We start from the raw sequence: 56,100 nt of genomic DNA, 5'->3' as shown, positions 1-56,100 counted from the left end.
CCGCAACTCAGAGTGCAGTGAGTGTTCGCCCAGTTGTCATGACCGAACACAAGGGTTCAATCTCCATGAATATCTGTTATGCAGAAGTGGGGACCCATGGAACGTGCGCGCGGAATCGGAGGCTTTTTCCCCGGCAAAGATCTGAACGACCGTCGTGCATGTAGGGCGCGCTTTAATTCCTCAACTTCTCCCGAGCGTAATTTGCTACTTAGCATTGGACTTAATCTACGTTCAGGATTTGACGGGTTGCGTGTCTTATCTCTATGGCGCGCTGGCCACAGCAAAAGGTAGCGCGCCCACGGAAGTTCGGCCGCAGATCTGCGTGTGCTGGTAGTGAGAGTGACCGCGAGTGGGGACCTTCGAGGAATTCTGTTTTCATTTTGTGAACACCTAAGCACCCAGATTTCCATTGGCTTTTGGGCATAAGAGCTGGCGCCGACCGTGAACGATTTCCTGGAAAAATCCCAAAACGGGAAAAGGCCGCGCTGAGAAATGAATCTTTTTGGGACCATCAGAGGATTGTGGTCTATGGTTTATCCCGCTAAATTGAGCCTCGCAGCGAAGTCAATGTGTTAACGCGCTTCCGTTCTGGAAGCCGATCTGGCCTTGGCTAGCACGTTAATTACTGGGGGGGGCACCTGTGGAAGATTTGGATATGCTGAAGAACGTAGCCGTAGCCATCGGACTTCAGCGCCTGCCTTACGAAGCGGTCAAAATTGCTCTCTCTAATTATGATTGGATCGTTTGTGATCCAGAGATCGAGTCCGAGACTCCTGTTAATCCAGTCGGCGTTGTTCTAGTCGCTGCCGCCGGGAGCCCTGAAGCCGTCATCGCCAACGTGCACCAGGGACGAACGAAATATCCTTCCGGAAAAATCGTGCTGCTGGGGGTTGAGGGATCGGATGCGGACATGGTTCGCTTCATCGAAGAAGGCGCCTGTGCGTGGGTGCGGAGCGCTGACAGCCTTTCCCACTTGGCAAACACTCTGCGGATGGTCTGCGACAACCGCGTGTCATGCTCCGGACGCGTTACTCAGCTCGTGCTCAGCGCGATTCACCGGCGGAGTAGTGCGCCGGTTTCCGCTCCCAAAGAGCAACTTACAATTCGTGAAAGAGAGATCCTGCTTCTGGTAAAGGATGGTTTAAGCAACAAAGAGATTGCCGATCGCCTGTGCATATCAGCCAACACGGTCAAAAACCATGTGCATCATCTTCTGGAGAAACTCAAAGTAAGAAACCGCCACGAGGCGGCGTGGATCAAGCCCCAGTCTCCTCAGGCGTACGTGCTTCATCCGGGCGCAGGCCGCGCTCGAACCGCCTGAATCGTGGGCGGGCTAGCTTTCTCTGGTATACGGATCGGCGCGCCGACTCCGCAGGGCGAGGTGGAGAGCGTATTCGTCGGCATCGCTCCAAGACTCTTTACGAAGCATCAATCGCCACAGAACGTTCCTTCCTGGCCGCTCCGGGAGAAGCACCAAGGCAAGGTTGGGATGCTCGAGCAGCAGGTGACTGCAGATCCCCGGCTCAAGCCCTTGTGGCAACTGGGTGAGCACAACCACATCTGCCGAGAGCTCACCTGCGCGGATGAGCAGATCGAGCGGGTCTTCGCACACAGCAACAATCTTGAGTTCCTGGTCTTTCTGGATAATTTCGGCCAACATTTTCGCCCATTCCGCCCCGACCGTCCCCAGAAGAATCCTTATCATCATGGGCATCACCTTGGTCCGCCAGCCCCCTAGCATCAGTCCTCTCCCGCTCCTCTGGCTTATCCGAGGTTGCGACAGTGTGGATTGCTGGTGCTATTGGCAACCCGGGCTCGACCCCACGCCGTAGGTGTCTTGGACGCCCACCTGATGTGTGGCGGGAAAAAATGGGCGGGCCTCAAAAGCCGACTCTGAGCTTGGGCCCACATCGAAAACGAATTATGCTAGTGTCCTAAATTTGCAAATTAGGACACCACCCGAATTACGGAGAAGTAGTAATTTCCCCGACTCGGTGTTATAGTGCACGAACCCTTTCGGCCTCGGATCCAATGGAAAGCACGAGCAGAGGCTCGATGAGTTCACCAGCCGCGAACGTCGCTGTCATTTCTTCCTGTCGCTACCGTGCCGAGTCGGTGGCGCTTTCGCTAAACTGTCACTCAAGCTTTGTTGCTGCCCCCTTTGCTCAACCAAACCCCGATGCGCTCGGAACGTACGGAATCATCGTCGTCGATGTGGATTCTCGTATTGATCCCGCCCTGGAGTTGGTTCATTCCATCACTACCCGTTATCCGACTGCGAAGGTGGTCATCCTTGGAGTGGAGGAATCAGAAGAGAAAGTAGTGAGGTTGGCTGCCGCTGGAGCCAGCGGATACGTGCCACCATCTTCTTCGTCAGAGGAGCTGATCCGGGTGTTGCAATCGGTCGGAAACGAGGAATTTACCTGCCCGCCCCACATCACCCATGCCTTGTTTTCCCACCTTGCCAATCTTGCCAGCAGCCAAAGCCAACCGGTTCTCCCCTCTCCGGTCCTAACCATTCGCGAGCGAAAAGTACTGGGGTTGGTTTCCCACAATCTGACCAACAAGGAGATTGCCGCGAAACTTTGTATTTCCGAGTACACGGCCAAGAACCACGTCCATCGTATTTTGAAGAAACTGGGAGTGCGCAATCGCAACCTGGCATCGCGATATTAAAGCAGGGGTGCGCCCGCGGTCTTCGTTCTGCAAATGATCGCTGAAAGGGGTAGAGTGGGCTAACCATTCTATCGGTGCGGGAACGTGAGCAGGCTTCACGGGCAACGTCAAAAGATCGTTCCTGGCGCGCTGTCGAGCCGAAACAAATCGCAATTTAGGAGAAGCGCGCGATCGAGGTCAGACTTACGGTTGGCGGAGCGGTTCCTGTCTTTGCAAGGTGGACTGATGCGAATCACTGTGCGCCTGCCCGGTAAGCTTTCCGTCTACACGGACGGCCGAGTTGTTATCACGCTCCCGAACCACTCATGTACTGTTCGAGATGCCTTCGAATCTCTCTGGAGCCTTCACCCTGGCTTGCACGACCGTATCGTCGACGAGCAGGGTGAGATCCGGCAACACATCAACGTCTTCGTGGGAAAAGAATGCATTCGTTTTACGGGTGGTCTCGCCACGTTCCTGCCGGAGGTCGCAGACATTTTCATCATGCCCGCCTTGGGGCCCTACTGCACGGGGAGCGGAGATTAACACGCCCTGCGGTTTCCTGGATTAGCGGGAATCGATATCTGCTCTGTGCCTCTATTGAATCCGAGAGCCGAGCTAAGCTCTTCGGTCGAGTGAGTTGACTGATCCTTATTTATTTCTTGTCGCCCTCACCGCTTTGACCACCCGGCTTGGCACTTCCCTGGCCGCCGCTCGCTGCAGCCTGACCACCGCTCCCTGCTTGACCACCGTTGCCCGCTTGGCTGCCATTCCCTGCCTGCTGACCACCGTTCCCCGCCTGGCCGCTATTGTCGCCACCGCCGCCCTCGTCAATGGCGCCGCCATTTGACCCGGGCTTCTTGGCGAAGAGTGTTTCAAAGATTTCCTGCAGCTTGGAAATCGCGTTCTTGCTGAACATTCCCACCAGGGAGCCCATGCCGGCCAGCGTCCATACGTTTAGGTCTTTGGGGTCAAATTTAGTGGTGGAACTTGGGTTGACGGTGACAAAGAGGCCGCCGCGGATGATGAAATAGAAGATCAAGCCGAGCAGCGTACCCATCACCGGACGGGCCACGTACCAGGGCACGAATGCCAGCTTGAAGTCGGTCTTTTCGCTGGCATGCTCCACGTATCCCAGCATGGCCGTGATCAAGCTTCCGATCCCTGCAGCCAGCATGGTGACCAGTAAATTCTTCACGTCCGATTGCGCGGTCCATCCCTTGAAACCTCCGGCATCAGCGCCGGCTGTATTCCCCAGCACAGCCAGTAACCCGGCCACCAGGAGGACAATCAGAAACAACAGCCAGATGCCAACGGCCACCGTAGGTTGCGCGGGAAAGCCCACGGATGAAGTGGTGGTTGTGGAATCCGCCGAACCCATCAGGCCCGGGATACCTCGTGCCGCCAGATAGGCGGCGACAAAGACCAGTTCCACCAAGGCAAGTCCTAATAGCATCTTCAGGAAGCTCAGCCAGCCGCCAAAGTCATGGACGGTTGACCAACTCTGAACCAATGGGCCCTGCAGAAACATGAGCCCAACGTAAACTGCCAAACCGAACCAAATTGCAGTGATACACCAACGAAGTGGCTTCATTGTCTATCTCCGTTCAAGCAGAATGATGGCGCATCTCACTCGTTGGCGCAGATGATACCGCCAAACAGAGCCGCAGGTGAGTGAAAATTAGATTTCCTTGTGCCGGCGTGACGGCGTGCAGCCTCAACTCTCGCAAACTTGTAATCCGGTCAACCCGCTTCCGAGCATTCCCTTCAACGCCCAGGGCCAATCTCGATAAGCTATTGATTAATATGGAAATATTTAGCTTCTGCTGTTGTGTTATCTTTATGATATCATACTGATAACAAGCGATGCTTGTTAAGGAATTGCAACCATGAACACCATTCAAACCACTTCCCTGAACCACGAGCGGGTGGTAACCGTGCCCAGCGGAGCCATGATGCTGGTCCTGCTGATCGCGCTGCTGCTGGCGGACATTGCCCTGTTTGTCTATTCGATCAAAGACGGCGTGGAGACCCTGGGTCATCCCCACTTTGAACTCTTTGTTCCGGCGATGTTGATGTTGCCTGTGCTCGTCATCCTGCTCACCGGTCTGTTCACCCTGCAACCCAATGAAGCCCGCGTGCTGGTGCTGTTCGGCAAATACAAAGGCACGGTGCGGACCAGCGGGTTCCACTGGGGCAATCCGTTCTATTCGAACGGACCGCAAGCGGCTGCGTCCTGGCAGGGCCGCATTGCCGCAGCCAAGGCCGGTGCGGCGCCAACGGTGGGACAGCGTCCCCTGGGCCGCAACAAGATCTCTCTGCGCGCGCGCACGCTCAACGGCGAAAAACTCAAAGTCAACGACAAGGGCGGTAATCCGATTGAGATTGGCGCGGTAGTTGTGTGGCGCGTGAATGACACGGCGCAAGCCATGTTTGACGTGGACAACTACGAGAACTACGTGACCATGCAGAGCGAATCGTCATTGCGCCACCTGGCCAACCTTTATTCGTACGACCACGGCGAAGCCAACGAGGCCACGCTACGCAGCAACGTGGAAGAAGTTTCCGCGGCGTTGCGCGCGGAGCTGCAGGAACGGCTGGCCAAGGCCGGCGTCACCGTGGATGAAGCCCGGCTCACGCACCTGGCGTACGCGCCGGAAATCGCCCAGGCCATGCTGCGCCGCCAGCAGGCGGAAGCGGTCATCGCCGCGCGGAAAACCATTGTGCAGGGCGCCGTCAGCATGGTGGACATGGCGCTCCGAGAGCTGGCGGAAAAAGGCGTGGTCACACTGGACGACGAGCGCCGCGCCGCCATGGTCAGCAATCTCATGGTGGTCTTGTGCGCCGAATCGGAAGTGCATCCGGTGGTGAACACCGGAACGCTGTACACGTAAACCAATCGGGACATCGGGAGATCGGCGATCTGAACATCGGTTCATCCGGGATACAGGATGTTTCACCGCGGAGGCGCGGAGGCACTCCAGAAAACCGAGGCGCCACCGCAAAGGACGCAAAAGCTTTGAAGGGGGCGGCTTCGGCCGGGCCGTTTAGGGCCACATCCGAGCGGGCGCTTGAGCGCATGAGGTCATACATTAGAGAACCATGGCGGAACGAAAATCATTTTTGCTGCGCATTGATCCCGCGCTCTGGGCGGACCTGGAGTCCTGGGCGCAGGATGAACTGCGCAGCGTGAATGGCCAGATCGAATACCTTCTTCGCCAGGCCGTTCAGAAACGCAAAGGCGGTACGGGACATTCTTCTCCCCTGTCCGACGCGCCGTCCGACGCGCCGCCCGGCTCGTCCCACAAGCCCTGACTTTTCTCCTCCGCATCTCATCCCGCGTTGCTACACTTTCATGGTTTCTGGCGATAACGAACGTGCGGAATCCCGTCTAATGTCACGTGTATCTATATCCGGCGGAGGGAATGACACATGCCGACATCATCCACGGCCACTGACCCCGGTACCGCGCACCAAATCCTGGTGAACTATGGCAACCGGATTGTCCCGCCCGGCCCGGCGCGCGTTGTGTCCATTGATATCGTGCGCGGCGCGGTGATGGTTCTGATGGCGATTGACCACGTGCGCGTTTTTTCCGGACTGCCCGCGGGCGGCCCAACGCCGGGCATCTTTCTCACGCGATGGATCACACACTTTGTGGCCCCGGCCTTCATCTTTCTGGCCGGCTCTTCCGCATTTCTTCACGGCCGCAAGCTGGCCACCACCGGCACGCTGGCCCGCTTTCTGTGGACGCGCGGTTTGTGGCTGGTGCTTCTTGAATTGACAGTCCTCCGCGTCGCCTGGACGTTCAATTTTGATTTCAGCCACTACCTGCTGGCCGGAGTTATCTGGGTGATCGGCTGGTGCATGGTCCTGCTGGCCGGCTTGATCTTTTTGCCGGTGCGCGTGCTCGCCGCCTTCGGCGTGGTGCTGGTGTTCGGCCACAACATTCTCGACGCGTATTCGCAGGCTTTGTTCCCCCTGATTGGAAAAAGTTCTTGGGGCTGGCTGTGGCAGGTTCTGTATTTTGGCGGACCGATCGAGCTTGGCAACCACGGGTCGACTCTGTTTGTGCTGTATTCGATTGTCCCCTGGATCTGCGTCATGGCGCTGGGCTACGCGTTTGGGCGCGTGGTCATCATGGACGCTCGCTCGCGCCGCAACATCTGTCTCGCCCTGGGGACGGCGGCCATCGCACTGTTCCTGGTCTTGCGCGGCTTCAACCTCTATGGCGACCCGCGGCCATGGAGTGCACCCAAGCCGGCGCCGCGACCGGTTGTCGCGCAGAGCCAGCAGCCGCAGAATCCTCAGGCTGCTCAAAATTCTTCCACCAGTACGGCCGCCGGAGCAGCCGCAAATCCGGCGCAGCCGGCGCAAGCCGCAGCAAAAGCCGCTCCCAGCGCTCCTCCCCGGCGGCCTCAGCCACCTGCCTGGATTTCATTCCTCAGCACCAACAAGTACCCGGCTTCCCTGCTGTTCCTGCTCATGACGCTGGGCCCTGTGCTGCTGATCTTGCCTTTTCTGGAAACGGCCGGAGGCCGCGTGGCCGGCGTACTCACCACGTTCGGTCGCGTACCGTTCTTCTATTACGTGCTGCACATTCCGCTGATCCACTTGGCGGCGATTGCAGTATCGCTCATACGCTCGGGCTCGGTTTCGCCATGGTTGTTCCTGAACCATCCAGTCATGATTCCGCCGGCTCCTGAAGGATACGTCTGGAGTCTCGGCTTGCTCTACCTGGTGTTCGCGATCGTGGTAGCTGTGCTCTATCTCCCCTGCCGCTGGTTCGCAGGATTGAAGCAGAGGAGAAAGGATATTGGGTTCCTGAGCTATTTGTGAGGGGGAAGATCGCCGAGATCGCACGTGATCGCCGTGATCGCCGTGATCGGAAAGAACCTGAGAAGGAGCCAGCGAAACGCCGAAAATGCTTACGTCATGACTGCTGCGCCAAGGCGTTTTCACGAGAAGAGGTTGGGGGAAATTCACTGAGGCTGCATGGCGGGTTGGAGATCGTCGGGGTCCTTCGACTCCGCGCCAAGCATCTTTGCGACAGACAGATTGTTCATGCGCTTCGCTCAGGATGACAAACTCTTTGGTTTGGGTGGTGACCGAGCACTCCGCTCCGCATTGACCTTCAGGACACTTGACAGGCGTGCGGACGAATGTACTACTTCGCTGTTGATTCTCTACTTAGAATGCAGTAGCCTTGAGCCGCGCCTCAGGGTGTGAAAGAACAGAGATCATTGAAAACAAAGCATCTAGCAGCTGGCAGCTAGCGACTAGCCAAAGCTTGCCAGACCTCAGCCGATGATTGGGGCCCGATTGGGATGGCATTGGGATACTAGGGGCTAAGTCCTTTGTTTATTGGGATCATTGGGTAACAACATACTTGGCGAATCCATCCCAAATGGAGGATAATGGGGATGACCAGCCACCAACAAAAGCCAGTATATCTCGGGGACGGGAGAGAGAGTCGCCAACCCACAATGAACGAAAAACACAAGCAGGAAATTGCGGCGGCGAAAGTCAGAAAAGCGGAGGAAAAAGCAATGAGAGCCCGCGAAGAGCGGGGACGGGAAGACGCAGGCGTTCGAGAGCGAATTGTGCGGATAGCGACGGCGCTGTTGTTTGCGGTGGTGAGTATGACAACTAGCTTACCGCTACTTTACGCCCTTCCAGTCTGGGCACTCGCCATCTTAGCCTTGGTGTATGTGTCGATCGATGCATTTACTAGTATCAGAAAGTTTGGGAAATCTAGAAAGTTAGCGATATCGTTTGTTACTACATGCCTGTTTTTTTATCTTGGACGCGGTTTCATAATGAGTCGCTATATGCTGGAACAATCAGCAAAGACATCAGGCTACATATCAGCGCGGAATCCCAACAGGGGAGGGCGTCCAGCCTTGGAGTTTGGCGATTCTGGGGTGATCTTTCCGTGGTGGGAAAACAATACACCCTTGTCCCTACTGAAGGAAGCAGGGTTGATTTTAGAAAAGGGAGAAAACGGAATTGAGATATCTACGGTAATTCGTGATCGTTTTGGCCGTAGAGTAATGAAAATCGAAAAGAATCACTGGACAGTAGACGCCCCGAATTCCGTGGATAAGAATCATACCGATGATGCCCTGGAAGTCTTAGATGGAGGAGATCACGTTGTTTTTCAAGTCCGAATGCTTCCTGACCGCGTACAACTCAGAGGGGAATGGCATGATGAATTCGGGCATGGCGTTCAAATCACAGAATGCCGTGATGAAATCGACAAACTACATGGTTGCGTACAGATATTCGGAGAGCGATGGCAGGAGCAGGATAAGCGAACAATACTTAAACGCATTTTCGAGTACCCCAGTAGTGAACACCTAGGGCAATTCAGTAAGGGAAAGTGATTCAATGCCAATCGACAAAGAACCAACCGAGTTTGAAAAATTCGACAGGGTAATGAGCGGGCTGCTTGCCGTGCCTTATGCGGAATTGCAGAAGGAATTGGCGAAGGATCGCAAAAAGAAAGCCCGCAAGAAGCGGGCTAAAACCAGCGAACACGGCCCTTCCCGCGATTCTGGCGGCGAGGCTTAAAACCCTTAAACCGCCTCGGGCCGGGGTTTCTCCATTCCCTTGCCTGTGAGTTCCTGATAGGTGAGTCGCTTTCCGGCAAACTGAGAAGCGACCATCTGGAAGCGGTCACTATCGCTGACGAAATGCTTTTGGGTAGCACGATTGTTGTAGCGGAACATTTGCTCATCGAGGTAACGAAACAGGTGGAAAGGTTCGACACTCACGTAAGTCCCCTTGAGGCCACGCTTCAAGAGACTCCAGAAGTTTTCCATTCCATTCGTGTGCACTTTCCCGCTTACGTAAGTTTCGGCATGGTCAATGATCTGGTGGATGTAATCACCGTAGAGTCCCCAATATCCCTTGCAATCATCTGTGGACAGGTGAGAGCCGGGAGCGACGTGCTGTTTCACTACCATGTGCAGCGTGTTTCTTTCGCGGTCAGGCGCAACTTCCGTTCTTACGTGGCCGCCCCGCTCAAGGACTCCGACCACAACTGTCTTGCCACCAAAGCCGCGCCTGTTGATTCTTTCCCTCTTGTCTTTGTGCATGAAACGGGCCTTACCGCCGATAAAAGTTTCATCTGCTTCGACGTGCCCGGCGAGTTTTCTTTGGAAGCTGCCCGTCTGCATTGCTTTGCGAATGCGGTGCAACATGAACCATGCGGTCTTTTGGGTGACTCCGAGATCACGGGCAATCTCGTAGGAACTGATACCGTTCTTGCAATTGGTAATCATCCACGTTGCCGTAAGCCATTTGTCCAAGCCCAGCGGCGAGTCCTCAAAGATCGTTCCCGTTTTCGCGGAGAACTGCCGGGTTGCATGATGGCTTCTGCATTGCCACTTCCGCTGATTCTTGAGGAAAGTCGCGTCCGTCCGTCCACAGGTGGGGCAGACAACTCCGCCGGGCCAGCGGTGCTTGACCATGTAGGCCAAGCAATTGTCTGCATCGCTAAAGTAGATAACCGCTTCTTGGAGCGTTTTCGGTTCCCTTACTCCTTCGTTTTTCATGCTCCAAGCATAGCGCAATCATGTGGATTTGTCAAGTATGTTGTTACCGATCATTGGGATGAATGGGGAGGGTAGGGGGTATCCCGATCGGGATCGCCGTGATCGCACGTGATCGCCGACATCGCCGTGATCGGAAAACCGAGCATCCCCGGCGATGAATCGTGTAAGTCTATATTTTCCGGGGATGAACGGGGATGGGGCATCCCGTAGGTAGATCGCAAAGATCTCCTGGAACGACTGTCGTAAACTTATCGGCCATGCACCCGCTCGACAACCCGACCTGGAAGGCACTGACCACCCACCAATCGCAGATTGCTTTGGTGGCGGGGATGGCCCGGCGTTTTCCCCCGGAGGTCGCCGTGCATGGCGCGCTGGCCCTGCCGCTGCCGCCGGCGTACCAGGACCTGTTGCGCCTGTCGCCTGAGCCGGTCGGTCTGTTCTCTTTCCAAAAGCTGCAGCCGCCACCGGGATGGACCGTGGTCCGCGCGGTGGAGCTATCGCAGATGGTGCAAACGACCGCGGCTGAAGGAACGGTGCAGGAGGCCGCGAGCGCTACGACGCAGGAAGAAGCTGGCGCTGAATCTTCAAAACGTGAACGCGCCTCTTCGGCCTCCGAGCGATCCGCCATCGCCGGCGGGTTTCTCATCGAAGACCTTACGCCCGCTGACCTGCCCCAGATGTCCGCTCTCTATGAAACCACGCGCCCAGGACGGAAACTCAGTCCCGCGCTCTACAAGCTGGGGGGCTTTGTGGGGATTCGCGAGCGCACCAGCGAAGGCAAAAATCAACTGGTGGCCATGGCCTGCCTGCGGCTGCATCTGCCTGGGTATCGCGAGATCTCCACCGTCGGCACGCTGCCCGGTTTTGAAGGACGCGGCTACGCCACGGCGCTTGTTCGCGAGCTGGCACGGCGGATTCGCGCGCGCAGTGAGCAGCCGTTCCTGACCGTCCGGACGGACAATGAGCGCGCCGTTGCGATCTACCAGCGGCTGGGCTTCCGCGAACGCGTCAAGATGCACTCGACCACGATCCGCTTCGGGTAGACCTTTAACACAGAGGGCACAGAGGAGCACGGAGGAAAGCATAACCACGAAGTGCACGAAGGTACACAAAGGATTGCAAGCCTATCCCTCTGCGCTCCTCTGTGGCCTCTGTGGTTAAAGCCGGTTTACAATGCTCGCTGGTCCCCGCCTCAACAAAACGTATAGGAGCACAAAGACGAATGAGAATCATCCGGATGTTTGCAGTTGCTGTTCTGCTGTTCGCGGCCATGTCCGCCCCAAGCCCAGCGCAAGATAAAGCTGGGGTCGTTCCCCTAGCTAAAACCAAGTTCTCTGCCATGGACGGACTGCCCGCGTGCTCGAGCCTTTCCGTGCAGCGCGGCGACCCCTCCAAAGGCCCCGCCGTGATCCTACTCAAGGTGGCCAAGGGATGCACCGTTCCCTGGCACTGGCACACCGCCACGGAATCTCTCATGATGGTCAGCGGCAACGGCAAACTCGAAATGAAAGATGCGGCTGCCGCCGTCGTGGTCCCCGGTGATTACGTTTATCTTCCGGGCAAACACCCGCATCAGTTCGGATGTAGCACCGCTTGCACGCTGTTTCTGGTAACCGACGGCGCGTTTGACATCCACTACATTGACAAGGACGGGAAAGAGATTCCTCCAGCCGAGGCGTTGAAGGCCCCGGCGAAGAAGCCGGCCGCGCCCGCTAAGAAAAAGAAGTAACAGATACTAGAAGCAAACCACGAAGGACACGAAGGAACACAAAGGATCGAGTGCAAGGAAAGTTGATCCGATGAGCGGTTCGCCAGGCTTGCGCGGCGAACCGCGCTGCTACGAACGCTGAGCAATCGTTGCGCAGCGAAGCTCGTTAAGCGGTTTGGAGCGAAAGCGACAAGAAATGAAGACTGCCGAGGGGCTTGTTCCAAGTGCTGATCGCTCGCCGAGAATGCGAGGTCCGCAAGCGGTTGCTAATTTAATGATGGATGAGCCACATCAGCCAGCCGGCCACGAACATTCCGCCCAGAAAGAGCACGAAGCAGTACGCGGCAAACCGCGCCATATCGCGCGCCGTGTTGCGCTGGGTGATGCCGAAGACGATGGACACGAAAAACGCGAAGATCGCGGCGGCGGTAAAGTGGGAGACTTGAAGGACCATGAGCATTATGGTTTCTTCCCGATGGCGATGTGGTATGCGTCCACGGCGCTCATCACGTTGAGCAGGCCGGCCACCACGATAAATTTGGTGCCGTAATCGGCGGTGGCGATGCGGATGGCGGTGTCGCCCCACTCGTTGACGCGGCCCAGAATGTACAGGCCACCCGCGCCCAGGTCGCCGACAAAGCCCAGGATGTCCAGCAGGTCTCCGGTGTTGGGCGGATAGACTTTGCCGTTCATGGCCAGGCCAAAGGCAAACATGGCCACCACGGACGCCATGATCAACCCGCCGCGGACCCAGCGCCGCTGTACCAGGTGTCCGGCTCCGGGAATCAGCCAGCCCAGCGCCGGCGCCACAATGGACATGGGTGTGATGGGCGCTGCCGCCACGCCAGAATCTTTTTGTGCGATGTCAGTATCTGCCATGAAATTGAATTATGTGCTCGCAGTGAATTTTACCAGAGTCGGAAGCAATGACCGGCCGCCGGTTATGCCTTGGCGGGCTTTGGTCCGCTTTCGTCGTCAAAGAACAGCGCCAATTGCTCCTGGCGCGGCGCCGGCGTAAACAGGCTCACCACGACCAGGGAAAACACTGACACCGCCAGCGCGGGAAAGATGGCGTCACGCGCCAGCCAGCTTGCGGGGATCAAGGTAGCGTGATGGTTCTGCAACGCAATCTGCTGCAGGTTCCACACCACGGTGATGATCGTACCCAGAGCGATGGACCACACCGCCGCGGCTGCAGTCACTCGTTTGGAAAAGAACGCGCCCATCACCACCGGCGTGATCGCCGCTGAATAAATCGTATAGGCGTACAGCGCCATGGCCAGGATGGACTCCCACAGTGTGCCTTGCAGCAACGCAAAGATTCCCAGGCCCACCACCATCAGGCGGGAGACCAGAAGCACGGACTTGTCCGTGGCGTCCTTCTTGAGGAAGCGGGTGTAAATATCATTGACCAGGTTGGTGGCCGGCGAAAAAAGATAGTTGTTGGCCGTGGAAATCACCTTCGCGAAGACAGCTCCCATCAGCAGCGCGCCCAGGAATGCAGGCAGGCCATGGCGCGCGGCGTAAGGAATGATCTCGCGGGCTTTGACGTCGGGAGCGTGCATGAAGAGAGCGGCGCCAGTCACCGCGATGGCGACAATCACCGTCTCCAGAATAAAGGTCCCGATGATCCAGCCGAAGACCGAGATCTTGGCGTCGCGCTCCGAACGCGCAGAGAAAAATTTCTGATACATGCTTTGGTTGCCCAGGAGCAGGAGCATGGTCGGGACCAACAGTTCCATGGCCCGGACAAAGCCGGCCCAGGCACCCTGGTTGACGCCGTTCACCACGGCAAAACGTCCGAACCATTGGAAGTATTCAGGAGGCAGGGCCGCATGCATGCCGCTCCAGCCGCCCGCCCGGGCCATCAGGATGGGCAGCGCGGCGATGCAGGTGACCGTCGCCAATGCGCCGATGACCACATCCAGGTAGGCCACGGACGTCATGCCGGCAAAGGCAGTGAAGATGATCACGAAGCCCGCGATGATCACCATGCCCAGAGCATGCTCATGGCCGGCGGCAATCCCGAACGTGTTGCGCGCGACGTGGTCCAGGTCAGGGAAGATCAGGTGCAGCACGTCGCCGCCGCCCTTGAATTGGTACGAAGTAATGGCCGTGAACGCAAACAGGATGGCGATGGCTCCCAGGATGCGGGCCGCGGTGTTGTAGCGGGCCTCCAGCAGGTCAGGGATGGTGAACTGGGCAAACTTGCGCGCGCGCTGGGCCACAAAAACGATCACCAGCAGGCCGGCCCAGCCTCCCGCCGACTGCCACAGTGCGGAGAAGCCGTTGTGGAACGCATTTTCCGCGCCGCCAAAAAGACTGCCCGAGCCAATCCACGAAGACAGCAGCGTGAACACCAGCACGTACCAGGGCAGCGTGCGGCCGGCCACCAGGTAGTCGGCCTTGGTCTTGACCTTGCGAATCTGGCTGGTGCTGACCACCAGCAGCACAACCACAATCACTCCCAGCACGATTGCGTAAAGGTTCAAAGGGCAAGTCTCCTTCCGCCGCGTCTCTCAGGTTTCAAATTGCGCGATTACCAAATTACCCAATTACAAATCTTACAGGCTCTGTTGCAGGCGACGCCGCACGGCGTCTGCGCTAACTCCGCCAATGCGAATCACCTTGTTCCGGCTGGTTTCGCCGCTGGCTATGGTAACGGACGATCGCGAAATTGCAAACAATTCAGCAAAGAATTCAATCACCGCATGGTTGGCTTTGCCTTCCACCGGCGGCGCCGTCAAGGCCAGCTTCAGTGCGTCGCCCACCGTGCCGGTGATGGCATTCTTGCGGGCGCGCGGATGGACCTTCACCGCGAACGTCACGCCTTTCACGCTTTCCTGGATGGGGATCATTGTGGAGGTTTCGGTCTCTCCCCGAAAATCGCCGTCCCCACGCGCACGCACGTGGACCCTTCTTCGATGGCCACTTCAAAGTCGTGCGACATGCCCATGGACAGCACGTCCATGGCGACGCGCGGCAGCCTGCGGCCGGCGATGGTGTCACGCAAGTCGCGCAGCAGGCGGAAGTAAGGACGCGCTCCGGCGGGATCTTCAGTATGCGGTGGGATGCTCATCAAGCCGCGAATCTGCAGGTGTTCCAGGCCCGCGGCGCCGCGGAGCAACTCTTCCAACTCGGGCGAACCCGGCGGAATGCCTGCCTTAGACTCTTCCGTGCCCACTTTGATTTCAATCAGCACGTCCAGCGTCTTCCCAATCTGCTTCGCCGCGTCGTTGAGTTTTTCTGCCAGCCGCAGCGAGTCCACCGAATCCACAGCGTGAAAACTCTCGGCGGCTTTCCTGGCTTTGTTGCTTTGCAAGTGTCCGATCAAATGCCACTCGGCTTCTTTCAAATCGCGCAAGGCTTCGGACTTCTCCGCGAACTCCTGCACGCGGTTCTCGCCGAACACGCGGACGCCCGCCGCGTAAGCTTGCCGTATCCGCTCCGGCTCCACCGTCTTGCTCACCGCCATGAGCGTGATCTCTTCCGGTCTGCGCCTGACGCGCGCCGCGGCAGCGGCAACGCGCCGGCGAATTTCCGCAATGTTGTCCGAAACCGGCATGACAGCAGATTATATGGGCTGCGGTCCGCCGCCAACGCGCTCTTCGGCGCAATTCTTCCTCTACAATCAACTGCGTCATGACTGAAACCCTTGCTCCTTTGCCATTAATCCGCCAGCTGATTCAAACCCAGAGCTTGGACAAGCTTCGCCAGGAACTTTCAGAGATCCACGTCTCTGACATCGCGGACATGATCATTGAGCTGCCGCCGGAACAGGAAGCCGTGATCTTTCGCGTCCTGCCGAAAGAGCAGGCCAGCGCGGTCTTTGCCTATCTGCCGCTGGACGCCCAAGAGCAGATGATTCACTCGCTTTCCCGCAGCGACATGGTTGCGCTGGTGGAAAACATGCCTCCGGACGACCGCACGCGCCTCTTCGAAGAGTTGCCTGCGGAAGTGACGCGACGGCTGCTGGAATCGCTGTCTCCGGAAGAACTGAAACACGCGCGCGTGCTGCTGGGATATCCGGAAAACAGCGCTGGCCGCTTCATGACGCCGGAGTACGTCACCGTGGACCCGCAGATGACTGCCGCCCAGGCGCTGGAGCATATTCGCAAGACCGGCCGCGGCAAAGAGACGCTCAATATTGTTTACATCGTGGATGAAACCGGGAAGCTGGTGGAAGACCTTCGCCTGGGCTCCCTGGTGCTTGCCGATCCTGCAACCAAAGTGCGCGACATCGAAGACCCTCCGCTGGTCAAGGTCAAAGCCACTGACGACCGCGAAACCGTCCTTCAGATTTTTGAAAAGTATGACCGCATCGCCCTTCCCGTCACTGACGATGCCGGCAAAATGCTGGGCATCATCACCATTGACGACGTGCTGGACGTGGCCGAAGCGCGCGACACGGAAGACTTCCAGAAGATCGGCGGTTCGGAAGCCCTGGACGCACCTTACACGCAAGTGAGCACCTTGACCCTGGTGCGCAAGCGCGGCGGTTGGCTCTCCGCGCTTTTTCTGGGCGAGATGCTCACCGCCACCGCCATGGGCTACTTTGAAGGCGAGATCGCCAAGGCCGTGGTGCTGGCGCTGTTCGTCCCGCTCATTATCAGCAGCGGCGGCAACTCCGGCTCGCAGGCTTCGTCGCTCATCATCCGCGCGCTGGCGCTGCAGGAGCTGCGTCTGCGCGATTGGTTCCGGGTCTTCCGCCGCGAGTTGCTGTCAGGAGTAATCCTGGGGACCTTGCTGGGCGCGATTGGCTTTCTGCGCATCGCCCTGTGGGAGCGTTTTCATCTCTACAATTACGGTCCGCACTATTGGCTGGTGGCGTTTACGGTGTGGGCCAGCCTGATCGGCGTCGTCACCTTTGGGACGCTCGCCGGAGCCATGCTGCCGTTCGTCCTACGCCGCCTGGGTTTTGATCCGGCTACCAGCTCTGCGCCGTTTGTGGCGACTCTGGTGGATGTAAGCGGACTGGTGATCTACTTCACCGTGGCGTTAGTGATTTTGAGAGGGACGGTGTTGTAGTTGGCTGTTGGTAGTTGGCTGTTCTCCGCGCCTCCGTAGTGGGTTTTATCTGCTTCGGAACCTTCGTGGTCCTTCGTGTCCTTTGTGGTTGGCTTTTCCTTTACTTGTTCCCATACCCCGGATCAGAAATCTTCAGCGTGTCCACTTTGGGCGCGTATTTCTTCACCGCGTCGCCGATCTCACTCGACTTGCCGATCAGCACGAACACCAGGTTGTCCATGGGGTAATACTGCTTGATCACGCGCTGCGCGTCGGCCAGGGTCATAGCGTTGATCTTGGCGTAGAGATCGTTGATCTCATGCTCGTCCAGGCCGTAGAACTCCAGGTCGGCCAGCACGCCGGCCAGTTGCCCGGCGGTTTCCAGGCTGGGCGGAAACTGGCCCTGGATGTACTTCTTCGCCGACGTGAGTTGCTCCTCGGTCACGCCTTTTTCGTGCAGCTGCTTGAGGACGTCCAGCGTCTTGTCAATGGCCTCGACCGTGGTGGCGTTCTTGGTGTAGGTGGCAATCTCAAACGCGCCGGGGACCTTGCGCTCGTCAAAGAAAGCGCTGGCGCCGTAGGTGAGTCCGGTCTTGATGCGCAGTTCCGTGTTGATCATGGAAGTGAAGCGGCCGCCGAACAGCGTGTTCACCACGCGCAGGTAGACGCGATCAGCGTTGGTGCGCGCGACGCCCAGGTTGCCGATGCGGAAATACGTCTGCGTGGAATCCGGCTTGTCTATGAGCAAGAGTTTCTTGCCGGTAAAGCCCGTCGTCGAGGGCAACGCGACGGAGGGCGCCTGCCGCGCCGGCCACATTTCAAACTTCTGCGCCAGCAGCTTTTCCATTTCCGGCGTATTGAAGTCTCCGGCCACCGCCAGGATGATGTTTCCCGGCGCGTAGAACGACTGGTAAAACTTGACCACATCATCGCGGGTGAGCGCTGCCATGGATTTTTCATCGCCATTGCTGGGACGCGCGTACGGGTGGCTGCCATAAAAATAGGCATTGAAGTAGTTGCCGATTACCGCCTGCGCCTGGTCCTTGGCTGACTTCAATCCATCCAGCCTCTGTTTCTGCAGCTTGGTGAATTCATCTTGCGGGAAGATGGGATTCATCAGCGCATCAGCAAACAGGTCCAGGCCTTTGGCGATGTCTTTCTTCACAAACTGCGCTGACACGGTGGTGTTGTCGGCAGATGATCCGGCATCGAATTGCCCGCCGATGAAATCCAGCTCGTTGGTGAACTGGTCCGCCGTGCGCGTCTTGGTCCCCTTGCGCAGCAGGTTGGCCGTCATGGACGAGGTACCGTCCTTGCCGGATGCATCCGCCACCGCGCCGGCCTTCACAATCGCGTGGAAACCGATGAGCGGCACCGTATGCCGCTCCACCAGCAGGAGCGTCATGCCGTTCTTCAGCTTCACCTTTTTATAAGGCGGCAGCTTGAGCGAAGAACTGGGAGCCTGGGCCAGCGCCGCGCCCGCAGCGGCAAGAATCAACAGCAGCGAAATCAACATTCGTCTCATGGCAGTCTCCATTTATTTGGGCGCTTCCGCTTTTTCCGGAATCAGCATGGCCACAGTGCGGTTCTTCTCGCCAAAATACTTTTGCGCCACGCGCTGCAGGTCCGCCTTGCTGACCTTGTTGAAGCTGTCCACGGCGGTAAACAGTTTGTGATAGTCGCCAAAGAACACTTCATAGGTGCCCAGCGTGTTGGCTCGACCGTTGATGGTGCTCATCTGCCGGTAAAAGGTGGCCAGGACGATGTTTTTGGCTTTTTCAAGTTCCTGGTCCGTGACTTCCTCTTTCTTCACGCGCTCCAGTTCTTCGTACACCGCCTTCTCCACCGCCAGCGGGTCCACGCCGGCCTTGGGTTGCGACGTAATATTGAACAATGTGGGATCAAATGAAGTCCCAAATCCGCCATTCACACTGATGGCCAGTTGGTCTTTGTCCACGACGCGCTGGTACATGCGCGAACTCTGCCCGCTAAACAGGATCGTCTGTAGCAGGCTCAGCGCGTAATAATCCGGCGAAGCTGCCTCTGGCACGTGGTAGGCGATCATCAGGATCGGCAGCTGCGCGTATTTCTTCACCGTGACGCGGCGCTCGCCCATCTGCTCAGGCTCGGCCGTGGTGACCTTGGGCGGCGGCGCGTGCGAGGGGATCGGCTCCAGCTTCTTCTGTGCGAATTGAAAGATCTCATCCGCCGTCACGTCGCCGACGACCACCAGAGTCGCGTTGCTGGGCGAGTAGCCCATCTCGAAGTGGTGTTTCAGGTCGTCCATGGTCCAGTTTTCAATGTCCACCATCCAGCCCACGACCGGCCATTGGTAGGGATGCGCGGTGTAGGCCGTGGCATAAAGCTGCTCAAAGAGGATGCCGAAATTGTTGGCATCCACGGACGTGCGCCGCTCGGACGCCACCACGCCGCGCTCGGATGCAATCACCTTGGGATCAAAACTCAGGTTTTCGATGCGGTCGGCCTCCAGGTCAAAGGTCAGCTCCATGGCCGAACGCGGGAACCAGTCCTGGTACACCGTGACATCGCGGCTGGTGTAGGCGTTGTTGGAGCCGCCCGCGGCCTCCATGGTGCGGTCAAATTCTCCCGGACCGTACTTCTTGGCGCCGTTGAACATCATGTGCTCAAAGAAGTGCGAGATGCCCGTGGTCCCGGGGCGCTCGTTGCGCGACCCGATGCGGTAAAACGTGTACATGGCCACGTTGGGAATCGTGTGGTCTTCCTGAACCAGCACTTTCATTCCGTTCTTGAGCGTGGTGGTCTTTACGTCAAAGGTCTGCGCCGCAGCCGCGGCGGTGAACAGCGCAATGCATGCCAGGATCGCAGACAACCATTTTTGCTTGGCGATAGAGGACTTTGTCATGGAAACTCCGGAATCAGATCAGAAACGCTTGGCCAAACCTGAAGACGATTGCAACGTTGGAAGGTTAGCACGTTCGGCAGGAGGGTGAATATGAGAACACGATCAAATCAGAAAAGCCCAGCCTTTCCCCGGCTGGGCCTTCTTTTAGCTTGCCAGAGAACTACTTCTTCTCGCCTTCCAGTGGCTTGCGGGCAAAGTAGTAGAGAGAGAACATAAGCACGGCAAACATGAGCGCCGCGAGCCATTGCGCGTCCGCCAGCGCGGGCATGAAATTGGTGAAGGCCAGCACGCCATCTGGAATCCACTTCTTGATGGCCATGTATTTGACGGCAATGCCCAGCAAACCAACGACTCCGCCGGCGGCGATAAGTCCGCTGGCATAGAGGGAACCGGGGCTGACGTCACTATCTTCGGCCTTTTCGCCGGCTTTCTTGGCGGCGCGGTCCACCAGCCAGCGCACCAGGCCGCCGCAGAAGATGGCCAGCGTGGTGGAAATCGGGATATAGAAGCCCACCGCGAAGGAGAGCGACCGGATCCCGAGAATCTCCACGGCGATCACCAGGAAAACTCCCAGCAGAATCAGGCCCCAGGGCAGCTTGCGGGTAAGAATGCCGTTGATCACCGTGGCCATGAGACGGGCCTGCGGCGCGGCGGCTTTCCGGCTGCCGATGCCGTGCACCCACTGGATTTCAATCTTGCCTGACTGAGGATTGTAGAAGTAGCTGCCGTCCGGCACCGTGGTTGAGTTCAACGCATTGAGTACCTGCATGCCTTGAACTGACATTTCCTTCCCCGTCAACTTTCCATCTGCGTCGGTGATGGGCACCTTAGTGCGCTCAAACTTGGTCGTGTCCAGGGAAACGCCTTGGGGCAGGCTGCTTATGTTCACTTCGATATTCGCCGCCTGGAATTCTTCGAGCGTTTTGTCCATACCGATCAGCGTAAAGCCTATCGCGGCCACGGAGACCGCCACGCCGATGATGAGTGCGAGCTGTTGTTTGGCGGGGGTCGCGCCCACTAGAAATCCGGTCTTCAAATCCTGTGACGTATTACCTGCATTCGCTGACGCTATACACACCACGCCGCCGATGCTGATCGCCAGCGCGAAGAATGCAGGGGCCGTCCAACCCATGACGAGGAACATGGCGCAGGTAGCCATTAAAGTGGCAATCGCCATGCCGGAAATCGGATTGGAAGAAGTTCCAATCAACCCGGTGATGCGCGAAGAAACCGTTACAAAGAGGAAACCGAACACCACGACCAGAACGGCGGCCAGCAAGTTGTTCAGAACCGAAGTCTGTGCGCCCGGCACCGGCTTAAAAGTGAGCATGGCCCACATCAGCAGCATCAGCACGGCAGCACCGATCAACGCCCATTTCAGGCTGAGGTCGCGCTCCGTGCGGCGTTGTCCGGCGGCGCCTGCGGATCCGGCCGCCAGGTCCTTGGCGCCGGCGCGAAGCGCGGCCACAATCGTGGGCAACGTCTTGAGCAGAGTAATAAGGCCCGCAGCGGCCACGGCTCCGGCGCCCATCGGCCGTATATAACGCGCCCACAGCAAATCCGGCGTCATGTCCGCGATGGGAATCGTACTGGGGTAGATGGGGCCCGTGACGTGCGAACCGAAGAACTTGATGGTCGGCATGACTACCATCCACGCGAACACGCCGCCGGCAAAAATGATTCCAGCGATTCGCGGCCCGATGATGTAACCCACGCCGAGGTATTCCGACGTAACGTCAGCGCGGATGGAAGATCCCGGATACCACTTGGGATTGTACGTGGGCGTTCCCGGCCACGCGGCAAACAGGTTGCCGTTGGCAAACAGCGTGTAAACGCCGCCCAGCCCCAGCCCCGCGAAGACGCGGCTGGCAAAGGAGCCGCCTTTATCTCCGGCGATCAGCACGTCGGCGCAGGCCGTGCCTTCAGGATAAAGAAGGTTGCCGTGTTCTTTCACAATCAGCTGGCGCCGCAACGGGATCATGAAGCACACGCCCAGGCAGCCGCCGATCAAGGCAAGCAGGAAAATACGAAACTGCTCAAGAGGAAAGCCGAGAAAGATCAGGGCAGGAAGAGTAAAAATAACGCCGCCGGCCACCGATTCGCCGGCGGAGCCGGCCGTCTGGACAATATTGTTTTCCAGAATGCTGGCTTTGCCCAGCGCCCGCAGAATCGTGATGGAAAGCACCGCAATCGGAATGGAAGCGGCCACCGTCAGTCCTGCGCGCAAGCCCACGTAAACCGTTACGGCGCCGAAAATAACACCGAACAAACCTCCGAAGAAGATGGCGCGAAATGTAAATTCCGGCCGTATTTCTTCCGCCGGCACGTACGGTTTAAATTCCGGTGCTGCAGACTTTTCCATTGTCTCGGCCACTGGTTCCTCCCGATTCGCCTGTTGATGAATCGCCGCAAGTTAGCACAATGGCGACGGGTTTACAAATCGGGGAGAGCTCCAGGATCGCCGAGATCGCGCGACATCGCCGACATCGCCGACATCGGAAGCATTTGGGGCCGTGCTGAGGGTCAATCCAGGCGGCGAGGCGCAGAAGCGTCCGAACAGCCAACCACAAGCGAAGTACCGCGAACAAGATGAAATGGCGCGCACGAACCAAATTCGGAATCATTTCCGATCACGGCGATTTCGGCGATGACGGCGATTCCGGCGATCACGGCGATGCCGGCGATCTTTAACCTCCGCCAATTGCGCGTCCCTCGCCAACCCGGCTATACTTAAGCCCATCCAGGAGGGTCATCTTCAGTAGTACAGACCTAAACCGGGCTGACCGCGATCCCCAGCGCGTGCGTTTTTCACGCGACGGTGTGGAACGGGCGCTTGTCTCCGCGGCGGAAAGTCTGTTTTCCGTCGTGTTTCCCGCCGATTGCCGCATCTGCCGCTCTCCTCTTACTGGAATTTCCGCGCTGCCCGTATGCGAGCCTTGTCTCGCCGCGATTACGCCATTGGACGGGATCCTGTGCAGCGCTTGCGGCGAAAAGCTGTTCAGCCATGCCTTTGCCGGCGACGCCGGTCCGCTTTGCGGGCTGTGCCAGCGCGTGCCTCCGCGCTTTCGGCGCGCGGTGGCTTACGGTGCTTATCAAGGTTCGTTCCGCGACCTGATTCATCTGTTCAAGTACCAGCAAGTGAGGCCCGCAGCCAAGACGCTGGCGCGTTTTCTGGATATTGCCGTTGCCGAACTGAAATTGACCGCGAATGTCGTGGTCATCCCTGTTCCGCTATGGCCGGGCAAGCGGCACGCTCGCGGTTTCAATCAGGCAGAAGAGATTGCCCGGGCCTTTGTTCGCTTCCCGGCGGCATCGGCCGGCATCCAATTAGAAACCTCTGCGCTCAGCTTGGAAACTGCTGCGCTCATCAGGAAACGCGAAACGGCGTCGCAAACCGGGCTGACGCGCCCGCAGCGTCGCGCCAACGTGCGCGGAGCTTTTGCCGTAGTCCAGCGCGAGAAGGTCAAAGGACAGACCATCCTGATCGTGGACGACGTAATGACCACCGGCACCACGGCCGGCGAATGCGCGCGCGTATTGCTGCGCGCCGGAGCGAAAGAGGTTTATGTGGCCACGGTTGCGCGGGCCACCAAAGAGTTGGGCAACGGACCGGGCGTTAGGCAGAACGGCCTTTCGGCCGTGGCAGCCGCCGTTTCCTCGGGGAGGTAACTGAAGGCCATGCAGGACAGGGCACGCAACAAACGACATCATGCAGAAGCGCCGCAGGACGCGCCGCCGCGCAAGAGCGTCATCATGCAGACGCCGGTGCTGGTGCTGAACGCTTCTTACGAGCCCATCAACATCTGCGCCGCCCGCCGGGCCATTGTTCTGGTGCTCAAGGGCCTGGCCATGCCGGAAGAGGAGAACCCCAACAGCCTGCATGCCGCGCGCATCACCATGCGTGTGCCTTCGGTGATCCGCCTGCTCGAGTACCGCCGCATTCCACACCAGACCCGCGCCCTCTCGCGCAAGAACATCCTGCTGCGCGACCGCAATACCTGCCAGTACTGCGGCGTGGTGCTCTCCTCCAGCGACCTCACGCTGGACCACGTGGTCCCGCGTTCGCGCGGCGGTTCGTCTACCTGGGAGAACCTGGTGGCCTGCTGCCACCCGTGCAATCGCCGCAAAGGCAACCACCTGCTGGGCGAAACCGACATGCGCCTGTTCAAGGAGCCGCGCCCGTTCACCTTGCACACCAGCCGCCACATCATGCGGATGATCGGACGCTCGGACATCAAGTGGAGAAAGTACCTTTTTTACTAAAACCGCGAGCGGGCAAAGCATACGCAACGATTCTTCTGCGATTTCAAACTGGCGGCTCGGCGCGCAAGCCGGCCTCGCCGCCGGGGCGGAGAGCGTTCCCTGAGAAGCGAAACACAGAACCTATGTACCTCGCTTTTCGCTAGGTAACAACTTCACGAAATCTTGTGTTCTTTGTGCCGATTGTTAGCAGCTTAGTTCCACCCGGCTAAGTCTTTTCCTCGCGATCAATGCTTGTAAGTCGTTAAGTTGCCGGCGGCTTCAAAAAAATGCCCCGAGCGCCGGACGTCTGGAACAAAAACTGCTGTTCATTTGATTAGCGCCGCTCTGTCTACCCAAAGAGCTTGTCCGTACCGCGTTCAGAATCCGTCTCGCCTCGCGGACAACCTCATAACCCAGTCTCAAAACTTGAAGGAGCGTGACATGCCAGAAACGGTTTTGGACCAGGTACTTGTTGATCTGAAGGAAAGCGCATCAACTTTTTATCCCGGCTCCGGCGAGCTGCACAACCTGCGCGTGGTGGGTCACGCGCCCAAGCACGACCATTTTGTTTACGAACTGTGCGCGGACTTTGCCGGCGGCGTGGAGCGAATGGCGGTCAAGGTTTACCGGCCGGGCAAGAAAAGCGCGCAAGCCAAAGATCGGGCAAGGCAGGAGAACGCCAACCTGCTGTACGCACATGAATCATTATCGCGGAAAAAAGTTGCCGGCGTGCCGCGTCCTCTGGGCGACTTCAGCCGGCTGGGCGCGGTGGTGACCGCCAAGGTTTCCGGGCTGCCTCTGCAATCCATGATCATGAAAGCGGCGCTGCTGCCGGGATCGGCGGCGGGCAACGTTGCTGCGGCAGCACGCCATGCCGGCGAGTGGCTGCGGCGTTTCCACAAAGCGACCGCGCAAGTCCCTCCACCGTTCGACGGCGGCGCGGTGATGTCCCGCCTGGAAGCTCTTTGCGCAGATTGCCGTGAACAAGGCCTGGACGAAGGCTCCATCCAGATGGTGCTCAGCGGCGCTCGCGCAGCGCTGACGCGAATCAAGAAGCCTTTGCCCAACTCCGCCGTGCTGGGCGAATTCACTCCGCTCAATGTCATGGTGACCGAAGACGGCGCCGGGTTCAGCGACTTCTCCAATTTGCAGCGTCAAAGCGCGTCTCTCGAAGACGTGGCGCAGTTCGTGGCCTCAGTGGAAGAGCTGGAAAAATATCCTTTCTGCGACCGCAACATCACCTGCGGCGTCCAGGAAAGTTTCCTTGCCGCTTATGGGGCGACGCCGGCGGAGTCCGCGCTGCTGCCCGTGCTCAAGATCAAAGCCCTGCTGGAAACCCTGGCCCAGGGCCGCCGTGGCGACGAGAACCGCCACCGTAAGAGAGTCATGTGGGCCAACATCATGCGGAAATTCATTCGCCAGGCGGCGCAGCGGTCGCTGGAGCCGGCCGCGGCTTAGACGTTCTGCTCTGCCCCACGGCAGTGAGACGTAGCAGTGCTACGTCTCTACGTTGAGCGTCTCCTTCGATTCGCACGTTTTTTGGGTTTAGACCGCCTAGTCAAGCTCTTGGCCGGATGCTTCTCGCGCTGTGCGGCTTTGGCGAACACAAACTCGTACTCTTTCATCCTGACTTTCTTGCCCGCGAACTTGACGCCTTCGGCTTCCAGGCGCAGCCGCTGTTCAAACGCGAATTCACCAGGCAGGGCGATGCGCCCTCCGGCGGCCACCACGCGGTGCCATGGCAAACCATGCGACTGCTGTAGCGCCCACACCACCTGGCGCGCGGCTCGGGGATAGCCCGCCGCGCGGGCGATGGCTCCGTAGGTGGACACCTTGCCGCGCGGGATTTTCAGGATCGCTGCCCGGATGGCGCTCTGCATACAAGTTAAGCGACGGGGCCGTTCATCGCGAAGAATCCACGCTTTCCTGGCCAATGTCCTCGTTCCATAAGCCTGGATTGGTGCGGATGAATTCCTCCATCAATCCGATGCATTCGGCGTTTTGCAGGACTTGGACTGACACGCCGCGGAAGCGCAGAAGATCCTCTTCGCCCATGAACGTGTGGTTCTCACCGATGACCACGCGAGGAATTCCGTAGAGGAGAATCGCCCCGGAACACATGGAGCAAGGCGACAAGGTGGTGTAGAGCGTGCACTCGCGGTACACAGAAGCCGGCTGTCGTCCGGTGTTCTCCAGGGCGTCCATTTCGCCATGCAGAATCGCGCTGCCCTTCTGCACGCGGCGATTGTGGCCGCGGCCGATGATGACATTACGGTGCACGATGACCGAGCCGATGGGAATGCCGCCTTCCTGCCGTCCCCGGCGGGCTTCCTCGATCGCGGCTCGCAGAAATGGATCTTCAGCAACCATGGGCATATGTTAGCTCGTCGCACCGGCCGCGCCTGGTTGAGCCTGGGGCGCCACTTGCTCTTTGACCTCGGGGAAATAGAATCCCCAATTCAACCAGTAGTCCAAAATGCTGCGGGCCACTGTGATCAGAAGGAATAGGAGGACCCGCTGCGCATCAGCTAGCTGGTATGCTCGGGAAAGCCCCCAAAACAATCCAACGGCGGCCAACGTACCGACGTTTAGCCAAATCCAACGCTTGATATTACTCCAGCTCTCTTCATGAAGCCTGGCTACAAACCCCCAGACAATATCCATGACCAGCAGGCAGGCGTAGAGCTTGATGAAATAGTCCGGCTTGAACTTCTCTCCGAAGATTGCTCCCATCCATACCAGGAGAGCCCCAACAACACTCAGCAAGAGAAAGTCGAGCATGAACAGGCGCGCGCTACTGGGGGTTTTGTCGAGATAGTTGTCGTCAAAGTACCGCACGTTGCCGTGATAGAACGGAAGAAGGGTTGTGCAGAACGCAAACAGCAATAGCCAAAACTGGGGGAAAAAGCGCTCGTGCGGGGCGTCCGCGACTCCGCGAATGGCTTCAAACAGCGCCAGCGCGAGCATTCCTGTGTAAAAGTCTTTCAGGCCCTTGATAGAGTCTGTGATTTTTTTGCTGTCGTATCGTGTTTCTGGTTTTCCCGCCATGCTCGCACCTCCTGGGGCTCCCGAAACCCAGCATTGCATTCGACTGCCAACGAGGCGCGGAGATTGTACACCCGATTCTGCTAAGGCGGTCAGGCAGGCAAAAGCACAGAGGCAAGCAGACAGGAAGCCTCCCTGTTTGTTGGCGCGAGGACCTACTGAGGCTGCGGCTTGGGTTGCGGCGGCGCGGGTGGCTGCACTTTGCCGTCATAGATGATGCGGCTTTTCACGCCGAACCGTTTGTAGCCTGTGTACTTGAGGATTTCGCGTATGTGCACGTCGCCGCCGGCGAAATGCAGCATGTCGTCGGCCAGGGTGTAGGTGGGGAACCAATAGTCGCCGTCCACCTGCTCGCGATAGGTGACGAAAGCCGGCGACAGGTCTTCACCGCCCTTTTTATGAACATCAGGCACGTTCCTGCCGCAGGTCTTCACGATCTGGAAGTCGCGGTTGTCCACCCAGATGCGGCCCTGGAAGTAGCGCTTGCCCTTTTCGATTTTTTTCGCGGCAATGTCAAAGACATAGGCTCCGATCTCATCCACCTGCTGCTGACCGGCGTAAAGGATGGAGTATTCCGGCAGGTCCTGGGTGGTGAGCACAAAGGGGAGCCGGTTGCGAAAATCATCAAGGTCCGCCGGGCTCAGGCTGATGCGCTTCAGCGACGGCGGCGGCGCAAAGGTCACATGCTCCACGCGCCGGCCCTTGTCGTCGTACAAGATATCGGTGATCTCTTTGAACTCTCCGTCCACGGTATGGCCGTCAAGCTCCTGGACGATCACTTGCTGCGTGTAGGTGTAGTTGTCGCGGGCTGTTTTGAACAGGGCTTCTTTGGCCGCAAATTTCTGGATGATCTCTTCCGTGGAGAGACCTTGTGGCTGTGCCGAATTCAGCGGGCCATTGCCCTCTTCACACTTGTTTTGCGCGGTCAGAGCGCGCGGCATAACCAAGGCAAGCACGAGCACTCCGGTGCTCCACAACAAACGTCTTTGTTGATACATAGTTTTCCTAGGCCAAAGAAGATGAGATGCCGATGCAGGCCGAGAGTTTGCCTGTGTGACGGAAGCAGGCGGCAGGAGGCGCGCTGTTTGAGGCTTTTTTACAAAACAGCGGGCAAAGCAGGCGGGGCTTGCGATCGTGAGTTCTTTTCAGCGGCCCACTTGAGTTTCTGTTTGCGATGCTGCGGCAAACTCAACTTCGCAGCGGGATGTTGTTCACTTCTTTGGACGGGCGGGCGTCTGCGCGGTGGTGCTGCTGGTTCCGTCCCACAGCTTGTACTCCTTGTATTTGATGATCTCGCGGACGCGCACGTCATTGGTGGAGAAGTGGATGGTGTCATCGGAACGCACGTAGGTCGGGAACCAGTACTTCCCGTCAATCAGTTCGCGGTAGGTGACCACCGTTGGCGTGATGTTTTCCTCCACCTCGCCACGCCGCTTCTTTTTCTTGCTTGGCTGGGCGATGGAGTCAGGAACGCTCTTGCCACAGACTTTGAGGACCACCATCTCCACTTTGTCCACCCAGACGCGGCCCTGAAAGTAGCGCTTGCCTTTTTCTATCTGCTTGGGCGCGACTTCAAAGACGTAAGTGTCCACTTCGTCCACGCGCTGCTGCCCGGAGTAGAGCAGCGTGTATTGGGGAAGGTCTTCGCGCGTCAGGATAAACGGGGAGCGGTAGATGTCCTCAAAATCCTCTTTGCCCAGCCAGATACCGCGCAGCGTGGACTGCGGGGCAAAGCTGACAATCTCTTTGCGCGCCCCGTGTTCCCAATGGATGGTGGAAACCTGGCGAAACTCGCCGGTCACCGTCTGGCCTTCCAGAGACTGTACCGTGATGTCCATGACGTAGGAGTAGTTCAGCTGGGCCTGCTTGAGCGCGCTCTCTCTTGCGGCGAACTTCTCGATGATCGCCTGAGGCGAGATGCCGCTGGGCTGGTCTTTGCTCAACGGCAATGCACCTTCTTCGCAATTGGTCTGCTGGGCGGCCAGACTTGCCGACAGCAGCATGGTGATTGCGAGGAAGACTATAAGTTCTAAACCCGCAGCATGAAAACGATAAAGACGGTTCGCGCGCATAGTTATCGGCCCTGGCCCCCAAAAAGAATATTGCTTGAATCTGGAGAAATAGTATCGCCCCGCGGCACTGGCCTGAAAGCGAAAAAATAGTTAGACTCCTCGTGCTTGTCGAGGAGGCCAGATGCGCCGTTTTATCCAGCTTGCCCTAGTCATCGTCATTGCTTTGGGCCAGCTTTTCGCCCAACCCGCTGCCAAGCGGCCCTTCACCTTTGAAGACATGATGGCGCTCAAGCGCATCGGCGGCCCGGTGGTCTCACCCAACGGCAAGTGGGTGCTGTATACCGCGGTCACCGTGGAACTGGCATCCAACACGCGGACCTCACACATTTGGCTGGTTCCCGTGGGCGGCGGCCCGGAACGCCAGATAACATTTGACCCCGCCGGCGAGTCCGGCCCCCGCTGGTCGCCGGACGGCAAGAAGTTTCTCTTTGTCAGCTCTCACGGCGGCAGCCAGCAGGTCTATACCATCGATTTCAACGCCGAAGAGGGCCGCCCTGCGTCCGCGGCCAAGCAGATCACCAATATTTCCACGGAAGCTGACGGCGCCATCTGGTCGCCCGACGGCAAGAACATTGTTTTTACTTCGGAAGTCTATCCCGGCTGCGGCGACGATGCTTGCAACAAGTCCAGCGACGAAGCCAGCGCCAAGGTGAAGGCCAAGGTCTTCACCAAACTGCTTTATCGCCACTGGAACCACTACACCAGCTTCAAGCGCTCGCACTTGTTTGTGGTTCCCAGCGAAGGCGGGACCGCCAAGGACCTTACGCGCGGGGACCATGATGTACCGCCGTTCAGCCTGGGCGGCCAGGACAACTACGCCATCTCGCCTGACGGACAGGAAGTGGCTTTTACCAGCAACTACGATGAAGTGGAAGCCATCAGCACCAACAACGATATCTTTGTCGTGCCCATCACCGGCGGTGAACCGAAAAAGCTGAGCACCAGCCCGGGCGGCGACTCCACTCCACTGTATTCGCCGGACGGAAAGTGGCTGGCATGGCGCATGCAAGAACGCGCCGGGTATGAGAGTGACCGCTTCCGGCTGGTGACCTACGATCGCGCCACCGGACAAATTCGCAACCGGACGGAGGATTTTGACCATTGGGTGGAAAGCATCGTGTGGTCGCCCGACTCCGCTTCCATTTATTTCACTTCTGAAGACAAAGGCGAGATCCCGATTTACGCGCTGGATCTCAACTTCGATCAGGTCCTGGCCAAGAAGGGCTTTCCGATTGATGCCAGCGGCCGCCACCCTGTGGGCGTTCGCGAAATCGCGCGCGGCGCCAACGACGATCTGCAATTCACGCCCGATGGGAAGACCTTGGTCTTCTCCCGTATGTCCATCCGCGCCCCGAATGATATCTACAAGCTCAACCTCGGTGACAAAGACGCGCAGCAACTCACCCACGTCAATGACGCGGTGCTCCGGCAGGTCATCATGCAGCCGGCTGAATCGTTCTGGTTCACGGGCGCCGGCGGGACAAAAGTGCAGGGGTTCCTGGTGAAGCCGCCCTACTTCGACCCCGAAAGGAAGTATCCCGTGAAATTCCTGATCCATGGCGGACCGCAAGGCGCCTGGGGCGACGAATGGACGTTCCGCTGGAACGCCCAGCTCTTTGCCGCCAGCGGCTACGTGGTGATCATGATCAACCCTCGCGGTTCCACCGGATACGGCCAGAAGTTTATTGATGAAATCAACGGCGACTGGGGCGGCAAGCCTTACGTTGATTTGATGAACGGCCTGGACTACGCGGAGAAAACTTTCCCGTTCATTGATAAAGACCGTGAGTGCGCCCTGGGCGCCAGCTACGGCGGCTACATGATCAACTGGATCCTGGGCCATACCACGCGCTTCAAATGCCTGGTGTCGCATGACGGCATGTTCAATACTGAATCCGCTTACGGCAGCACGGAAGAGCTGTGGTTCCCGGAGTGGGAATTCAAAGGCAAACTGTGGGACAACCGCGAGGAATACCGCAAGTGGTCGCCGCACGTCTATGCGAAAAACTTCAAGACACCCACGCTGGTAGTCCACGGGCAACTCGACTATCGCCTGGACGTCTCGGAAGGCTTCCAACTTTTCACCACGCTGCAGCGGCTGGATGTGCCGTCCAAAATGCTTTACTTCCCGGACGAAGGCCATTGGGTGCTCAAGCCGCAGAACAGCCAGCTCTGGTATCAAACGGTAAACCAATGGGTGGAAGGGTACTTGAAGTAGAGATCGGGACATCGGGACATCGGGTGATCGGGTGATCGGAATAATGCACCGACTGCACCGTTTTCGTAATGCAGTCCGCATTACGCTGGACTATCGGGAATAATCGTTGTTTCCCCGGCCTCAGATCACCCGATCACGCGCGATCACCCGATCACCCGATTCCGATCACCCGATCTTTCTTGTAGAATTCTCAACGTGTTCAAGCCCGCATCCCTCGTCATCTTTGCCTTGTCGCTGAGCGCCTGGTCGGCTGCACAGCAGGCTGCACCCAAGCCCACGCAATCTCCGGAGGGCCAGCCGCCGGTCAAGCTGAACCTGCTGAACGTCTGCAAGCCTCCGGCGGAGGAACTGGCGGAGATCAAGAGCGTGTTTGCCAAGGCGGCGGTCAAGCCGGCCTTCAGCCGCGATTTTGAAGTGTCTCGCGGGCGCGCGACCATGAAAGATTCGCCGGACTCCAAGTTCGTCCGCCTGCGCCGCGACATGACGCCGGATTCGTCGCTGATGACCACGCAATACTCCATGAGTACGGACGAGAAAGACACGGTGGAGACCCTGGTGTTGCGCAGCCGTGACGCCAAAGATTTTCACGAAATCGCATTCGAAGACCGCGTGTCCGCGAGCGCCGCTTCACCCCTCGCCGTCCTGAGCGTAGATACGCCGGTAACGCGCATCCGGCTGGAGCGCTATGGAAAGAAGTCCATTGTGCTGGCGCGTTGCCCGGATGCGGACCAGAGCGCCCTGGAACCGTTCTTCCGCGACGCATCGGACCTGATGGCCCGCTACCGCAAGGCGCTGGGCCTGCGCAGCGCGTTCCGCACGGACATCAGCTGGCTCAATGCCGAGGTCGCCAAGCCGGAAGGCGCGAAAGCGCCGCCGAAAAAGAAGTCCAAGTGACCCGCTGAAACCAAAATGCCGTTCAGGAATCCAAACAACAGTATGGAAAACTCCGTTCGCGATACCGTAATTCTCGGCACCGGCTGCGCCGGGCTCACCGCCGCCATCTACGCGGGCCGCGCCAACTTGAAGCCGCTGGTTTTTGAAGGCCATGAACCGGGCGGCCAGTTGTCAATGACCACGCTGGTGGAAAATTTTCCCGGCTTCCCGGAAGGCATACAGGGCCCGGAACTGATTGACAACATACGCAAGCAGGCCGCGCGCTTTGGCGCGGAGTTCAAGCCCGGCCACTTGGTGAAAGCCGATCTCTCTCAGCGGCCGTTTACGCTGGATTTTGGCGGCGGCAAAACGGAGAAGACAAACACGCTGATCATCGCCAGCGGAGCTTCAGCGCGATGGCTGGGCCTGCCCAGCGAGCAGGCGCTGATCGGCCACGGCGTTTCGTCGTGCGCCACCTGTGACGGCTTCTTCTTCAAAGGCAAGCCGATCACGGTGATCGGCGGCGGCGATTCCGCCATGGAAGAAGCGCTGTTCCTCTCGCGCTTTGCCACCAAGGTGACGGTGATCCATCGCCGCGACCATTTCCGCGCGTCCAAGATCATGCTGGACCGCGCCCGTATGCACGAGAAGATCGAGTTCCTGCCGGACACGATCGTGGAAGAAGTGAAAGATGTCGCAGCGAAAGAAGTGACGGCGCTGAAGCTGCGCAACGTGAAGACCCAAAAAGTCTGGGACCTGCCCACCAGTGCCATGTTCCTGGGCATTGGCCATGTGCCCAATGCCAAGATGTTCAGCGGCCAGTTGGACATGGACCACGACGGCTACCTCAAGACCCGCGACTTTGTCCACACCAACGTCCCCGGCGTCTATGCTTGCGGCGACGTGCAGGACCGCCGCTATCGCCAGGCGATTACCGCCGCCGGATCAGGCTGCGCCGCGGCGATTGAGGTGGAGAAATTCTTGGAGGAACACGGGCGGTAATGAAATCGGGTGATCGCGCGTGATCGGGTCATCGGGTGATCAGGTTGACGCAAACCTGAGTTTGCCAAAGTTCGGTGATGTGTTACAAAAATATGTTTGCCTCTCATGACTAATTCCCGCCGTGCAGGAGCCTTGTGTTAAGGGCCGCCTTCATCTCACTTTCTGAAAGCAAGTCCATCCGCTCGGCGGCGGAGAAGACCTGGTTTGGCCAGCGGCTTTCCCGCCGCTTTGTGGCCGGCACGCAAGTGGAAGACGCGCTGGCTGCCACGCGGGCCATGAACCAGTTGGGCTTGGGCGTGAGCGTGGACAACCTGGGCGAAAACGTCACCAACGCTGACGAAGCCCGCCACAGCGCGCAGCTTTACCACCAGATGCTGGACCAGATGTCGGCACAGGGGCTGGACGCCAACGTGAGCCTTAAGCTTACGCACATGGGGCTGGACGTGAACGAGAACATGGCTTATGAGATTGCGTCCAACCTGGTGCAGCATGCCGTGCGCATCAACAGCTTTGTCCGCGTGGACATGGAGGGCTCGGCCTACACCCAGCGCACGCTGGACTTTGTCCATCGCCTGCACCAGCAAGCCGAGAACGCCGGCCACGTGGGCGCGGTGATCCAGTCGTATTTGAAGCGCAGCGAAAAAGACGTTGAACAACTCATCGCCGGGCGAATCCGCGTGCGGCTGTGCAAAGGCGCATACAAAGAACCGGCGGACATCGCCTTCGAGGACAAAGCCGACGTTGACGCCAACTACATCAAGCTGATGAAGATGCTGCTGAAGAGCGGCGTGTACCATGGCATCGCCACGCACGACGAGAAGATGATCCGCGCGACCATCGAATTTGCGCAAAAGGAAAAGATTCCAGCTTCAGCTTTCGAGTTCCAGATGCTGTACGGCGTGCGCCGCGACCTGCAACTCAAACTGATCAAAGACGGCTGGCGCTGCCGCGTTTATATTCCCTTCGGGACGGAGTGGTATCCCTACCTGATGCGCCGCCTGGCGGAGCGTCCGGCAAACGCGATTTTCATTTTGAAGAACTTGTTCCGGTAGAACTTTACGCAAATTTGCGCGGATGAACGCGGATTGCGAAGTTTAGCCACGCTCCGCGGGCTGTGTCATCCTGAGCGATGGCCGAGTCCCGCAACGTGGGACGAGGGTGAGTCGAAGGACCCCGACACTGCTCAGATCCTTAAACGTGGCTTTGGGGAGTTTTCCCAGAATCTCCTGGCCCCATCTCACACAACTGGTCCAGGAATCTTGTGAGAATACCCCGTCGCTGCGTTTGTGTCGGAAGCATCGGCGGGGTCCTTCGACTCCGCGCCTTTCAGCAACGGTGAACCGCACATCTTCCTGGCGCTTCGCTCAGGATGACAGGTTAAGGAAAGCAATGTACAACCTAAGCACTGACGTTGTGGGTCACATCTCTGTTGCAATCATGTCGTCAACCACTTCCCTTCCGTAACTCTTTCAGCGAATACTTTGTTCCCCGCCAGGTGACGCCGCCTGCGCGCAAAGCCAGAAACGCCGATTGCAACACGGCAAAGAGAAAAAGCGCGGCGCCCAGGGGAAAGGTAATGAAGATCAGCGGCGAGATGCGCGAGACGCGCGCGGTCATCGCGTGTAAGCCGGCGATCATCGCCACGGCAACGGCAAAGCCGGCGCGCGACCAACCGGGCGCCAGGATGAGCCCAATGAATGGCGCCATGCACAGCGTGAACAACAACGCGCACGCCGCCAAAGCCAGGCTGATGCGGAAGCGGAAGAAGGCAAACAAATTTTTCTCCAGGTTGGCGACCACGCCCATCGCGCCCACCGCCCAGCGCAGGCTGACCAGGCCCGGGCCGAAGACCACGTCCTGCCGCAGACCGGCTGCTTTGACCGCTTCGCCCAATTTCAGATCATCCACTACCGCCAGCCGCAGCTTTTCATAGGTGCCAACGGCTTCGTAGGCGGCACGCCGGATGAGATTGAAAGCGCCCACGCCGATGGAATCTTTGGCGTCGGGGTCGCGCACCTTCCAATGGCGTATGGCCAGGTTGGCCGAAACCTGGGGAAACGAGATCATCATGCGCTCGCCCCATGACGCGGTGATCGCGGTAGGAAACACCACAAGGTGGTCTATCGCCGTCTTAGTAGCGTAGAGCATGGCGCGGCGCAAGGCGTCCGGGCGAAATACGCAGTCGGCGTCGGTAAACAGAATCCAGTCGCTGGCTGCGTTCGGCCCCATCGCGCCAAAGGGCGGCTCGCCGGGAATCGCGGTTTGTTGCGCGCCCAGCCACATGGCGTGCGTTTTGCCCAGCCAGCCTTCCGGTAAATTCTGGACGTGGAGCACGCGCAACCGGCCGCGAGCCTCTCGATCCGAAGCCAGCCGCTGCATGATTCTTCCCGTTTCGTCAGTGGAGCGGTCATTCACGGCGATGACCTGGTAGTTGGGATAATCCAGATGGAGCAGCGAGCGCAGCGCCGGTTCGACGGCGGCGGCTTCGTCGCGTGCGGGAACCACGATGGTCAGCGAAGGCAGGGCTGTGTCCTGCGGCGGGTCCCACGCTGGCTGCGTGATGTCAGCCATGCGATGGTGGTTCAGCGCGGCTTGCAGGACAGAGAACGTCCACACCAGAGCCAGCCCAACACCGGTAATCCAGCAAAACCAAAGCATCTTCAGGCGGCCTTGGGGCGCGGCGCGAATTGGGCGCCATAGATAAGGACAATTCCAGAGAGCGCAGCGGCGGCGAAGGCCACCCAGAACCCGGTCTGAAGAGAGGTCCTGCCGGAAATCACGCCGATCAGGTAAGGGGAGGTTGCGTCTCCCAGCAGGTGAATCACAAAAATGTTCACCGCCAGCGCGGTAGAACGGATTCTAGGGGCCACAGAGTTCACCAACGCCGCGTTCGTGGGCGCCGTTCCAAGGAGGAGAAAGAATATAGCCAAGAACATGGCGGCGAACATAAGACTTCCGGTCACATAAACCGTGGCCACCATCAACGGCACCGCCACAAACATTGCGATGCCGGAAAAAGTGTAATAAGCGCCGAAGTAACGCTTGAGCAGGCGATCGCCAATCCATCCGCCAAGCAGTGTGGCGACAATCCCATTGAAGCCAGCCATGCCCCCAAAAATGATCCCAGCCTTGTCGACCGGCACATGGCGCAAGCGCACAAGAAAAGTTGGAATCCACTGCTGCAGGCCGCCGACGGCAAAGGTATACATGGCCATGCCAAGCGTTGCCGTTATGAAGGCGCCGTTTCTAGCCAGCCCGGCCACGGTGGAGCGGGAGGGAGAGGAGTCTTCCGCTTCAGACAATCCACGGGGCGGTTCGGGCAGGAACCAGAGAACCAGTGCCAGCGCGAACCCGGGAAGGCCGGCTACCATGAACGGCATGCGCCATCCCCAATGGTGCCCGGCGATGCCGCCAAGCATCAGCCCGAGGGCGCTGCCGAACGGAAGGCCGAGGAAAAAAACCGCGAGCATGCGCCCGCGTCGCTCGACGGGAAATGAATCGGCGATGAGCGTGGGGGCAATAGTCGCATAGCTCGCCTCACCAATTCCCACAATGGTATGGCGAAATAGCAGTTGGCCAAACGTGTGCGTTATCCATGTGAACAGCGTAAAGCCGCTCCAGATCAGAATGCCCACTGTCATTATGTTCTTGCGGGAGAAGCGGTCCCCCAACCAGCCAACGCATGGGGCCGCAACCATATAGGCAATAAAAAACGCGAACGTGAGAAAGCCATAGTCGGCATCACTGCGGGGGAATTCTTTCTGAATCAGAGGTTGAACACCGAACAGTACATTGCGGTCAATGTAGTTCAGCATGTTCAGTCCGGTCAGGACCGCCAGCATGGTGTACGGATAGGTCTTGGTGGACATTGGGTTGCGCCATTATATCCGCGGGGAACTGCGCTAAACTAAAACCTCGCCGTCGCATCAGGCTGGGGAGTTCTTCATTTTGCTGACCATGGAGCAACATGGCTGAGATCGTTCTGGAAACTATTGCGCTGCGCCGCACGTTTAGCTCGCTGGTGGCCGTGGATGACTTGAATCTAACGGTCGAGAAACAGCAGTTCTACGGCTTCCTGGGACCGAACGGCGCGGGAAAGTCCACCACCATCAAGATGCTGACCGGCCTGCTGAAGCCCACAAGCGGCCAAATCCGTCTGCTCGGCCTGGACCTGGAGCACAACGCCGTCGCGATCAAAGGCCGCATCGGCGTGGTGCCCGAAGGGCTGGCGCTATTTGAGCGCCTGACCGGCGCGCAGCTGTTGAACTTTGTTGGACGCATGTACGGCCTGGACCGCGCTATCGCGGCCGAACGCACGGCCGAGCTTCTGGAATTCATGGACTTGAACGATTCGGCGGACAAGCTGGTGGCCGACTACTCGCACGGCATGAAGAAAAAGACCGCGCTGGCCGCGGCGGTGATTCACGGCCCGGCGATCCTGTTTCTGGATGAGCCGTTTGAAGGCGTGGACGCCATTGCCGCCACCACGCTCAAGCGGCTGTTGCAGCGTTTTATCTCGCACGGCGGAACGGTCTTTCTCACGTCGCACGTGATGGAGGTGGTGGAGCGCCTTTGCACGCATATCGGCATCATCCGGCAAGGGCGGCTGGTGGCGGCGGGGTCGCTGGAAGAACTGCGCGCCGGAGTGCGAGTGGCGGGGCATGAAGGCACCGCGCTTACGCTGGAAGAAATTTTTCTGCAGGTGGTCGGCGGCCAGAAGCAGGACGCGGAGGTGCTTTCCTGGCTTTAGCCGATTCCAACAGCCATTTTGTCCTGCTGCTGCGGCTGCGCTGGCAGCTCTTCCGCAACTCCCTGCGGCGGCGCAACCGGAAGTCGGAGTTGGCGATGCAGTCAGTGGGATACCTGGTCAGCTCGCTGTTCGTGGTGGGCACCAGCGCTGGCTTCTTCGCCGCAACCGTGGCCCTGCTGCCCGGCGGCAAATTCAACGTCCTGGCAGGCTTGCTGTGGGCGGTGTTCCTGATCTGGCAGCTTGCGCCGGTGCTGTTTGAAGGCTACTCGCCCGGGCTGAACTTTCGCGAAGTGGCGCGTTATCCGGTGTCCATGCGGCTGTATTTCTTTCTCAACGCGGCGTACGGAATTTTCGATCCGGCGGCCCTCACCGGCCTGTGCTGGCTGTTCAGCATCTGGCTGGGCATTGTCTATGCGCGCGCGGAGTGGGCGCTTCCCGCGGCTTTGGCATTTGCGGTCTTTGCCGCGTTCAACGTGGTCTGCAACCGGATCGTCATCGGCCTGTTCGAGCGTTTCCAGAGCACGCGCAAAGGCCGGGAGCGCATGGTGGCCTTGCTGCTGCTTCTGGCTTTGCTGCCGCAGATGGCTAACTTCATGTTCAACGGCTGGATTGACGTCAAGCGTTTTCATCCGCCGGCGTGGGCCCGCGATGTGTTCTCCGGTCTGCTCCAGGTTTCTCCGCCGGGCTTGGCCGCACAAAGCGTGACCCAGCCGGCCATGGACAAGCTGCTTCCCGCCGGCATACTGCTGGCGTATTTGCTGCTGGCCGCGTGGCTCCAGGTGCGAAACCTGCGCAAGGTGTATCAGGGAGAGATCTACGCGGAGACCGTGGCCGTGAAGCGTGACCTGAAGATCAAACCAGGATGGCGGCTGCCCTTGGTGGACGAAGCCGTGAGCGCGATCTTTGAAAAAGAGATGCGCTACCTGCGGCAGAATTCGCGGCTGATTGTGCAATTGCTCTACCCGCTCATCCTCTTTGCCTTTATGTCCCTGGGAGGCCCAGGCAGAAAGCTGCCCTTTTTCTCCAGCGGCGGCGGCATGCTGGGTCCGTTCGCGGCGTTGATGGCGCTTTCGGTCTCCAACTTGTCATACAACACGTTCGGCATGGACCGCGAGGGCTTTGGCCGCTGGCTGCTCTCTCCGCTCTCGCTGCGAAAAGTGTTCATCGCCAAAAGCCTCACCCAGGGCGCGGTGATGTCCGGGTGTTTCCTGCTTGGCGCCGTGATCATTGTGACGATCCGGCACGTATCGTGGGACCTGCTGGCGGCGGTGATCGCGGGCTTTTTGTGCGTGCTGATTGTCCAGATCGGCGCGGGCAACGTGATCTCAGTCTATTGGCCGCGACGGATTGACCTTACGCAGATGAGTTCCCGCATGACGTCCAACGCCGCGGGCTTCGCGTCGCTGGCCGTGAACCTTCCTCTGATGGCGATCATCGGCGGCGTGGTGCTGGCAACCTGGCTCTTCCATCTGACATGGCTGCCGCTGGCGGCGGGTCTGACCGGGCTGGCGGGGTCTATCTTTCTTTATTCGCGGCTTTTGAACTGGGCTGTCCGCTACGCAAACGAACATTTGGAGGAGATCGCGGGACAGTTGGGAGTGTGAGCGTCTGCCTAAAGGCCCGCAATTCGCAAGCGAATCGCTAGACGCTGATACGGGTAGTGGGTCAGTCCGAACTGACCCACAGTACCCGTTGACAGCAGCCCTTGATGTCCCTAGGCTAGTCGTTATGGAAGTGAACCTCACACCCGAGCTGGAAGCGAAGCTGGATCAATTAGCGGCGCAGACCGGACGCGCCAAGAGTGAGCTGGTGCAGGATGTGGTTGCCGGTTACCTGGAGGAACTGATCCACGTCCGCGAAATGCTTGATTCGCGCTACGACGACATCAAGAGCGGCAAGGTCAAGCCGGTGGATGGTGAGGCGTTCTTTGAAAGCCTTCGGCAACGAGAAGAAGAGTTGCTCAAACGACGCTCGTCGCAATGAAACCGGGGCCCGGCTTCCAGCTTCATCCACTCGCCGCACTAGACATCACAGGGATCTGGGAATTTATCGCCAGCGATAGTCCGGTGGCTGCCGGAAAGATGAGACAAGAAATTCTGGACGCTGTACGCAGTCTTGTGCCTTTTCCTCATCGGGGCCACAGAAGGCCGGACATCACTTCGCGGCCATTGCGATTCCTCACAGTGAGAGACTATCTCATCGCTTATGCGCCGGACACAGATCCTTTGGCTATCATCGCCGTGCTCCACGGCCGCCGCAGCCCCAGAATCATGGCCGCGATTCTGCGAGGCCGGCAGTAGCGAGCCGCCGCGCTATTTCTTCCCTCTCGGCCACTTGGCTTCCACCGTTGTCCCGATTCCGCCACGGGGGCGAAACACGCCGCGCACCATCGCCCACTTGGGTTTGGCTGCGCGCACCACGTCTTCCAGCACCTGGTTGACGATGTTTTCCTGAAATATGCCCAGGTTGCGATATTCCAGCAGGTATTCCTTGACCGACTTCAGTTCCAGGCAGCGCTTGGCCGGCATGTAGCGGATCTCCAGCACGCCAAAATCAGGCAGGCCGGTCTTGGGACATACGGAGGTAAACTCCGGGACGTCAATGACGATTTCGTAAGCGGGAAACTGGTTGGGCCAGGTATCAATCGCCGGGAAACGGTGGTCGAGCCCGGACTTGGCGTGATCGTCAGTGTAGCCGGTGCGCTGGGTCATCGCGACTATTGTAAATGGCGACGTGCAGCGGGCGGGAACACGCGCAAAATCGGTGGAATACGGGAACCCAATCCAGGCTAGTGACGCTGGCCGGGAGCGTGACTGGCCAGGTTCACGGGCGTTGCCACGGCGCGGGATGAGTCGCGTGTTTGCAGCCGCTTGGTTATACTTGAATTTCCTCTAACTGATGGCACAGCGTGGACAAAACGGCTCGGAACGGCGGCGGCTGCTGAGCGTGGTGGGGATTGTCATCGCCGCGGTGATTGTCTTTTCCGGCTGGATGAAGTTCCGCACCACGGTGGTTTCCGTGCGCGCGGAAAAAGTCGTCCGCCAGGACATCGCCAGCGTGATCTCCACCAACGGCAAGATTGAGCCGGTGCGCAACTTTGAAGCGCATGCCCCGGCGCCGGCCACGGTCAGACGAGTGCTGGCCAGCGAGGGAGACCACGTCCGCGCGGGGCAACTCCTGCTGCAGTTGGACGATGCTGAAGCACGCTCCCTGGCCGCCAAAGCCCTGGCGCAATTGCGCGCCGCGGAAGCGGACTTGCACGCCGTGCAAGCCGGCGGGACGCACGAAGAACTGCTGACCATCCGGGCTGAGCAGACCAAAGCGCAGATTGAGCGCGACGATGCCCGCCGCAACCTGGAGTCGGTACAGCGGCTGCAACGGAATGGCGCAGCGTCGCCCGCGGAAGTGGTGGCGGCGCAGGAGCGGCTGAACAAAGCTGAGGCTGACCTGCAATTGCTGCAAGCCAAGCTCACAGGACGCTTCTCTTCGCCGGAAATCGCCAAAGTGGCGGCGTCCGCCGACCAGGCCCGCGCCGCCTACGCTGCCGCCCAGGACTTGCTCAAGAATTCCAACATCCGCGCCCCCTTCGCGGGCACGGTCTACCAGATCCCGGTCAAGCCCGGCTCGTACGTCAACGGCGGTGAGCTGCTGGTGCAAGTCGCCAATCTTGAAAAAGTCCAGGTGCGGGCCTTTGTGGACGAACCGGAAATCGGCCGCCTGGCCAAGGGGCAAAAAGTAGAGCTGAAGTGGGACGCAACGCCTGGCCGCTTATGGACCGGCGCGCTCAGTCGCGTACCTACCGTGGTGACCATGGTGGGGACGCGCACGGTGGGCGAGATCACCTGTGAAATTGATAATTCTGACAGCAAGCTGCTGCCCAACGTAAACGTAAACGTGAGCATTTTGACGGCCCGCCACCCGGGCGCGCTCACCGTCTCGCGCGAATCCGTCCATGACCTGGAGGGCAAGCGTTACGTTTACAAGATTGTGGAAGAAAAAATTCAGGCACAGGAAGTGCAGACCGGCATCTCCAGCCTGACCCGCGTGGAGATCACCTCGGGCATCTCCGAAGGAGCGCAGATCGCCCTGGGCGCAATGAATTCTCAGCCGTTGCGCAGCGGAACTGAAGTCAGGGTGGTCGAGCGTTGAGGCGCATGTCATCGCTGCTGCTGCCGCTGGCACTGCTGCTCTTAGCGATGAATGCCGCGTGCTGGGCACTGGGGGCGGACCCCAGTCCGGAAGGGCTGCTCAAAACCGGCAAGGCGGATGAAGCGCGGCGCCTGCTGGACGCTGAGTTGGACCAGAATCCCGCCAATGCCGCCGCGTACAACCAGCTCTGCCGCGTTTATTTCCAACTGGAGCACTGGGACCAAGCCTTGCGCATGGCGGAAAAATCCGTGGCGCTGGAGCCGGCGAACAGCTCCTACCATTTGTGGCTGGGCCGTGCCGCCGGACGCAAAGCGGAAAACTCCAATCCCTTCACCGCTTACACGCTGGCCAGAAGAGTGAAAGCGGAGTTCGAACGCGCCGTTGCGCTGGACGGCAGCAATCTGTCCGCGCGCTCTGACCTGGCGGAGTACTACATGGAAGCGCCCGGCTTCCTGGGCGGCGACAAGAAGAAAGCCCGAGAGCAGGCGGACGCCGTGGCCAAGGCGGATCCCGGCCTCTCCGCGTTCATCTACGCGCGGGTGGAAGAAAAACAAGGCAACAAACACGCCGAACAACAGTTCAAGAAGGCCCTGGAGCTCAGCGGCAACCAGGCGCGCTACTGGATTGAGCTGGCGTATTTTTACCGGCGGTCAGGGCGCATGGAGGAGATGGAAGCAGCCATCGGACAGTCGCTCATCGCGCCGCGGCAGGACAGCATCCCGGAATACGACGGAGCCTTCCTCTATCTCCGCACCGGACGCAATTTCCCCGGGGCCATGCAAATGTTGCGCCACTATCTTGCCGGTGACGGCGCCGCGGAAGACGGTCCGGCTTTTCGCGCGCACTACATGCTGGGCCAACTGCTGGAGAAAAACGGTGAACGCAAGGCCGCAGCCGGTGAATACGAAGCGGCGCTGGCGCTGGCGGGACAGTACCGTCCGGCGCGGGATGCGCTGGCCCGGGTTTCCCGATAGAATCTCAAGCATTCCCGCTCTCTCACGATCATTTCCGCAAGGTGAAAACAAAATGAAATCAAATACTCGCGCAACCATGTTGCTTGCTTGCTTGCTCTGCTGGCTGATTTTCCCGCCGTCGTCTTCCGCCCAGGACTCCGGGGCCGGAGCAGAGGCCCAGGCCATGAATGACAAGCCGCTTCCCTTTCGGACGGCCATTGAGCTGGCGCTGAAAAACAGCGTGGCCACCGGCGTGAGCATGGCGGACCTGCAGCGCGCGCGGGCCACGGTTTCGCAAACGCGCGACGCCTATGTGCCGCAGATGGTCTTTGGCTCCGGGCTGGGCTGGTCGTACGGCTTCCCTCTGAGCCTGGAAGGGGCCGCTCCTTCCATCTTCAACGTGAACATTCAAGGCGCGCTGTGGAACCCCGCTCAGCGCGACACCATCCGGGCGGCAAAGACGGACGTTGAGCTGACCAGCGCGCAGAACGCCGCGCGGCGCGATGACGTGATCATGGAAACGGCGGTGAGTTACATCCAGCTTGATCTGCTGGAGTCGTCGCTCTCTGTGCAGCGCGAACAGCGGCAGGCCGCCGCCAAGTTCCAGGAAACCGTGAACCAACGCGTGCAGGAAGGGCTGGACAGCCAGGTGGAAACCACGCGAGCCAAGTTGGCCGTGGCGCGCACGCGCTTGAGCATCGCGCAAACCCAGGCCGCCGCCGACCAACTGCGGCTCCGACTGTCCCAGCTCACCGGCCTTCCCGCCAAGGCCATCAGGACTTCCACGGAAACCATTCCAGCCCTGCACGACGTTTCCCAGGATGACGACCTTCCCGGACAAGCGGCGCAGAAGAGCCTGGCGGTAAAGGTTGCTGAAGACGCGGCACAGATCAAAGACTTCCGCGCCCGCGCGGAGCGCAAGCTGCTGTATCCGTCGGTGGACCTGGTGGCGCAATACGCGGTGCTGGCGCGCTTCAACAACTACGACCAGTTCTTCCAGAAATTCCAGCGGCACAACGTGACGGCGGGCGTGGCCATCCGCTTCCCCTTCTTCAACGCCACGCAGCACGCCGCGGCGGACGCCGCCAAGGCTGACGCCCAGAAGTCGCACAAAGAAGCGGCCGCGGTGAAGGAGCAAGTCAGCGGGGAGACGCTGAAGCTGCAGCGCGCAGTCGAGCAACTGGCGGCGGCGCGCGACGTGGCGCAACTGGAGCACCAGTTGGCGCAGTCAGACATTGAGTCGGCGCACGCCAGGATTGAGTCCGGGCAAGCGACGGTGAAAGACGAGCAGAACGCGCGCATCGCCGAGCACCAGCGCTACGCGGCTTACCTGGAATCAAGCTTTGAGCTGGACAGAGCGCAAGTCCAACTGCTGCGCCAGACCGGCGAACTGGAGACGTGGGCGCTGGGGCCGGGACGGTAAGTCACATGTTTCGCTTCGAGGATGCTGCGAAGTCTCGCGTGTCGGTTGGCCATAGCCACGATGGTTGGAAGATTACGATTGCCAAGCGAGCCAACCGCAGCAAGTTTGGGGCGGCAATGCCGCTGGTCATATTTGTGCTCATTGCCTGCCTCGCGCTCAGCGATCCCGGCGTGGCCTTCCGGACTTTGTTCCTCCTCAGTATTCCCGGCGTCGCCTGTGTTGGACTGTTCTTGCATACCCTTCGCACCGACTTTGAAGAAGACACAATTGCGATTTCATCCGGCATGCTGACCCTGCGACGAATTGCATGGCTGTGGAAAAGCGAGAGGACGATACCCTTGAGTGAAGTTCGCGGGGTCCGCATGAGCAAAGGATGGAGCTTTGGCTTGGTTCCCGAACTCCTGCTCGAATGCCAGCGCAGAAGCTACTCCTTTGGACAATACCTGAGTGAAGATGAAGCAATGCAGGTTGTTGCTGAAGTCCGCCGCCACCTCGGTACAACATTCGAGGCGTGAGCTATCCGCCCAGCGAGTCAGCCTTTGTGCTTAGATCGTCCCTGTCATGCGCAGCAGCGCGTCACGGCCCAACAGCTTGCGCAGGGCCGCTTCGCCGAAAGTTTCAGTCATCTGAAATCCCATGCTCTGGTAGAGCGTGATCGCGCGGACGTTGCCAGCAAACACGTCAAGCTTGCACTGATGAAATCCTGCGGTGCGCCCGCGGACGAACTGCCGCTCTATGAGCGATCGCGCCAGCCCGATTCGGCGGACCGAGGGTAAGACCGCGACGTGATCAATCGTCCAGAAGCCCGCGGGTTCCGGCGGAAAACTTGAGTAAAGCTCAGCCAGCCGCTGCTCCAGAGCGACCAGAGACTCGTTCGTCCAGCCGATTTCACGCAGCGCCGCGGGGAGTTCCTTTTCCGCCAGGGTTTTGTCGAAGCCGGCGGCCGAGGCCACCACGCGGCCATCAGCTTCGGCGATTTCAAAATGGGAAAAATGAAACCAGGAGCGGGCTGTGGCCGCGGCCAGGCGGCTGATTTCCGCGTGCTGGTGCTCACGCGTGCCGCCGATACTCAGTTCAAAGCCGGTGGTGTTGTAGTGCGACTGCGATGCCAGGCAGATCAGGGTGGCGAGCGAATGGGCGTCGCTCAGGGCCGCCGGACGGAATACGATCTCCACTCGGACAGCTTAGCAGGAGTGTTCGCGAAGGCTGTTGCTATGCAAGAGTCCACGCGAATTCGCCCGCGACCTGGTTGGCGCGCGGCGCTTCAGCAAAGAGACGATTCTGGACGACGCGCTACGGGGCCAGCACGCCGGAATAACGGATGGACAGCCACACCACGATGCTGCCGACAAAGGCGACCGCGCCGATCAACGCAATGAAGCCGGCGACAAAAACCGGCAGAAGCGGATGCTCATCGGCTACGGCGGCAACGGCGGGCTTGGGGACCAACTGCAGCGGCTTGGCTTCTTCCGCTGAAATTCTGGCTACGGCTGTGCTCATGGGGCTCTCCCTGGAAAATGAACTCGAGTGGAAAGTATGGCGGCAGTGTCACGGCGGGGCTGTGATGGCCGTCACACGCGGATGTGACGTGCCGCTCCGCGGCCATGGTGCGACGCTAGCAAAGCCGAGAACGGCTGTGCCACACGAGCCTTGGGCCTGCACGGACTTACGTCTACCCCCCGGCGCGAAAACCGAAATCAGCGGCTGGACTTGCCCGATCGCGATTTGGTCTTTAATTTCTTGGCCCTGGATTTCGTGATCTTGGATTTCGCCCCGGACCGCACGCGCCGATACTTGAGCTCGATCAGGCCTCGCGAGTAAGTATTGTTTTCCAGCAGCGCGAAGTTGCGTTGCGGGAAGCCGCCGGGAAAAAGCGGAATGCCTTCGCCGAGCAGCACCGGGACCACGCCCAAGTGGAGTTCGTCCACCAGGTCGGCGATGAGAGCTTGACGGGCAAGGTCTCCGCCGCCCATCAGCCAAATGTCTTTGCCCGGGTGCTGGCGGATGTCTGCAATCACCTTTGCCGGCGACTCACTGGTGAAGATGCAGCCATCGCGCTCGCCCGGCGGCAGGGTGTGGGAGCACACGTAAACTTTCACCTTGGGCCCGAAGCTGACGCCTCCCATCTTCATGGCAACGTCGTACGACTTGCGGCCCATCAGCGCGGCATCAATGGTCTTGAAAAACGGCGCCATGGAAAAGTCCTTGGTCATGAAGAGGAAATCCACCGACCCGTCAGGACGCGCGATGTAGCCATCCAGGCTGATGCCAACGGCCAGAATTACTTTGCGCATAGCGGAGGAATTGTAATACGGCACGCCGCCGATGATCAGGCGAAAGCAACGCCGCAGGACGCTCTTACGCGTCGTACTTGACTACGGATTCAAAACGGATGGGATGTGCGATGTCGTCTTTGGAATTCGAGCACAGCCACGCCAGCATGAGAAGGTCTTCCAGTTCGTTCTTCAGCGCTTGCGCCTCCACCTGCATTTCCATGACTTCAAGGTTCTTCGATTTTGGCGGCATAAGCTACCTTCTTTTGACGACGATACGTGTGTGATACGAGAGCTGTTTCGGAGTTGATGTGCGCCGGCGCTCGCACTGCGATGCAGGGGATGCCCCGCGTCATCCGGTCTATCCACAACAACTCCGAAACCGCTCTGTGATGCCGTTTATAGGAAATCTTGATTATAGGATTATTGGAATTGAATTAAAGGTATTAATTAGGACGCAGCGGAAACGGAAAAGCGACTTTGGGGGCTTTGCTTTTGGCTCTTGGCTATTGGCCATTGGCTTTTGGCTTTTGGCCAGGAGCAGGCAGAGAATAGCTACTTGCTGCCTGAAAGTCTCTCTTCCATTTCGTCCAGGGACCGTGGCCAATCCTGGCGAAGCAGCCGGCTCAACGAGCGGTCGGCCAGTAGCTTGCCGCCGGTCTGGCAGGTCGCGCAGTAGTTGGTTTCGTTGGACGCATAGCGTATCCGCTGGACTTTGGCGCCGCAGCGGGGGCACGGCTGTCCATAGCGGCCGTGGACAGCCATCTCCGGACGAAACGCCGTGACTTTCTCCGGGAACTTGCCGCCTGCTTCCGCGCGAAGCCGGTCCGTACACTCGGCCAGCGTGTGGCGCACCGCATCATAGAGGCGGCTGATCTCATCGGGCTTCAGGCGTTGCGTCAGCGCGACCGGCGAAAGCTGCGCCTGATGAAGAATTTCGTCAGAATAAGCCTTGCCGATTCCGCTGAAGAAGTGGGGATCGGTCAACGAACGCTTCAGCGTGTGGTTCTCCGCGGTCAGCATGGCAGTGAATTTCTTGAGATCGGACGAGAAGACGTCAATGCCGCCAGGATCAAGCTGGGCCAGCGCATCGTCGCCCGCCACCACATGCAGTGACGCTCGCTTGCGCGTTCCGGCTTCGGTAAGCGTGAGCGAGCCCGAGTGGAAATCCAGCGCTGCGAGCGTGCGGCGGCCGTCAGGGACTTTGCGTTGCTTGCTCCAATGCAGGCGGCCGGCGATCATCAGGTGGAAGACGATCCATAGGTTTTGCGTATCGGACGAAGACGCAAGTCCGATGGCAATCCGCTTGCCGATGCGTCGCAACGCGGCGACTGTGCATCCTTGCGCAGATTCGATGGGCGGCGTGGCGGTCTTTAGCAGCGACGGCCCGGCAATCTGGACGCGCTCCAGCACGTGGCCGACGATGCGCTGCTCCAGCGCTTCCATGTAGACAACGATGTCCGGCAGCTCTGGCACAGGAAATACCCTTTCTTTGCGCGGACAATTATGGCATGTGCATACGACCAAAACGTCCACCACGGAGACACGGAGAAGATAGGACCCGAACCCCGGTGAGGTGGCTGCCGAAACGGGATTTTCCACAGGGGCGCGGAGACAAGCAAGATGTGTCGCCCCGCTGGGGCTTACATTTCTATTTGAAGCCTACGCACCCTTGCGGCTTCGCGTTCGCTCGCCTTTAGGGTGGGCTAGACTCTTTCGCGCCTTCGGCGCTTGGAGCATTCTTCACAATGAGGTTCTTGTGTCTCTCCGCGAACACAGAACAGCACGAGGGTGTTCGCGAAGAATTTCAGAAAACGGGATGCGCTTACGCTTCAAGTTCATGCCATTTTACATACTCATCAATTGTTCGATATCTCCAGAGCAAGTATCAACAAACTGTCAGGAGATCAGCTTGGCGATGAGGTACGCTGCTCCCGCCGCCAGGCCGCCGATCACCACGGTCTGCAGGCCGCTGCGCAAAGGCTTGGCGCCGGTGAAACGTCCCTTGATATAGCCAAACACCGCCAGGGCCACCAGGGTAACCAGCACCGAATACCAGAACGCCTGCGACGATGTGTGGAAGACCATGTATGGCGAGAGCGGAATAAAGCCGCCGGCAACATAGGCTCCGGCAATGGTGGCGGCGCTGACGAAGGCGCGCTTGGGATCAGGACGCTCCAGTCCAAGCTCAAAACGCATCATGAAATCCACCCACGATGCCGGGCGCTTCTGCAAAGACGCGACCACCGGTTTGGTCTCTTCTTCGGTGAGCCCGTAGGACTGAAAAATGTCGCTGGTTTCTTTCACCTCAGCGTCTACGAGCTTCACGATTTCGGATTCTTCTCGCAGACGTTCACTCTCGTAGTGTTCAGCGTCACTCTTGGCGGCCAGGTAGCCGCCCAGTCCCATGGCAATGGAGCCGGCCACAATCTCCGCCAGTCCGGCGACGACCACAATGTGACTGGAACTTACGGCGCCGGAGATGCCGGCGGCCAGCGCGAACGGGACGGTAAGCCCGTCCGACATTCCGATGACGACGTCGCGGACCAGCGCGGTCCCGGTAAAGTGTTTCTCAACGTGCGGTACGGTGGGCATGGTTAGGTCTCCTCAGCGTGCGGAGTCTAGCACGGGAATGGGAAGGTGGGATGTGCGGTAGAGCACAAGGTTAGGACGAGGATCCCCGCCGTTCGCCCCCATGGTGAGGTTGGCAAAAAAGAAGGGCGCGACAGGAGTCGCACCCTCAGAACCTGAGCGGGTATGAGCGCCGCCCACTGAATCGTTACTGGCACCCGGTGAACGCCATGGTTGCGGCCGTGACCGAGATTCCCGCCGTCGCGGTCAGCGGTGTGCTTGCGCTGGTTTGAACGGTCTGCAGGGCGGCAGGGTTGCAGTTGGCAACGCCGGCCGAGCCGGGAACAAAGGCCAGGGCGTCCATGGTGTAAGTGACCGTGCCCGCGGGCGGCGGCGCCGGCGTCTGGTTCCCGGTAGTGACGAACGCGCCCACGCTGGGGTTAGCCGCAGGCACCGCGAGCGTGTAACTCACGCAATCAGTATTCGCCGGACAAGTGGCCGGAGCGACCGCCGGAGCCGTTACCAGCGTAGCCGTAGCGGCCGGAAGTTGCGGAAGCGGAGTAGTAATCAGCACGTTGGTGGCGTTCACAGTAATGGACTGCAAAGCTGAGAGTTCAAGGTCCGCTGGCGTGGCCGCGCTGCCGGTGCTGGTTGTGACCTGGCCTTTGATGGAAGCCGGAAGCGCCGCCGCCGTGAGGGGAACGTTGCCCAACGAGTTGCCGGGCTGCACGCCGGTGATCACTGTGGCCGCATAAGAAGTCCCTGCTGCGTTGATCGCCGTGACCACCACATCATATGTGCCGGCAGGCACGGGGCAGAAGACAAAGGCGCCGTTCGCGCCGGCAACCGTCTCCATGATCACGCGGTCCACGTTGTGGATGTCTTTCTGTTCGAGAGCCACTACGGTGGTGCCGCCGACGATGGGCAGCCGGGTTACGCCGTCCAGCACTGTACCTGAGATGGACGCGGAGGTGGTGGAAACCTCACCCGCGTGCAGCACCGGTTTCAGCCGGAACTGCCCATTGCCCAGCACCACAACGGACGCGCAGGCGTTGAAGTCAATGTTCAAGTCCTTGACTTGTCCCGCGGCAACCGTGAACTGGCCCCCGGCAAGCTGGCCGGAAGGAATCTTGATGCCGGTCTTGGACTCCGAGGAAAGCAACAGCGCATGCGGCGTGTTGCTCAAGTCGCTGGTGAGCATCACGCAGTTGGCCGCGCTGCCGCATTTGTTGCCGGCGACCGTAGCGGAGTTATCGGCCAGCATCACGCGGATCTGCTGATACGTGCCCGGCTGGATTCCCGTGGAACCCAGCGTGGCCAGAAAACACTGGTTGGTCGCCAACCCAAGCATGTCTATCTGCATGGGCGCGCCCTTCAAGTCCGGAGTCAGGTCAACCCATCCGGCATCGTTGACTGCGGCAGTGGCGCTCTGATGGATCAGCACATCGGTGATGGTCACATAGACGTGGCTGAACTGGCCTTGCGGCGCTCCGCAGGTGGCGGGATCGCTGACGTGCACGTTGACGGATGTAGCTGTGGTTGAAATGGATTGCGTTCCACTTCCGCAACTCGCGAGATAGATGGCTGTGGCTAGAGATGCCAGGATGATGAGAGAAATGTAAACACTGCGACGCATGGGAGAACTCCTTTTTGCGGCGACTCTGCTATCGGCGAGGGGCGATGGTTACGAACAGAGTCAACTTAGACGAGAGGGGCGCTCTTACCTACATGCGATTTTAGCACTCCCGGATACCACTGGAGATGAAATACGAGGCCTTGGCTTCGCACACTGTGCCGTGACTGGGGTCACTGCGCTGCCTGCACGCTGGGACGGATAAATACAGACAGGTGAGATCTGGCCTTACATTCCGGCTGTTTCTGGCTGTGAAGCTCATTCCTTCGATGTCCCGACCATAAGCGGTCCGCGGTACGGCCCGGTCTTCGATGCCGAGCGCATGCAGGCGGGTTTCGCAAGTCCGGTCCTCACCTCCGCTCCGCCAGCGCAAATGGAGGACGTTATGGTTGGCAAAATTATCTTCCGCAAAATTATCTTCTCATTGCTAGTGAGTGCGCTCAGCTTGCCCGTCCTGGCAAGCGGCGCCCAACCGCGCAGTAACGTCTTCCGTGACCGGCAGGGCCGCTTTGCGGTAGGCGTCCCGCAGGGCTGGCAGGCAACGGCCCTGGACGAAAACACAGTGCAGATCGCGGCGCCGCCGGCTTACGTCACGATTCTCGCGCTGCAGACCACAGCCAGCGCGCAAGAAATCTGCTCGCAGTTGGCAGGGCAACTGCAATCGCAATGGCAAGGACTGGAGTTGGTGCGCGAAGACCAGCCCACGGTAGCCGGCCAGCCGGCATATGCTGTCGTCTTTACCGGGACCAACCCGCGCGGCGAGCCTTCCGCATTGCGCATCATTGGAATTTCCGTGGGCAATCGCGGATTCGCGCTGATGTTTTCCGTCCCCATGGACCAGTTGAGTTCGCTGGAACCGGCCTTCGTGAGTATTGAGCAAAGTTTTTCAGTCGGCCAACGTGGCATTGCTCCCGGCGCTGGGCCCATCGCTCCGGGACCGCGCGCCGTGCCACCAGCTCAGCAACCTCCGTCCCAGGGAGTGGCGCAAGCTCCAACCGGCGGAATCCCGGCTTTCCCCTTGCAGGGAGGCTTTTGCAGCGCAGTAGCTCCCGCTGGCTGGAAGGTGACCGGTGTTCTCCCCGACGGCAAGGGCTTTTCCATTGGAAACGGCACTTTCAGCGGCGCCTACACCATCGAAGCGTTCACCGCGGTATTCATACAGGGCCGAAGGCCCTACTGTGCTGACCCGCGGGCATGCGTGCAGCAGAAGGTGGAAGAGGCGAGCCAAGCGTTAGGGCAAGGCCCCATCCAGCAGATGTCGCAAGTCCAGCAGTATGGCGAGATGTTCGTGCAGGACTTCGAGAATGCGTACACGCACACCACGGCCATGTATTCCGTTTATCCCATGTCCACGGGCGGCTATGTGCTTATCTTCCGCACAGCCAGGGGACCTAAAGAGTTGTGGCCGTCGCTGGGCGTGATTGCCGTCCTGGCCAGCGGATCCATCCGCTGCCAGGCACAGTACAGACCTACTCCCGGCACGGACCTGGGCAGGCGCGGGTCAGCTTCAGAGTCGTCAACGTACAACCGGCAGTTGGGGACCGAGTATGCTCACGATCCGGAAACCGGTGAGACTTTCTTTATGCGACACGCCACCGACTGGATGGAGAACGGCCCCGACGGCCCCGGCTACTACCGCCAGGTTGGCGGCGGCTATCGAAAGTTGACTCCGGGTCTTTCCCCGTAGAGGTTATTCACCCGGCTTGAGAGTGACAGAAAAGAAACGGACGCAAATCTTGGGCTGTCCGGCACAACGATGTCTTGCCAGGCATCCAATCTGCAGGTAAGGAGGCACTACCATGCCAGACAACAAGACCATCCGCGGGCCCAAGGACCGACTCCTGATCAGTCTCCAGGAAGACTACGAAGTCCGCTACTGGACCAAGGCTCTGGGAGTAACCAAAGAAGAATTAACAGACTTGGTCAAGAAACACGGACACTCTGCGAAAGAGATACGGCGCGTTCTGGGGATACCGGACCACAAACGGGTAGCGTCCTGATTGCCGGCGTCGGGCAGCAAGACGGGGACCGCGTCGTCGGCCCGGCCAGCGCATGATTTGTGCCGCCCCGCTGGGGCTCTCGTGTCTCTCTTCATGCCTACCCACCGTTACGGCTTCGCATTCGCTCGTCTCCCGGTGGGCTAACTTGTGTTCGCGCCTACGGCGCTTGGAGCGTTTGCGGACCTGATATTGTCGTGCTTTTTCCGGCCAAAGGTGGGCTGAAGAAAATGCATGCAGGAGTCCGCGAGTCAAGATTCGCGGGCGTTTTGCGCAAACGAGCGAGGGATTGGATGGACCAATCCCTCACATTTTATAGAATTCCAGCGGACCGCCGTTTAGGGCGGATGGGGGCGGGCGATTAGTCGCGGTCGGGACGGGATTCGCGGTCTTTGCGAATTTTCTTCTTCGCGCGCTTGCGCGCCAGGGCCTGCTTCACGCGCTTCTTCTCACCCGGCTTCAGGTAATACGAGTGCCGCTTGACTTCCTTGATGATGTCTTCCGCCTGGACCTTGCGTTTGAACCGGCGCAGCGCGTTCTCCAGCGGCTCGCCTTCCTGTAAACGAACTTCTGCCAAGTAACCCCTCCGTGCAGAGGAAAATCATGCACACACAAGGATAACATCCCACCCGCGAATACGCCTATCCCCGCGCGCAAGAGCCCAGAGTTTCCAGGTTGTCGTTTCCAGGTTGTCAAAGATTAAGCTGTCGAAGATTAAGTTGTCAAAGATCGTGATCTCGACCGGATACCCAGCCAGTGTTGCATTCTGCTCGACCTCGCCTCAGCTCATGCTGCTTCGACCTGCTCCATCTTGGCGACGCCTACCCTCCTCGTGCCTTCCACCATCATCAAACCCGACGATCTGGGCAGGCTGAGCCGCCCTGGCAGTTCTTGCAGGTCTGGCGATTTTGGCCGGTCAGGCGATCTTGGCCGGTCTGGCAATTCCGGTGCTTCTGGCAATTCTGGAGACCTTGCCTCTTTGGACAATCTTGCCTTGAGCTGATCTGTGTCATCAGTGCTGATCAGTGGTAACGCGAATGCTGCGCGGCGCTGCAAACCGCCGCGCTTCAACTTGTCATGGTGAGTGAGCGGCATGCCGCGAGTCGAACCATCTAGACCAGCCGCGCAGCGGCTCACGCTCGCTTCTCCGTGTCTCCGTGCCTCCGCCGGCCCCGGCGCGCCGTGGGTGGTGGATGTTCCGTTGCGTCCTTCGCGGCCAACTGGCTCCGGTTTTCCTTTGTGATCCTTCGTGTCCTTTGTGGTTAAGGCTGTTTTCCGTGCCCCTCTGTGACCTCTGTGGTAAAGGCGCAGCAGCTTCGCCGCCATCTGGACCACTACCGCCAGCCGTCCAGCCGTCTTGCAATCGATGCGACCGTCAATCAGCGCCTGCGCCATCACCGCCAGCGTCATCTGTATGGCATTGAAATCCATGAAGACGTCCGCCGTCTGAAACTCCGGCCTTCCCCGGCTGCGCATCCGCCGGACCACCTCTTCCAACAACCCCCGCCGCTGCGCATCCCGGCGCTCCGCCAGTTCCCTCTGCCCCGCATGGCTGTAGCAAATGTGCGCGCCTTTCATTGCCGGCGCTTTGCACTGCTCACCGTTCTTCTTGAACTCCCGGCACCGGCGGTAATACGCATACCGCGCCTCTGGCGCCTTGCATGCGACCGTTGAATTCCCGTTCCTGTACACAGTCTCACTCATTTCTTTTGTCTTTCCGATCACGGCGATGTCGTGCGATTTCGGCGATTCCGGCGATCTTGCCGCGCTTTCGCGCGGCGTCCCCCACCCCCCTATGGCCTCATCTAGGATTCCAAAGGGCTTAGCTCACTCGACCGAAGGAATTAGCCTCCGAATCGGGCCCCAATCACGTCAAACCGGCCTCAAATCGCGTCGAATCTGGCCATTCTCCCGGGTCACGGTCGCGCCATTGAGCTTGATGTTTTTTGGGTTGGCTAATGGCCAAAGGCTAAGTGCTAATGGCTGAGCTATTATACCTTTTGTTCGCCTACGAATCAATGGCGAAATAGGACAGTGTACCTCGCTGCTCCTGCCCGGACTCGTGTGGCACAGCCCGGGTCCCTGGCGCACGCCTCGTGCGGCGGGGTGGAGGCGCCCCCGGCTGTGCAGGACGAATTTACCTCACCGCTCTCCAGCCCGAAGGGCGAAAGAGCCTAGCCCGGGTGCGTAAGCCCCGGGTAAGAATCCGGGAAGCGCCCCTTCCTTACTGCCGTCGGCCCGCGCGCAGCTCCGCGGAGCGCGGAAGTCTCGCTGAGGCAGACAGGCTAACTTAGGAAACTGATCTGAGAAAGTTTGCGGCAATTTTTCCCTTCAACCTTGAAAACAAAGTCGGCGCCGCGATTCCTCGCGACTTCAGCACTTCTGCTGCATTCGCCCTCCAAATAAGGTTTCCAGCTTCGACAAAGGTCTTTCTCAACTCCCTGACAGTGCTTAAAGATGAATTGGCCCAGGCTCGGAATTCACTCAAGGGCCAAATACTGACGGCCTTGAGATGTGGCATCGCAGTCGATTTAGCCTTCTTAACAGGCGTGACCAAAACCGGAAGTATCTCTGCGCCAGAGCTGCCCTGGACATTGTCACGCATCCACGCGGGATGGGATGACACCTGTCGAGCTTTCTTGACATCGACTAAGCCATCATCTTGTGCCGCAGCGTGATCCTCAAAGACCAAACAGTATTTCCCCGCTAACCACCACGGATCAGGCGAGCCGTCTTGTTCAATTTTCCCCGCTTCGAAACCAAGTAGCTCACCCAGCAGTCTATGCCCAACTTCGAACTGCTCAGCCGATGCCAGACCATCAAGAATCTCTTTCTCTCGTCGTGCAAATGAACGATCATGGGTAGTTCCTAAATCAGTCAAAACCGCCTCCAGTCGCTCAACCTGTTCCATCACAACGGCTTCATTCTGGCCGTCGTCATCTTGGGCCGCGGATCCAGCCTTTTTCAGACCATATCGTGATAATCGCGCTAGCCAAGGCACCGCCGTAGTGGCCTTTTTAGCTTGATCGAAGTGGGTACGAGCCTTGGTATCGAAATCAGGGACGCCCTCGGCCGAGGCAAGCCAA

At 59.1% G+C, this 56,100-nt stretch carries 57 protein-coding genes (1 of these 57 running past the window's edge); 28 read left to right on the top strand and 29 right to left on the bottom strand.

Features of this window, described 5'->3' with window-relative positions; genetic code table 11:
- The first annotated feature begins 910 nt into the window (after positions 1-910).
- Positions 911-1,321: a response regulator transcription factor gene (locus LAO20_05215; protein MBZ5530812.1), complete on the top strand. Its 411-nt coding sequence runs from the start codon at positions 911-913 to the stop codon at positions 1,319-1,321.
- Positions 1,322-1,333: 12 nt separating this feature from the next.
- On the opposite strand, the gene LAO20_05210 is transcribed toward LAO20_05215, so the two are convergent.
- Positions 1,334-1,708 carry a hypothetical protein gene (locus LAO20_05210; protein MBZ5530811.1) on the bottom strand — a complete coding sequence of 125 codons (375 nt, stop codon included), beginning with the start codon at positions 1,706-1,708 and terminating at the stop codon, positions 1,334-1,336.
- A gap of 347 nt (positions 1,709-2,055) precedes the next feature.
- On the opposite strand from LAO20_05210, the gene LAO20_05205 reads away from it, so the two are divergent.
- Together LAO20_05205 and LAO20_05200 are read left to right on the top strand one after the other, a co-directional pair.
- Positions 2,056-2,676, top strand: a complete 621-nt coding sequence (locus LAO20_05205) for a response regulator transcription factor (protein ID MBZ5530810.1) — start codon at positions 2,056-2,058, stop codon at positions 2,674-2,676.
- A gap of 354 nt (positions 2,677-3,030) precedes the next feature.
- Positions 3,031-3,201 (top strand): hypothetical protein, encoded by a 171-nt coding sequence (locus LAO20_05200; GenBank protein ID MBZ5530809.1) that lies wholly within the window; start codon positions 3,031-3,033, stop codon positions 3,199-3,201.
- Between the two features lie 109 nt (positions 3,202-3,310).
- Here the strand turns inward: LAO20_05200 and LAO20_05195 are convergent, their stop codons facing one another.
- Positions 3,311-4,168 carry a hypothetical protein gene (locus tag LAO20_05195; protein MBZ5530808.1) on the bottom strand — a complete coding sequence of 286 codons (858 nt, stop codon included), beginning with the start codon at positions 4,166-4,168 and terminating at the stop codon, positions 3,311-3,313.
- 442 nt (positions 4,169-4,610) lie between these two features.
- On the opposite strand from LAO20_05195, the gene LAO20_05190 reads away from it, so the two are divergent.
- The 5 genes from LAO20_05190 (at position 4,611) to LAO20_05170 (ending at position 9,228) form a co-directional block, all read left to right on the top strand.
- Positions 4,611-5,549 carry an SPFH domain-containing protein gene (locus LAO20_05190; GenBank protein ID MBZ5530807.1) on the top strand — a complete coding sequence of 313 codons (939 nt, stop codon included), beginning with the start codon at positions 4,611-4,613 and terminating at the stop codon, positions 5,547-5,549.
- A 208-nt stretch (positions 5,550-5,757) separates the two neighbouring features.
- The gene (locus LAO20_05185; protein MBZ5530806.1) at positions 5,758-5,970 is read left to right on the top strand and encodes an Arc family DNA-binding protein; all 213 of its coding nucleotides are present in this window, start codon (positions 5,758-5,760) and stop codon (positions 5,968-5,970) included.
- 117 nt (positions 5,971-6,087) lie between these two features.
- On the top strand, positions 6,088-7,494 hold the full coding sequence (locus LAO20_05180) for a heparan-alpha-glucosaminide N-acetyltransferase domain-containing protein (GenBank protein MBZ5530805.1): 1,407 nt from the start codon (positions 6,088-6,090) through the stop codon (positions 7,492-7,494).
- A 584-nt stretch (positions 7,495-8,078) separates the two neighbouring features.
- Positions 8,079-9,041, top strand: a complete 963-nt coding sequence (locus LAO20_05175; protein ID MBZ5530804.1) for a hypothetical protein — start codon at positions 8,079-8,081, stop codon at positions 9,039-9,041.
- 4 nt (positions 9,042-9,045) lie between these two features.
- The gene (locus tag LAO20_05170) at positions 9,046-9,228 is read left to right on the top strand and encodes a hypothetical protein (protein MBZ5530803.1); all 183 of its coding nucleotides are present in this window, start codon (positions 9,046-9,048) and stop codon (positions 9,226-9,228) included.
- A gap of 5 nt (positions 9,229-9,233) precedes the next feature.
- Here the strand turns inward: LAO20_05170 and LAO20_05165 are convergent, their stop codons facing one another.
- Positions 9,234-10,214 (bottom strand): IS1595 family transposase, encoded by a 981-nt coding sequence (locus LAO20_05165; GenBank protein ID MBZ5530802.1) that lies wholly within the window; start codon positions 10,212-10,214, stop codon positions 9,234-9,236.
- 257 nt (positions 10,215-10,471) lie between these two features.
- Here LAO20_05165 and LAO20_05160 point away from each other — a divergent pair, with 257 nt between their 5' ends.
- Entirely contained in the window at positions 10,472-11,257 is a 786-nt protein-coding gene (locus LAO20_05160; protein ID MBZ5530801.1) for a GNAT family N-acetyltransferase, read from the top strand.
- A gap of 179 nt (positions 11,258-11,436) precedes the next feature.
- Entirely contained in the window at positions 11,437-11,943 is a 507-nt protein-coding gene (locus LAO20_05155) for a cupin domain-containing protein (GenBank protein ID MBZ5530800.1), read from the top strand.
- 250 nt (positions 11,944-12,193) lie between these two features.
- On the opposite strand, the gene LAO20_05150 is transcribed toward LAO20_05155, so the two are convergent.
- From LAO20_05150 to LAO20_05130, 5 genes are all read right to left on the bottom strand, one after another.
- Positions 12,194-12,376, bottom strand: coding sequence for a hypothetical protein (locus tag LAO20_05150; protein ID MBZ5530799.1), 183 nt, complete (start codon positions 12,374-12,376; stop codon positions 12,194-12,196).
- Between the two features lie 5 nt (positions 12,377-12,381).
- Positions 12,382-12,801 (bottom strand): hypothetical protein, encoded by a 420-nt coding sequence (locus tag LAO20_05145; protein ID MBZ5530798.1) that lies wholly within the window; start codon positions 12,799-12,801, stop codon positions 12,382-12,384.
- A 62-nt stretch (positions 12,802-12,863) separates the two neighbouring features.
- Entirely contained in the window at positions 12,864-14,414 is a 1,551-nt protein-coding gene (locus tag LAO20_05140) for a sodium:solute symporter family protein (protein ID MBZ5530797.1), read from the bottom strand.
- 72 nt (positions 14,415-14,486) lie between these two features.
- Complete coding sequence (locus LAO20_05135; GenBank protein MBZ5530796.1) at positions 14,487-14,780, bottom strand: DUF167 domain-containing protein; 294 nt, start codon at positions 14,778-14,780, stop codon at positions 14,487-14,489.
- Positions 14,777-15,487, bottom strand: coding sequence for a YggS family pyridoxal phosphate-dependent enzyme (locus LAO20_05130; protein MBZ5530795.1), 711 nt, complete (start codon positions 15,485-15,487; stop codon positions 14,777-14,779). Before LAO20_05130 ends, LAO20_05135 begins: the two co-directional genes overlap by 4 nt.
- 77 nt (positions 15,488-15,564) lie before the next feature.
- On the opposite strand from LAO20_05130, the gene mgtE reads away from it, so the two are divergent.
- A complete protein-coding gene (gene mgtE, locus LAO20_05125; protein MBZ5530794.1) occupies positions 15,565-16,950 on the top strand; it encodes a magnesium transporter in 1,386 nt (461 codons plus the stop codon).
- Between the two features lie 100 nt (positions 16,951-17,050).
- Here the strand turns inward: mgtE and LAO20_05120 are convergent, their stop codons facing one another.
- The 3 genes from LAO20_05120 to LAO20_05110 all read right to left on the bottom strand — a co-directional run bounded on the left by LAO20_05120 (position 17,051) and on the right by LAO20_05110 (position 22,175).
- On the bottom strand, positions 17,051-18,454 hold the full coding sequence (locus tag LAO20_05120) for an insulinase family protein (GenBank protein MBZ5530793.1): 1,404 nt from the start codon (positions 18,452-18,454) through the stop codon (positions 17,051-17,053).
- Between the two features lie 12 nt (positions 18,455-18,466).
- On the bottom strand, positions 18,467-19,813 hold the full coding sequence (locus LAO20_05115; protein MBZ5530792.1) for an insulinase family protein: 1,347 nt from the start codon (positions 19,811-19,813) through the stop codon (positions 18,467-18,469).
- Positions 19,814-19,973: 160 nt separating this feature from the next.
- On the bottom strand, positions 19,974-22,175 hold the full coding sequence (locus LAO20_05110; protein MBZ5530791.1) for an oligopeptide transporter, OPT family: 2,202 nt from the start codon (positions 22,173-22,175) through the stop codon (positions 19,974-19,976).
- 458 nt (positions 22,176-22,633) lie between these two features.
- On the opposite strand from LAO20_05110, the gene LAO20_05105 reads away from it, so the two are divergent.
- From LAO20_05105 to LAO20_05095, 3 genes are all read left to right on the top strand, one after another.
- On the top strand, positions 22,634-23,482 hold the full coding sequence (locus LAO20_05105; protein ID MBZ5530790.1) for a ComF family protein: 849 nt from the start codon (positions 22,634-22,636) through the stop codon (positions 23,480-23,482).
- An 84-nt stretch (positions 23,483-23,566) separates the two neighbouring features.
- Complete coding sequence (locus LAO20_05100) at positions 23,567-24,076, top strand: HNH endonuclease (GenBank protein MBZ5530789.1); 510 nt, start codon at positions 23,567-23,569, stop codon at positions 24,074-24,076.
- 420 nt (positions 24,077-24,496) lie between these two features.
- Entirely contained in the window at positions 24,497-25,513 is a 1,017-nt protein-coding gene (locus tag LAO20_05095; GenBank protein MBZ5530788.1) for an aminoglycoside phosphotransferase family protein, read from the top strand.
- A 47-nt stretch (positions 25,514-25,560) separates the two neighbouring features.
- Here the strand turns inward: LAO20_05095 and LAO20_05090 are convergent, their stop codons facing one another.
- From LAO20_05090 to LAO20_05070, 5 genes are all read right to left on the bottom strand, one after another.
- Positions 25,561-25,935 carry an MGMT family protein gene (locus tag LAO20_05090; protein MBZ5530787.1) on the bottom strand — a complete coding sequence of 125 codons (375 nt, stop codon included), beginning with the start codon at positions 25,933-25,935 and terminating at the stop codon, positions 25,561-25,563.
- A gap of 22 nt (positions 25,936-25,957) precedes the next feature.
- Positions 25,958-26,425 carry a nucleoside deaminase gene (locus LAO20_05085; GenBank protein MBZ5530786.1) on the bottom strand — a complete coding sequence of 156 codons (468 nt, stop codon included), beginning with the start codon at positions 26,423-26,425 and terminating at the stop codon, positions 25,958-25,960.
- 9 nt (positions 26,426-26,434) lie between these two features.
- Positions 26,435-27,103 carry a hypothetical protein gene (locus tag LAO20_05080; protein ID MBZ5530785.1) on the bottom strand — a complete coding sequence of 223 codons (669 nt, stop codon included), beginning with the start codon at positions 27,101-27,103 and terminating at the stop codon, positions 26,435-26,437.
- A gap of 152 nt (positions 27,104-27,255) precedes the next feature.
- Positions 27,256-28,062, bottom strand: coding sequence for a hypothetical protein (locus tag LAO20_05075; protein ID MBZ5530784.1), 807 nt, complete (start codon positions 28,060-28,062; stop codon positions 27,256-27,258).
- A 249-nt stretch (positions 28,063-28,311) separates the two neighbouring features.
- The gene (locus LAO20_05070; protein MBZ5530783.1) at positions 28,312-29,103 is read right to left on the bottom strand and encodes an outer membrane lipoprotein-sorting protein; all 792 of its coding nucleotides are present in this window, start codon (positions 29,101-29,103) and stop codon (positions 28,312-28,314) included.
- A gap of 190 nt (positions 29,104-29,293) precedes the next feature.
- Between LAO20_05070 and LAO20_05065 the strand changes: the two genes are divergently transcribed.
- The 4 genes from LAO20_05065 (at position 29,294) to LAO20_05050 (ending at position 34,317) form a co-directional block, all read left to right on the top strand.
- Complete coding sequence (locus LAO20_05065; GenBank protein MBZ5530782.1) at positions 29,294-31,390, top strand: S9 family peptidase; 2,097 nt, start codon at positions 29,294-29,296, stop codon at positions 31,388-31,390.
- Between the two features lie 195 nt (positions 31,391-31,585).
- The gene (locus LAO20_05060) at positions 31,586-32,284 is read left to right on the top strand and encodes a hypothetical protein (GenBank protein ID MBZ5530781.1); all 699 of its coding nucleotides are present in this window, start codon (positions 31,586-31,588) and stop codon (positions 32,282-32,284) included.
- Positions 32,285-32,326: 42 nt separating this feature from the next.
- Complete coding sequence (gene trxB / locus LAO20_05055) at positions 32,327-33,265, top strand: thioredoxin-disulfide reductase (protein MBZ5530780.1); 939 nt, start codon at positions 32,327-32,329, stop codon at positions 33,263-33,265.
- A 134-nt stretch (positions 33,266-33,399) separates the two neighbouring features.
- Positions 33,400-34,317: a proline dehydrogenase family protein gene (locus LAO20_05050; protein ID MBZ5530779.1), complete on the top strand. Its 918-nt coding sequence runs from the start codon at positions 33,400-33,402 to the stop codon at positions 34,315-34,317.
- 391 nt (positions 34,318-34,708) lie between these two features.
- Here the strand turns inward: LAO20_05050 and LAO20_05045 are convergent, their stop codons facing one another.
- A complete protein-coding gene (locus LAO20_05045; GenBank protein MBZ5530778.1) occupies positions 34,709-35,923 on the bottom strand; it encodes a glycosyltransferase in 1,215 nt (404 codons plus the stop codon).
- 2 nt (positions 35,924-35,925) lie between these two features.
- Positions 35,926-37,134, bottom strand: a complete 1,209-nt coding sequence (locus tag LAO20_05040) for an MFS transporter (GenBank protein ID MBZ5530777.1) — start codon at positions 37,132-37,134, stop codon at positions 35,926-35,928.
- Positions 37,135-37,232: 98 nt separating this feature from the next.
- Here LAO20_05040 and LAO20_05035 point away from each other — a divergent pair, with 98 nt between their 5' ends.
- From LAO20_05035 to LAO20_05020, 4 genes are all read left to right on the top strand, one after another.
- Complete coding sequence (locus LAO20_05035) at positions 37,233-38,015, top strand: ABC transporter ATP-binding protein (GenBank protein MBZ5530776.1); 783 nt, start codon at positions 37,233-37,235, stop codon at positions 38,013-38,015.
- Between the two features lie 95 nt (positions 38,016-38,110).
- On the top strand, positions 38,111-39,619 hold the full coding sequence (locus LAO20_05030) for a hypothetical protein (GenBank protein ID MBZ5530775.1): 1,509 nt from the start codon (positions 38,111-38,113) through the stop codon (positions 39,617-39,619).
- Between the two features lie 124 nt (positions 39,620-39,743).
- Entirely contained in the window at positions 39,744-39,998 is a 255-nt protein-coding gene (locus tag LAO20_05025) for a hypothetical protein (protein MBZ5530774.1), read from the top strand.
- Positions 39,995-40,315 carry a type II toxin-antitoxin system RelE/ParE family toxin gene (locus tag LAO20_05020; GenBank protein ID MBZ5530773.1) on the top strand — a complete coding sequence of 107 codons (321 nt, stop codon included), beginning with the start codon at positions 39,995-39,997 and terminating at the stop codon, positions 40,313-40,315. Before LAO20_05025 ends, LAO20_05020 begins: the two co-directional genes overlap by 4 nt.
- A 12-nt stretch (positions 40,316-40,327) precedes the next feature.
- On the opposite strand, the gene queF is transcribed toward LAO20_05020, so the two are convergent.
- On the bottom strand, positions 40,328-40,726 hold the full coding sequence (queF, locus tag LAO20_05015; GenBank protein MBZ5530772.1) for a preQ(1) synthase: 399 nt from the start codon (positions 40,724-40,726) through the stop codon (positions 40,328-40,330).
- A 187-nt stretch (positions 40,727-40,913) separates the two neighbouring features.
- Between queF and LAO20_05010 the strand changes: the two genes are divergently transcribed.
- The 4 genes from LAO20_05010 to LAO20_04995 are packed head-to-tail and all read left to right on the top strand — an operon-like array spanning position 40,914 to position 45,055.
- Positions 40,914-42,164: an efflux RND transporter periplasmic adaptor subunit gene (locus tag LAO20_05010; protein MBZ5530771.1), complete on the top strand. Its 1,251-nt coding sequence runs from the start codon at positions 40,914-40,916 to the stop codon at positions 42,162-42,164.
- Positions 42,165-42,169: 5 nt separating this feature from the next.
- Positions 42,170-43,138 carry a tetratricopeptide repeat protein gene (locus LAO20_05005; protein ID MBZ5530770.1) on the top strand — a complete coding sequence of 323 codons (969 nt, stop codon included), beginning with the start codon at positions 42,170-42,172 and terminating at the stop codon, positions 43,136-43,138.
- A gap of 52 nt (positions 43,139-43,190) precedes the next feature.
- The gene (locus LAO20_05000; protein MBZ5530769.1) at positions 43,191-44,540 is read left to right on the top strand and encodes a TolC family protein; all 1,350 of its coding nucleotides are present in this window, start codon (positions 43,191-43,193) and stop codon (positions 44,538-44,540) included.
- 5 nt (positions 44,541-44,545) lie between these two features.
- On the top strand, positions 44,546-45,055 hold the full coding sequence (locus tag LAO20_04995) for a hypothetical protein (GenBank protein MBZ5530768.1): 510 nt from the start codon (positions 44,546-44,548) through the stop codon (positions 45,053-45,055).
- A gap of 30 nt (positions 45,056-45,085) precedes the next feature.
- On the opposite strand, the gene LAO20_04990 is transcribed toward LAO20_04995, so the two are convergent.
- From LAO20_04990 to LAO20_04960, 7 genes are all read right to left on the bottom strand, one after another.
- The gene (locus LAO20_04990) at positions 45,086-45,715 is read right to left on the bottom strand and encodes a GNAT family N-acetyltransferase (protein ID MBZ5530767.1); all 630 of its coding nucleotides are present in this window, start codon (positions 45,713-45,715) and stop codon (positions 45,086-45,088) included.
- Positions 45,716-45,833: 118 nt separating this feature from the next.
- The gene (locus LAO20_04985; protein ID MBZ5530766.1) at positions 45,834-46,040 is read right to left on the bottom strand and encodes a hypothetical protein; all 207 of its coding nucleotides are present in this window, start codon (positions 46,038-46,040) and stop codon (positions 45,834-45,836) included.
- Positions 46,041-46,237: 197 nt separating this feature from the next.
- A complete protein-coding gene (locus LAO20_04980; protein MBZ5530765.1) occupies positions 46,238-46,834 on the bottom strand; it encodes a dihydrofolate reductase family protein in 597 nt (198 codons plus the stop codon).
- Between the two features lie 64 nt (positions 46,835-46,898).
- Positions 46,899-47,066, bottom strand: coding sequence for a hypothetical protein (locus LAO20_04975; GenBank protein ID MBZ5530764.1), 168 nt, complete (start codon positions 47,064-47,066; stop codon positions 46,899-46,901).
- A gap of 302 nt (positions 47,067-47,368) precedes the next feature.
- Positions 47,369-48,289: a formamidopyrimidine-DNA glycosylase gene (locus tag LAO20_04970; GenBank protein ID MBZ5530763.1), complete on the bottom strand. Its 921-nt coding sequence runs from the start codon at positions 48,287-48,289 to the stop codon at positions 47,369-47,371.
- Positions 48,290-48,712: 423 nt separating this feature from the next.
- Positions 48,713-49,408 carry a VIT1/CCC1 transporter family protein gene (locus LAO20_04965; GenBank protein ID MBZ5530762.1) on the bottom strand — a complete coding sequence of 232 codons (696 nt, stop codon included), beginning with the start codon at positions 49,406-49,408 and terminating at the stop codon, positions 48,713-48,715.
- Positions 49,409-49,592: 184 nt separating this feature from the next.
- On the bottom strand, positions 49,593-51,020 hold the full coding sequence (locus LAO20_04960) for a DUF4382 domain-containing protein (protein ID MBZ5530761.1): 1,428 nt from the start codon (positions 51,018-51,020) through the stop codon (positions 49,593-49,595).
- Between the two features lie 382 nt (positions 51,021-51,402).
- Between LAO20_04960 and LAO20_04955 the strand changes: the two genes are divergently transcribed.
- Both LAO20_04955 and LAO20_04950 read left to right on the top strand, forming a co-directional pair.
- Positions 51,403-52,704, top strand: coding sequence for a DUF1795 domain-containing protein (locus LAO20_04955; protein ID MBZ5530760.1), 1,302 nt, complete (start codon positions 51,403-51,405; stop codon positions 52,702-52,704).
- Between the two features lie 112 nt (positions 52,705-52,816).
- Positions 52,817-53,017: a DUF3606 domain-containing protein gene (locus tag LAO20_04950; GenBank protein ID MBZ5530759.1), complete on the top strand. Its 201-nt coding sequence runs from the start codon at positions 52,817-52,819 to the stop codon at positions 53,015-53,017.
- A 358-nt stretch (positions 53,018-53,375) separates the two neighbouring features.
- Here the strand turns inward: LAO20_04950 and rpsU are convergent, their stop codons facing one another.
- The 3 genes from rpsU to LAO20_04935 all read right to left on the bottom strand — a co-directional run.
- On the bottom strand, positions 53,376-53,591 hold the full coding sequence (gene rpsU, locus LAO20_04945; GenBank protein ID MBZ5530758.1) for a 30S ribosomal protein S21: 216 nt from the start codon (positions 53,589-53,591) through the stop codon (positions 53,376-53,378).
- Positions 53,592-53,800: 209 nt separating this feature from the next.
- On the bottom strand, positions 53,801-54,718 hold the full coding sequence (locus tag LAO20_04940; GenBank protein MBZ5530757.1) for a hypothetical protein: 918 nt from the start codon (positions 54,716-54,718) through the stop codon (positions 53,801-53,803).
- A gap of 586 nt (positions 54,719-55,304) precedes the next feature.
- A protein-coding gene (locus tag LAO20_04935) for a DEAD/DEAH box helicase family protein (protein ID MBZ5530756.1) crosses the window boundary here: on the bottom strand, positions 55,305-56,100 show its final stretch. The gene runs 1,811 nt beyond the window's last position; 796 of the gene's 2,607 nt are visible here — the last part of the coding sequence; its start codon lies off the right edge, out of view; the stop codon is at positions 55,305-55,307.

This window comes from Terriglobia bacterium (assembly GCA_020072815.1).
Lineage (GTDB): Bacteria > Acidobacteriota > Terriglobia > Terriglobales > Acidobacteriaceae > Angelobacter.
The sequence above is the reverse complement of the archived record's forward strand: the minus strand, read 5'-3'. Positions and strand labels throughout refer to the sequence as shown.

Excerpts from the sequence above, each read along its gene's own strand:
- LAO20_05215 (MBZ5530812.1), top strand. The coding sequence starts at position 911 with ATGGTTCGCTTCATCGAAGAAGGCGCCTGTGCGTGGGTGCGGAGCGCT.
- LAO20_05210 (MBZ5530811.1), bottom strand. The coding sequence starts at position 1,708 with ATGATGATAAGGATTCTTCTGGGGACGGTCGGGGCGGAATGGGCGAAA.
- LAO20_05205 (MBZ5530810.1), top strand. The coding sequence starts at position 2,056 with ATGAGTTCACCAGCCGCGAACGTCGCTGTCATTTCTTCCTGTCGCTAC.
- LAO20_05190 (MBZ5530807.1), top strand. The coding sequence starts at position 4,611 with ATGCTGGTCCTGCTGATCGCGCTGCTGCTGGCGGACATTGCCCTGTTT.
- LAO20_05185 (MBZ5530806.1), top strand. The coding sequence starts at position 5,758 with ATGGCGGAACGAAAATCATTTTTGCTGCGCATTGATCCCGCGCTCTGG.
- LAO20_05180 (MBZ5530805.1), top strand. The coding sequence starts at position 6,088 with ATGCCGACATCATCCACGGCCACTGACCCCGGTACCGCGCACCAAATC.
- LAO20_05175 (MBZ5530804.1), top strand. The coding sequence starts at position 8,079 with ATGACCAGCCACCAACAAAAGCCAGTATATCTCGGGGACGGGAGAGAG.
- LAO20_05170 (MBZ5530803.1), top strand. The coding sequence starts at position 9,046 with ATGCCAATCGACAAAGAACCAACCGAGTTTGAAAAATTCGACAGGGTA.
- LAO20_05165 (MBZ5530802.1), bottom strand. The coding sequence starts at position 10,214 with ATGAAAAACGAAGGAGTAAGGGAACCGAAAACGCTCCAAGAAGCGGTT.
- LAO20_05160 (MBZ5530801.1), top strand. The coding sequence starts at position 10,472 with ATGCACCCGCTCGACAACCCGACCTGGAAGGCACTGACCACCCACCAA.
- LAO20_05155 (MBZ5530800.1), top strand. The coding sequence starts at position 11,437 with ATGAGAATCATCCGGATGTTTGCAGTTGCTGTTCTGCTGTTCGCGGCC.
- LAO20_05150 (MBZ5530799.1), bottom strand. The coding sequence starts at position 12,376 with ATGGTCCTTCAAGTCTCCCACTTTACCGCCGCCGCGATCTTCGCGTTT.
- LAO20_05145 (MBZ5530798.1), bottom strand. The coding sequence starts at position 12,801 with ATGGCAGATACTGACATCGCACAAAAAGATTCTGGCGTGGCGGCAGCG.
- LAO20_05135 (MBZ5530796.1), bottom strand. The coding sequence starts at position 14,780 with ATGATCCCCATCCAGGAAAGCGTGAAAGGCGTGACGTTCGCGGTGAAG.
- LAO20_05130 (MBZ5530795.1), bottom strand. The coding sequence starts at position 15,487 with ATGCCGGTTTCGGACAACATTGCGGAAATTCGCCGGCGCGTTGCCGCT.
- mgtE (MBZ5530794.1), top strand. The coding sequence starts at position 15,565 with ATGACTGAAACCCTTGCTCCTTTGCCATTAATCCGCCAGCTGATTCAA.
- LAO20_05120 (MBZ5530793.1), bottom strand. The coding sequence starts at position 18,454 with ATGAGACGAATGTTGATTTCGCTGCTGTTGATTCTTGCCGCTGCGGGC.
- LAO20_05115 (MBZ5530792.1), bottom strand. The coding sequence starts at position 19,813 with ATGACAAAGTCCTCTATCGCCAAGCAAAAATGGTTGTCTGCGATCCTG.
- LAO20_05110 (MBZ5530791.1), bottom strand. The coding sequence starts at position 22,175 with ATGGAAAAGTCTGCAGCACCGGAATTTAAACCGTACGTGCCGGCGGAA.
- LAO20_05100 (MBZ5530789.1), top strand. The coding sequence starts at position 23,567 with ATGCAGACGCCGGTGCTGGTGCTGAACGCTTCTTACGAGCCCATCAAC.
- LAO20_05095 (MBZ5530788.1), top strand. The coding sequence starts at position 24,497 with ATGCCAGAAACGGTTTTGGACCAGGTACTTGTTGATCTGAAGGAAAGC.
- LAO20_05090 (MBZ5530787.1), bottom strand. The coding sequence starts at position 25,935 with ATGCAGAGCGCCATCCGGGCAGCGATCCTGAAAATCCCGCGCGGCAAG.
- LAO20_05085 (MBZ5530786.1), bottom strand. The coding sequence starts at position 26,425 with ATGGTTGCTGAAGATCCATTTCTGCGAGCCGCGATCGAGGAAGCCCGC.
- LAO20_05080 (MBZ5530785.1), bottom strand. The coding sequence starts at position 27,103 with ATGGCGGGAAAACCAGAAACACGATACGACAGCAAAAAAATCACAGAC.
- LAO20_05070 (MBZ5530783.1), bottom strand. The coding sequence starts at position 29,103 with ATGCTGCTGTCGGCAAGTCTGGCCGCCCAGCAGACCAATTGCGAAGAA.
- LAO20_05065 (MBZ5530782.1), top strand. The coding sequence starts at position 29,294 with ATGCGCCGTTTTATCCAGCTTGCCCTAGTCATCGTCATTGCTTTGGGC.
- trxB (MBZ5530780.1), top strand. The coding sequence starts at position 32,327 with ATGGAAAACTCCGTTCGCGATACCGTAATTCTCGGCACCGGCTGCGCC.
- LAO20_05045 (MBZ5530778.1), bottom strand. The coding sequence starts at position 35,923 with ATGCTTTGGTTTTGCTGGATTACCGGTGTTGGGCTGGCTCTGGTGTGG.
- LAO20_05040 (MBZ5530777.1), bottom strand. The coding sequence starts at position 37,134 with ATGTCCACCAAGACCTATCCGTACACCATGCTGGCGGTCCTGACCGGA.
- LAO20_05035 (MBZ5530776.1), top strand. The coding sequence starts at position 37,233 with ATGGCTGAGATCGTTCTGGAAACTATTGCGCTGCGCCGCACGTTTAGC.
- LAO20_05030 (MBZ5530775.1), top strand. The coding sequence starts at position 38,111 with ATGCAGTCAGTGGGATACCTGGTCAGCTCGCTGTTCGTGGTGGGCACC.
- LAO20_05025 (MBZ5530774.1), top strand. The coding sequence starts at position 39,744 with ATGGAAGTGAACCTCACACCCGAGCTGGAAGCGAAGCTGGATCAATTA.
- LAO20_05020 (MBZ5530773.1), top strand. The coding sequence starts at position 39,995 with ATGAAACCGGGGCCCGGCTTCCAGCTTCATCCACTCGCCGCACTAGAC.
- queF (MBZ5530772.1), bottom strand. The coding sequence starts at position 40,726 with ATGACCCAGCGCACCGGCTACACTGACGATCACGCCAAGTCCGGGCTC.
- LAO20_05010 (MBZ5530771.1), top strand. The coding sequence starts at position 40,914 with ATGGCACAGCGTGGACAAAACGGCTCGGAACGGCGGCGGCTGCTGAGC.
- LAO20_05005 (MBZ5530770.1), top strand. The coding sequence starts at position 42,170 with ATGTCATCGCTGCTGCTGCCGCTGGCACTGCTGCTCTTAGCGATGAAT.
- LAO20_05000 (MBZ5530769.1), top strand. The coding sequence starts at position 43,191 with ATGAAATCAAATACTCGCGCAACCATGTTGCTTGCTTGCTTGCTCTGC.
- LAO20_04995 (MBZ5530768.1), top strand. The coding sequence starts at position 44,546 with ATGTTTCGCTTCGAGGATGCTGCGAAGTCTCGCGTGTCGGTTGGCCAT.
- LAO20_04985 (MBZ5530766.1), bottom strand. The coding sequence starts at position 46,040 with ATGAGCACAGCCGTAGCCAGAATTTCAGCGGAAGAAGCCAAGCCGCTG.
- LAO20_04980 (MBZ5530765.1), bottom strand. The coding sequence starts at position 46,834 with ATGCGCAAAGTAATTCTGGCCGTTGGCATCAGCCTGGATGGCTACATC.
- LAO20_04975 (MBZ5530764.1), bottom strand. The coding sequence starts at position 47,066 with ATGCCGCCAAAATCGAAGAACCTTGAAGTCATGGAAATGCAGGTGGAG.
- LAO20_04965 (MBZ5530762.1), bottom strand. The coding sequence starts at position 49,408 with ATGCCCACCGTACCGCACGTTGAGAAACACTTTACCGGGACCGCGCTG.
- LAO20_04960 (MBZ5530761.1), bottom strand. The coding sequence starts at position 51,020 with ATGCGTCGCAGTGTTTACATTTCTCTCATCATCCTGGCATCTCTAGCC.
- LAO20_04955 (MBZ5530760.1), top strand. The coding sequence starts at position 51,403 with ATGGTTGGCAAAATTATCTTCCGCAAAATTATCTTCTCATTGCTAGTG.
- LAO20_04950 (MBZ5530759.1), top strand. The coding sequence starts at position 52,817 with ATGCCAGACAACAAGACCATCCGCGGGCCCAAGGACCGACTCCTGATC.
- LAO20_04940 (MBZ5530757.1), bottom strand. The coding sequence starts at position 54,718 with ATGAGTGAGACTGTGTACAGGAACGGGAATTCAACGGTCGCATGCAAG.